This window comes from Amycolatopsis sp. NPDC051371 (assembly GCF_040682155.1).
In the GTDB taxonomy this organism is placed as follows: Bacteria; Actinomycetota; Actinomycetes; order Mycobacteriales; family Pseudonocardiaceae; genus Amycolatopsis.
Genome location: NZ_JBFBAG010000002.1, coordinates 235028 through 291599, shown reverse-complemented (window position 1 = coordinate 291599; position 56572 = coordinate 235028). Strand labels below are relative to the sequence as shown.

Here is a 56572-nt window from a genome sequence, read left to right as displayed (position 1 = left end):
GCCGTGCACGGGCAACGACGGTTCCGCGACGGCGTCCGGGACGGCCGGGTCCAGCACGCAGTCCGGGAAGGCCAGGTCCCAGCCGTCGCCGGCGGCCGCGAGCACGGCGGCGACCTCGCGCTCCGAAACCCGCATGGACTCGTCGGTGTCCAAGGTTTTCGGGGCCGCCGGGCCGACGTCCCGCAGCTCGATCTCCAGGCCCGGCGGCGCGAGCCGGTCGTAGCGTTCCTGCCGCCGCCGGATCTCCTCGGGCGGCAGGTGGATGGGCGTCACCGCGAGGGCACGCATCAGTTCGGCTCCTTCTCTTCGGTTCCGGCCAGCTCGCGCAGCGCCGCGCCGACGCGGGGCAGGCCGGGCAGGTCGTGGCCCAGCGCGGCGGCGCGGTCCACAACCTGCGCGGGCAGCCACTTCCCGAGCAGGCCGGCCAGGTCGGACTCGGTCAGCGGGTGGTGGTCGGCGTCGCCGACCGGGTTGGGCACTTCGGAGGTCAGCGACGTGCCATCGTCGAACGCGACGGTGACGCGGGCGGCCCGCTCGTCCGGCAGACGCGCGGTCAGGTCGGCGGCCTCGACGACCCGCACCCGGCTCGCCAGCGCCCGCACATCCGCGTCGCAGAGCGGGCTCTCCGGCCCGACCTCGCCGGTCAGCGCGGCGGTCGCCACCACGAACGGCGTCGAGAACATCGCCGAGAGCCGGTTGGACCAGTCCACATCGGACAGTCCGGCGCCGAGGACGTGGCTCTCCACCAGGATGCGCGTGATGCAGTCGGCCCGGAACCCCGGCCGCGAGCGCAGGTCGAGCACGGCGTCCGCGGCCGGGTGGGTGAAGGAGCACGACGCGTGCCGCTTGAAGTAGCCGCGGGTGATGTCCCACCGGGTGCCCAGCTCCGCGGTCAGCTCCCCCGGGTCCAACGAACCGAGGAGAGTGCCGAGCGAAAGCGCGGCCGTGCCGGTCGTGCGGGCCATCCCGGCCGCCGCCATCCGGGCGGCGGCGAGCCCGGACGTCGCCGAGGCGCCCAGCCAGGCGTTGCGCACCGGGTTGCCCTGGGTCGCCGAGTCGAAGTGCCCGGCGATGCCCAGCCCGGCCGCGGTGTCGATGGCGGCTGCCACCGCGCCGGGCGGGAGACCGAGCAGCCGCGCGCAGCCCGCCGCCGCGCCCGGGACGCCCCAGCTGCCGTGCGGGTGCGCGCCCGCGCGCAGGGTGGTCGCGCGGCCGAACCGCGCGGCGACCTCGTAGGCGGCCAGCAGCGCCGCCGCCGTGTCCGCGCCGGTGCTGTCCAGTTCGGCCGCCAGCGCGAGCACCGCGGGGAACCCGTGGGCGGCCGGGTGGCCCTTGGCGTATTTATGGCCTTCGTCCAGCTCCAGCGACACCAAAGCCACCCCGTTGAGCCAGGCCGCCGCGTCGGTCGTCACCAGCCGCCCGCCGCCGATCAGCGGCGCCGGGCCCGCGGGTGCGCGCCAGGCGTCGACCAAAGAACGCTGCTCCGGGAGCGAAGCACCCAATGCGGTGACGCCGACGACGTCGAGCAGGACGAGGGACAGCCGGTCCAGCACCGCCGCCGGGACACCCGAGACGTCCAGTTCGGACACCCAGGCTCCCAGCGATGCGGTAGCCGAAGCCGCTTGTTCGCGTTTCACAGTCCCAGGTACGCCTTCCTGACGCGCTGATCGCCGGCCAGCTCGGCACCGGTGCCCTGCAGGACGGTCGAGCCGCTTTCCAGCACGTACGCCCGGTCGGCGATGGCCAGCGCCTGCTTCGCGTTCTGCTCGACCAGCAGTACCGCGACCCCGTTGTCCCGGATGCGCTGGACCGCTTCCAGCACCGTCCAGGTCAGTTTCGGGGAAAGCCCGGTCGACGGCTCGTCGAGCATCAGCAGCCGCGGCCCGGCCATCAGCGCCCGGCCGATCGCGAGCATCTGCTGCTGGCCGCCGCTGAACGTCTGGGCGAGCTGCGTCCGGCGCTCGGCGAGCACCGGGAACAGCTCGTAGACCTCGGCCAGCGACGAAGCGGCCTGCGCGGACGTGCGGGTCCACGCGCCCATCCGCAGGTTCTCCTCGACGGTGAGCGTGCCGAACAGCGCCCGGTCCTCGGGCACGTGCACCAGGCCGTCGCGCACGAGCTGGTCCGGCCGGCGGCCCGCGGTCGGCGCGCCGTCGAGCGTGACGCGCCCCGACGACGGCTTGAGCTGCCCGCAGATGCTGCGCAACGTCGTGGTCTTGCCGGCGCCGTTCGCGCCGACCAGCGCGACGATCTCCCCGGCGTCGAGGCGCAGGTCGACGTCGTGCAGGATCCGCATCCGCCCGTACCCGGCGCACACCTTCTCAAGCGTCAGCATGGGTCGGCTCCTCACCGAGGTAGGCGTCGATGACCCGGGGATCGCTGGTGACCGCTTCGGGTGAGCCGACGGCCAGCACCCGCCCCTGGTCGAGCACGAGCACGCGGTCGGCCAGCCGCATCACCGCGGCCATGATGTGCTCGATGAACACCAGCGTGACGCCCTCCTGCTCGCGCAGCGTGGCGAGCAGGTCAAGCACCGGTTCACGCTCCGCCGGGACCAGCCCAGCCAGCACCTCGTCGAGCAGCAGCACCTTCGGCCGGGTCGCCAGCGCCCGGGCCAGTTCCAGGCGCTTGAGGCCGGCGGTCGGCAGGTCGGTGGCGTTGCGGTGCGCCCACGGCCCGAGCCCGACGCGCTCGACGACGTCGAGTGCGTGCTCCCGCAGGGCTTTCGCGCTCAACCGGTGGTGCTGCGCGGCGAGGCTGACGTTCTGCGCGACCGTCATGCTCGCGAACGGCCGCATCAGCTGGAACGTGCGGACCATCCCGGCCCGCGCGATCCGGTCGGGCGCGCGGCCGGTGACGTCGTCGCCCGCCAGGCGCACCCGGCCGGTGTCCGGGGACAGCGCGCCGGAGATGACGTTGAACAGGGTGGTCTTGCCCGCGCCGTTGGGCCCGATGACGCCGAGGATCTCCCCCTCCGCGACCGACAGGTCCACATCGGACAGTGCGTGCACGCCGCGGAACGCCTTGCCGACGCCGCTCACCTCGACGATGCTCATCGACGCCACCTCGCCGCGAGAGTTCCGACGATCCCCTTGGGCAACAGCCGCACGATGAGGATGACCAGCACCGCGTACAACACGACGTCCAAGCCGCTGCGGCCCTGCAGGAAGCCCAGGAACTCCGGTGGGGTGCGCAGCAGGGTCGCCGTGACGTCGGTGAGCGAGCCGATGATGATCGCGCCGACCACCGGGCCCCACACCGTGCCGATGCCGCCGATCACGACGGGCACGATCGCCTGGATCGAGATGGCCGAGCCGAACCCGAGATCGGGGTTCACGAACAGGTAGTACTGCGTGTAGAACGCGCCCGCCACGGCGGTGATCGCGGCAGACAGCGCCACCGTCATCAGCTTGTGCCGCAGCACCGGCGCGCCGAGTGACGCGGCCGCCAGCTCGTCGTCGCGGATCGCGGTGACGTACCGGCCGGCGCGGGAGTGCAGGAAGACGATGCTGATCGCGACCGCCGCCCCGGCCAGCACGAGCGCCACCCAGAAGTACGCGGGCGAGTCCGCCGGGAACTGGATCAGCCACAGCGACGAGTCCTGGATCAGCGGCACGCTGTAGCCCACGGACTTGTTGGCGAAGGCGCTGCTCGTGACGATCAGCCGCAGCATCTCCGCGAACGCGAACGTCGCCAGCGCGAAGTAGGCGCCCTGGAGCTTGTAGCGGAAGGAGAAGTAGCCGATGACCACGGCGACCGCGGCGGCCACCGCCATCCCGGCCAGCATCCCGATCCACGGCGACACGTTGTGCTTCACCAGCAGGTACGCGCTGGTGTACGCGCCGAGGCCGAAGTAGGCGGCGTGGCCGAAGCTGAACATCCCGCCGAAGCCGCTCATGATGTTCCAGCCGACGGCCATCAGCAGGAAGATCAGGATCCGGACGGCGACCGCGCCCTGGGCGGCGGGCAGGATCAGCGGCAGCGGGATCGCGACCAGCACGAGGACGGCGAGGATCGCGAGTTGCTTGTTCTGCGGCCGCAGCGGCGGCGCCTTGACGGCTTCCGAGGATCCGGCGGGCGCCTCGATCGTGATGCTCATGCGCGCCTCCCGAACAGGCCCTGCGGGCGCAGAAACAGCACCAGCACGAACACCACGAAGACACCGAGCAGCGAACTCTGGCCGCCCAGGTAGATGGTCGTGAGCTGCTCGACCAGCCCGATCAGCAGGCCGCCGACGAGCGCGCCGACGACGTTGCCCATCCCGCCGAGCACCACGACCACGAACGCCGTGATGTTGAACTGCTCCCCCAGCGTCGGGGTCACGGTCACGAGCGGGCCGGCGAGCACCGCCGCGGCACCGGCGCACGCCGTGCCGATCGCGAAGGTCAGCGTGTGCATCCGGCGGACGTTGATGCCGACCAGCGACGCGCCCGGCGCGTTCGCGGCGACCGCGCGGATCGCCGTGCCCAGCCGCGTGCGCCGCAGCAGCCAGTACAGCAGCCCGCCGAGCACGATCGCGCCGAGGAACGCGTACAGCCGCGAACCCGCGACGACCGCACCCAGCAGCGGGAACTGGAAGTCGCCGGGCAGCGCGATCGTCTTGGGCTCGGCGCCGAAGAACATCAGCAGCCCGTTCTCCAGCAGCAGCGACAGGCCGAGCGTGATCAGCAACTGGTTCTCGAGCGACCGCCCGCCCGCTCCCGACAGGAGCCCGCGGTGCACGGCCGCGCCGAGGAGGAACAGCACGGGGACCGCGACGACGAGCGTCAGATACGGATGGAGTCCCGTGGCCTGCACCATGCCGAAGGAAATGAACATCGCCACCGCGAGGAACGCGCCGTGGGCGAAGTTGACGATGTCGAGCACGCCGAAGATCAGCGTCAGGCCCATCGCGATGAGGCCGTAGAGCCCGCCGGTCAGGATGCCGGTGACCACCGACTGCCAGACCACCAGGCCGCTGCCGGACTGCACGAGCGCGAGCACGATCGCGACGACGAGGACGGCGGCCACGATGCCGGCGCGGCCGAGGAAACCCTTGTCCGCTCGGGTTTTCCGGTCGGGTGGTGCGGTTTCGGGGACGACGGGCGCCCCGGTGTCGAGTTCGGTCATGGTCGCCACGCCACCCTGTAGTCGGGCCGGGATTCGGCTTTTTCGGGGGGATACACCTGCTGGACCCGCCCGTCCCGGACCTGCATCAGCACCGGGAAGGCGTTGCGGTTGTCGCCATTGGGGGCGAACTGGATCTGCCCGCGGCCCACGGTCAACGGGGACACCTGCGCGCCGGCGATCGCGTCGCGCACCTTCTCCGGGTCGGTGCTCGCGGCCTGCTCGACGCTGTGGGCGATCACCTGGACCGCGTCGTAGGACAGGACCGCGCCGGTGCGCATCGGGTCGCCGTACTTCTGCTGGTACTTCTCGCGCAGCGCGACGGTCTCGGGGTTGGTCGCGTCGTAGTGGTAGTTGGTGCTGAAGTAGAGGTTGCCGAGCGCGGCGGCGTCGGTGACGAACTTCGGCTGGTCGTACGCGCCGTTCGAGACACCCCAGACCGCACTGAGGTCCGGCTTGACCGAGGCGATCGCCTTGGCCGCCAGGAGGCTGTCGCGGTAGTAGCCGGCGACCGCCAGCACGTCCGCGCCCGACGCCTTGACCTGCGTGACCTGCGCGGTGAGGTCGCTGACGGTGGTGGCGTCGTAGCTGATGTTCGGGCCGACCCCGATGCCGAGCTGCTTGGCCGCCGCGGTGAAGGCGTCGGCCGCGCCGCTGCCGAAGTCGCTCTGCTCGTGCAGGAACGCCACCTTGCGGACGGGTTTGCCCGCCTGCTCGGACACCGCCTTGAGGTACTGGGCGGCGGCCGTCGCGATCGCCTTGCTGCCGGGCTGCACGCGGAAGGAGTACTTGTAGCCGTGGGAGAAGATCGCATCCGAGGCGGTCACGTCCATCACGAACGGGACCCGGTTGCGTTCGGCCACGACGGCGACGTTGGTGCTCACCGCGCTCTGGTAGGTGCCGACCAGGCTGACAGCGCCGGCCGAGATCAGCCGCTGGGCCTCGCTCTGGCCGATGTCGGCCTTGCCCTGCGTGTCCCCGGTGACCAGCTCGACCTTGCGGCCGCCGAGCGACTTGATGCCGCCGGCCGCGTTGATCGCGTCGACCGCCAGCTGGGCGCCGCGGCGCATCTGCAGGCCGTCGACCGCGTTCGACCCGCTGACCGGGTGCAGCGCCCCGATCTTGACCGGGCCCTCGTCCCGCCCGGCGGCGGCGCCCCCGGCCCCCATCGGGGCCGATCCCCCGCACCCGGTCGCGAGCAGGGCCAGCGCCCCGAGTCCCGCGACGAGTTTTCGTGCGGACATGTCACCTCTTCCCACTGGAAGGGCTGTCGTTCCGCTTAGCGAAACGCCAGGTTTGTTGCCGGTCATCGTGACACCCGGCCCGACTTCAGGTCAACATCTGCGCATAACTTGACGGACACGTGCGATCAGTGCGAACTTGGGAAACACGGAGAGGCGTCACTACGAAACAAGACGTTCGCAAGCGTTCCCCTCGGCGAAACGGTGCTCAGGCCCGAGCCGCCGGACGAGAAAGGCAGGTAAGCACCATGACGGGCGCTTTGTCCGGGATCCGGGTGCTCGACACCGCCACCCTGTTCGCCGGCCCGTTGGCCGCGACGCTGCTGGGCGACTACGGCGCCGAGGTGATCAAGATCGAGCACCCGAAGGGCGACCCCGTCCGCAGCCACGGCGCGCAGCGCGACGGCGTCGGCCTCTGGTGGAAGATGCTCGGCCGCGGCAAGAAGGCGATCACCCTCTACCTCGGCTCCCCCGAGGGCCAGGAGATCTTCAAGCAGCTGGTGGCCGACGCCGACGTCGTCGTCGAGAACTTCCGCCCCGGCACCCTCGAACGCTGGGGCCTCGGCTACGACGAGCTGAGCAAGATCAACCCGGGTCTCGTGCTCACGCGCGTGACCGGGTTCGGCCAGATCGGCCCGTACGCCAAGCGGCCCGGCTTCGGCACGCTCGCCGAGGCGATGAGCGGGTTCGCCGCGATCACCGGCGAACCGGACGGCCCGCCGACCCTGCCGCCGTTCGGCCTCGCCGACGGGATCGCCGCGCTGACCACCGCGTACGCCGTGATGACCGCACTGCGGGCCCGGGAACAGACCGGCCGCGGGCAGGTCGTCGACCTGGCCATCATCGAGCCGATCCTCACGCTGCTCGGGCCGCAGATCATCGCCTACGACCAGCTCGGCACGCTGCAGCCGCGCACCGGTAACCGCTCCACGAACAACGCCCCGCGCAACACCTACCGCACCCGCGACGGCAGCTGGGTAGCCATCTCCACCAGCGCGCAGTCCATCGCCGAGCGCGTGATGCGGCTGGTCGGGCGCCCAGAGCTGATCGACGAACCGTGGTTCGCGAGCGGCGCCGAACGCGCGCAGCACGCCGACCTGCTCGACGACGCCGTCGGCTCGTGGATCGCCGACCGCGACCGCGACGACGTCGTGAAGGCGTTCGAGGAGGCCCAGGCCGCCGTCGCGCCGATCTACACCGCCGCCGACGTCATGACCGACCCGCAGTTCGCGGCGCTCGGCAGCATCACGACCGTCGACGACGACGAACTGGGGCCGGTGAAGATGCAGAACGTGCTGTTCCGGCTCTCGGAGACACCCGGGCAGATCACTTCGGCCGGGGCGCCGCTCGGCGCGCACACCGCCGAAGTCCTCGGCGGCCTCGGCCTCGACGAGCCGGAACTGGCTGCCCTGCGCGAAAAAGGCGTGATCAAGTGAGTGAGGTCTCGCGCAGCTGGCTCTACGTGCCGGCCGACCGCCCGGACCGGATCAAGAAGGCTCTCGACGGCGAAGCGGATGCCGTGATCATCGACCTCGAGGACGCCGTCGCCGCGGCGGCGAAGGACGAAGCACGGCGGAACGCGCTCGCCGCCTTCGATGACGGCGCAACGGCTTTTGTCCGGATCAACGCCCCCGGCACTCCGGCCGGTGAAGCCGACATCAAAGCGCTGGCTTCGCGCGCCCCGGCCGGTGTCCGGGTACCCAAGTGCGAGGACCCAGGTGAGCTGCGCCGGGTCGCCGACGCGCTCGGCGTGCCGGTGTACCCGGTGCTGGAATCGGCACTGGGCGTGGAAAACGCCCTCGCGATCGCCACCGCGCACCCGCTCGTCGCCGGGATCTCCCTCGGTGAAGCCGACCTCGCCGCGGACCTGCGCGTCGCCGGCGGGGACGCGCTGACCTGGCCACGCTCGCGGGTCGTCGTCGCGGCGCGGGCGGCCGGGCTGCCGAGCCCGGTGCAGAGCGTCTGGACCGCCGTGCGCGACCTCGACGGCCTGCGCACGAGCACCGAAGCCGGGCGGGCGGCCGGGTTCTTCGGCCGGTCGGTGATCCACCCCGCCCAGGTCCCCGTGGTGCACGAGGTATGCGCCCCAGACCCCGTCGAGACCGCCTGGGCAAGCGACCTGCTCGACCACCTGGAGACGACCGGGTCGGCGGCCTGGATCGACCACCACGGACAGTTCGTCGACGCCGCGATCGTGGCGCGCGCCCGCTGGGTGCTCGCGCTCGCGTCGCCGGCAGAAAAGGAAGGCCAGCACTCATGACACGTCCCCAGGATCCGCTGCTGTCGGCGATCGCCGGCGGGGTCCGGCTGATCGAGCTCGGGCAGCCGTTCTTCACCGGCATGCCCTGCTCGCCGAACCACCCCGGGTTCCGGATGGCCCTGATCCGCCGCCACGGCGACATGCGCCGCCCGGACGGCGGCTCGGCCGCCAACGAGATCATCGTGACCGGCGGGCACGTCGGCACCCACATCGACGCGCTCTCGCACGTCAGCCACGACGGCAAGCTGCACGGCGACGTCGACGCCGCCGAGTCCCAGCAGGGCGGAGTGTTCCGCACGCACGGCGCGGAGAACCTCCCCGGTCTGCTGCGGCGCGCGGTGTTGCTCGACGTCGCCGCGGTGCACGACGTCCCGACGCTGGAGCCGGGCTACGGCGTCACGGCCGACGACCTGGACGCGGCCGCGAAGCTGGCCGGCACCGAACCCGGCGCCGGCGACGTCGCGCTGATCCGCACCGGCTGGGCGCGGAACTTCGACGACGCGACGACGTACATGGGCAAGGCGACCGGCGTCCCCGGCGCGACCACGTCGGCGGCGGAGTGGCTGGCGGCGCGTCGTGTCGTCGCGACCGGTGCGGACACCACGGCCTACGAGCAGATCCCCGCCGGCGCCGGGCACGCCGTGCTGCCGGTGCACCGGATCCTGCTGGTCGAGTCGGGCATCTTCATCATGGAGCACCTGAACTTGGAAGCCGTGGCCGCCGAGGGCGTGCACGAGTTCGCGTTCGTGCTGGCACCCCTGCGGATCGTCGGCGGCACCGGCTCCCCCGTGCGTCCCCTCGCGGCGGTGAGCGCATGAGCGCGACGATCGTCCAGCAGCTGGCCGCATTCGCGACGTCGGTGCGGGCGAAGGGACTGCCGCCGGAGCTGCGGGACGATGCCGCCCGGCGCGTCCTCGACGTCCTCGGCAACAGCCTCGCAGCCACCTCGGAGCGTCCCGCCGCGGCCGTCGGCGCGCTGGTCCAGGAGTGGGGCGGCACGGGCCGGGCGACGGCGATCGGCACCGGCGACCGCCTGCCCGAGCCGAGCGCGGCCCTGCTCAACGGCACCCTCGCGCACTCGCTCGACTTCGACGACACGCACCTGCCGTCGGTGCTGCACCCGTCGGCGTCCGTGGTGCCGGCCGCGCTCGCTGTCGCGGAGTCCCGCGGGGCGACCGGGGCCCAGCTGCTCGACGCGATCGGCGTCGGCGTCGAGATCACCGTGCGGCTCGGGATGGCCGGCTACGACGAGGAACTCGGCAACTCGGTGTTCTTCGAACGCGGCCTGCACGCCACAGCGATCTGCGGCGCACTCGGCGCCGCGGCGGCCGCGGCGATGCTGTCCGATGTGGACTCCGAAGGCATCGCCGACGCGATCGGGATCGCGGCCAGCATGGGCTCGGGACTCCTGGAAGCCAACCGCACCGGCGGCACGGTGAAGCGCATCCACTGCGGCTGGGCGGCCCACGCGGCGGTGACGGCGGCCGGCATGGCGCGGCACGGCATCACCGGCCCGCCGACGGTGCTGGAGGGCCGGTTCGGGCTGCTGCAGGCATTCTGCGGTGACCAGTCCGATGTCGACGCGATCGTCGACGGCCTCGGCGAGCGCTGGGAGCTGCCGGGGATCTTCTTCAAGCCGTATCCCTGCAATCACTTCACCCACGCGGGCATCGACGCGGCCCGGCGGCTGCGTTCCCGGGGTATCGACCCGGCGGAGATCGCGGAGATCGAACTGGGTGCGCCGACGGCGGTGCTGCGCACGATCGCCGAGCCGCGCGAGGACAAGACCCACCCGAAGTCGGGCTATCACGCGGCGTTCTCGGGCCCGTACACGGTGGCGGCCGGGCTGCTGGGCGGCGGCGGCCTCGGCGTCTTCCACGACGACTTCACCGACTCGGCGGCGGCGGACCCGGCCCGCCTGGCACTGGCGGCGAAGGTGCACTGCGTCCCGGACGCCCGGTGCGACGAGATCTTCCCCCACCAGTTCCCGGCGGTCCTGCGGGTGCGGCTGACGGACGGCCGTCAGCTGGAGGAACGTGTCGACGTCAACCGGGGTGGGCCGGGCAATCCGCTGTCGGCGGACGAGCTGGCGACGAAGTTCCGCCTGAACGCGGCCCGGGTCCTCCCGGACGAGGTCAGCGCGCGGATCACGGAGCTGACCTACGGCCTGGCCGAGCTGGGCGACCTCACGGAGCTGACCACCCTCCTGCGCACCTGACGGTCTGCCGCGGCTGGTCGTGAGTGAGAAACAGGGTTAGAACACTGTTTCTCACTCACGACCACTCGCGCCGAGCGTGACCGGCACCACCGAGGGAACCTCTGGGGGCTCTCGTCCGTTTACCCTTACCTACGGCACCGTAAGTTACGGTCGCGTAGGTACGGAAGGACGTCCCCATGCCGGTTCCCGAAAGCACGCGCCTGTTGTACGAGCTGGAGGGGACGGTCGAAGAGAACCTGAACCGGCACCTCTCCGCCGCCCAGGAGTGGATGCCGCACGAGTACGTCCCGTGGAGCCAGGGTCGTGACTTCGCCGAGCTCGGCGGCGAGGCGTGGAACCCCGAGCAGTCCCGGGTCAGCCCGATCGCGCGGACGGCCCTGGAGGTCAACCTCCTCACCGAGGACAACCTGCCCAGCTACCACCGCGAGATCGAGCGCGCGTTCGGCCGCGACGGCGCGTGGGGCACCTGGGTCCACCGCTGGACGGCCGAGGAGGGTCGCCACGGCATCTGCATCCGCGACTACCTGCTGGTCACGCGCGCCGTCGACCCGGTCGAGCTGGAGCGCATGCGGATGGAGACGATGCAGGCCGGCTACGAGACCGGCGACAAGCCGCTGCTGCACGTCTGCGCGTACGTCTCGTTCCAGGAGCTGGCCACCCGGATCTCGCACCGCAACACCGGCCGCTACACCCAAGACCCGCTGGCCGAGCGGCTACTGGCCCGCGTGTCCACGGACGAGAACCTCCACATGGTCTTCTACCGCAACCTGGTCAAGGCCTCCCTGGAGATCTCGCCCGACGCCATGATGCGCGCGATCACCGACGAGGTCGTGTCGTTCGCGATGCCGGGCGCGGTCATCCCGAGCTTCGCCCGCAAGGCGGCGCTGATCGCCAAGGCGGGCATCTACGACCTGCGCATCCACCACGACGACGTCGTCCTGCCGCTGCTGCGCTACTGGAAGGTGTTCGACCTGACCAACCTCGGCCCGGAGGGCGAAGCCGCCCGGGACGAGCTGGCGACGTTCCTCAAGACCCTCGACGCCCAGGCCGCCCGCTTCGAGGAGCGTCGCGACGCCGCCGAGGCGCGCCGCAACAAGATCAAGAACGGCTGAGCGGGCGCGTCAGGCGGGCGGCTCTCCGAAAGCCTTGAGCAGCAACCGGTGCAGGGTTTCCTGTTCATCGAGGCTCAGCTCGGAGAGCAGTTCGCCGGTGACCGCGGCCGACACCTCCTCGACCTTCGCGACCGCCGCCCGGCCGGCCTCGGTGAGGGTGAGGACGTGCCGGCGCCGGTCCTCGGTGTCGCGTTCCCGGAGCACCAGGCCCGCGGCCTCGAGACGGTCGAGCACCTTCACCAGGTCGCTGCGGTCCAGGCCGAGCCGGTCGGCGACGCGCTGCTGGGCCAGCGGGCCGAACTCGCCGACGCAGACGAGGACGTAGTAGTCGCGCAGGGCCACCCCGGTCCCGGCCAGCGCCTGGTCGATCCGCGCGACGCCGCTGCGGTGCAGGTTCCCCATCACGTACGTGGGCCAGCGCAGCAGCGCTCGGGGGCGGCGATCGGTCATCCGGCGATCCTAGGCGGAAAAAGCGGGTTGGCACAATTGTAGGGAGTCCCTACAGTATGAGCCATTAACGAAACTCAGGTCGTCCTCGTCACCGGCGCGAGCCGTCCGCAAGGACTCGGGTTTGCCGTCGCCCGTGAGCTGGCCACCCGCGGCTACCACGCGGTTCTCGCCGGCCGGGACCTCGACCGGACGCGTGCGCTGGCCGAGAAGCTCGTCGCCGAAGGACTCTCCGCCGACGCGGTGCGGCTCGACGTCACGGACCCGGCGGACGCCGCGGCCTGCGCCGAGTACGTCCGATCGACCACCGGCCGGCTCGACGCGCTGGTCAACAACGCCGCCGCCATGCCCGACTTCACCACGACGTCCGTGCTCGACGTGGACCTGGCCGAGGCCCGCACCGCCTACGCGGTCGACGTCCTCGGCGCCTGGGCCCTGGTCCAGGCGTGCCTGCCGCTGCTGCGAGCCGCCCCGGCCGGCCGGATCGTCAACGTCTCCAGCGCGGCCGTCGCTCAGATCAGCGGCTTGGCGCAGAGTGTCCGGTCGCCCGGCTATTCACTGGCCAAGTACGCCCTCAACGCGCTGACGGCATCGCTGGCCGCCGAGCTTCGCGACACGGGCATCCTGGTCAATGCGGTGGATCCGGGTTCGGTCGCCACCCACCCGGAGCGCGGGGATGACGCCGACGATCGTTCGCCCGCGGAGGCCGCACTCGGCGTCGTGTGGGCCGCGACCCTACCCGCCGACGGCCCCACCGGCGGCTTCTTCCTCGACGGCCACCCCGTGCGGTGAGGTAGCCCCGCCGCCGAAACCGCAACCGGCGCCAGCTGCGCCGCGACCCTGCCCGGCGACAGATCCACCGGCGGCTACTTCCACGACAGCCGCCCCATGCGGGGACCTCCACCGACAACGTCTCCCTCGCCGAAACCGCACCCGCCGCCGCCTGGGCTGCGACCCTGCCCGCCGACGGCCCCACCGGCGGCTTCTTCCACGACGCCCACCCCGCCCAAGGCTGAGTTGCCCCCTCGGCACAGGAAACGCCGGATTTTCGGGCAGCCGACTCTTCGCGCAACCCTTCACTGCTACTTTTCGGCCAGGCTTGCTTGAAAGTTTGATAAGAGTTTGCCGGGACGTCAGGAAGGTCGCGAAGTGGGCAACCCGCTGGTCGCGGAGACCAAGGACTCCACCAAGGCGTACTCGGGCATCTCGCTGCTGGAGTCCGCGGCCGATCTGAAGTCCGCGATCGAGAGCGGCGACTGGGCATCCGTCGCGATGGGCGCCGTCGGCACTGCCCTGGACGCCCTCTCGATGGCGATGGACCCGTTCGGGGCGATCCTCGCTGCCGGGGTCGGGTGGCTGATCGAGCACGTCGGACCGTTGAAGGAAGCCCTCAACGGCCTCACCGGCAACGCCGACGAGATCGCCGCCCAAGCCGAAACCTGGAAGAACGTCGCCACCGAGCTGGGCAGCGTCGGCCAGGACCTGACCGGCATGGTCAAGACGGACATCTCGTCGTGGACCGGCACCGCCGCCGACACCTACCGGCAGCGCGCGCAGGACACCGTCACCCTGCTGGAAACCGCGCAGAAGGGCTGCGAAGGCGCGTCCAGCGGAGTCAAGACCGCCGGTGAGGTCGTCGCCGCGGTGCGGGCGCTGGTGCGGGACATCATCGCCGAGCTGATCGGGCACCTGATCAGCTGGGCGCTGCAGGTCGTGTTCACTCTCGGGATCGGGATGACCTGGGTCGTCCCGCAGGTGATCACCGCCGTCGCGAAGACCGCGTCGAAGATCGCCGGCCTCACCAAACGCCTCGTCAAAGCGCTGCAAGCGCTGATGCCGCTGCTCAAGCGGGCCGGTGATCTGTTCGGTGACGCGGCGAAGGCGTTGAAGAACATCAAACCGGGCAAGGCCGCGCCGCCGCCGAAGCACGCCGACATCAAGGGCAACCCCAAGGGCCTCGACGGGCCGAACGGCAAGGGCGGCGCCGACGCGCCGCCGCCCAAGACCGACCCGCCCCCGAAGGGCGACGACAGCACCACCACGTCGGGCGCGAAGGGCGACCCGCCACCGAAATCCGACCCGCCGCCCAAGACCGATCCGCCGCCGAAGAGCGACCCACCGGCCGACGCCCCGCCGAAGGCCGACCCGCCCGGCGGCACCCCGAAGGGCGGCCCCGACGGCGGAGGCAAGCCGAAAGGCGACCCCCAGGCCGACAGTCCGCGTGACCGCGCGGTGCCGGACGACAAGAAGGTCTGCGTCTCCGACCCCGTGGACGTCGCCACCGGCGAAGTCGTGCTGACCCAGGTCGACCTGACCCTGCCGGGCGACGCGGGCGACCTGGTGCTGTCCCGCACGCACTTGTCGTCCTACCGCGGGGGCCGGTGGTTCGGCCGCTCGTGGGCGTCCACTTTGGACCAGCGGCTGGAGGTCGGCCGCGACCGCGTCCGGTTCTTCGCCGAGGACGGCATGATCCTCGTCTACCCGCTGCCGGCCGACGACCGGGCCGTGCTGCCGATCGAAGGGCCGCGGCACCCGCTGCGCCGGACCACCGGTGGCTACCGGCTGTCCGCTGGCCCCCGCGACCTGGTCTTCGCGGACGGGCGCGGCCGGGTGCTGCCGCTGACGCTGATCGAGCAGGGCGGCTCCCGCACCACGATCGAACTCGACGGGAGCGGCGCCCCGCGGCTGCTGCGCCGCGACGACGGCACCGAGATCAGCGTCGAAGCCGGCGGTGTCGGATCAGGTTCGGGCCGGATCGCCGCGCTCGGCGTGCCGGGCGGCGCGCCGGTCGTCCGGTACGGCTACAACCGGCTCGGCCAGCTGACCCAGATCGCCGGCTTCACCGGGCGCCCGGTGAACCTCGACTACGACGTCGACGACCGGATCGTCGGCTGGCAGGACCGCGCCGGCACCTGGTACCGCTACGTCTACGACGCCGAGGGCCGCTGCGTCCGCAGCGTCGGTGCCGAGCGCTACCTCAACGGCACGTTCGCCTACGACACCGAGGCCCGGACCACCCGGCACACCGACGCGCTGGGCCACACCTGGACTTACCGGATGAACGAGGCCGGCCAGCTCGTCGAGCGGACCGACCCGCTCGGGCACACCCGCCGGTACTCGTGGACCCGCTACGACGACCTGCTGTCGCAGTCGGACGAACTGGGCCGAATCACTTTCTACGGCTACGAAAACGGCGCACTGGCGACGGTGACCCGGCCGGACGGTTCCGTCGTGCGGCTGGCACCGACCGCGAGCGGAGAGGTGGAACTGCGGGCGGGAGACGCGCGGACCGTCGCGCCGGCGACCGATCCCTACGCCGCCCTCCCGGGGGTCTCCACCCGGTTGCGCGTCGACGGCCGGACGGACTCCTTCGGCGACGAACCGGTGATCACCGCGGCGGCGCGGCCGGGCGACCGCGACCCGTTCGGCCGGCCCCGGCTGGTGCACACCGCGTCCGGCGGCGCGGCCCGGCTGGGCTGGACGGCCGAAGGACAGCGCTCCTGGCGGATCGGCCCGCGGGGTGAGCGGGAGAGCTGGCGCCACGACGGCGAAGGCCGCGTCGTCGAGCACCGGGACGCCGCCGGGCGGACGACCCGGCGCACGTACGGCCCGTTCGGCTTGCCGACCGAGGAGTTCGACGCCACCGGCGCGCGCACGGCCTACCGCTACGACGCCGAGCTGCGCCTCGTCGCCGTGACCAACCCGCGCGGCCTGACGTGGCACTACACCTACGATCCCGCCGGGCGGCTGATCGAGGAGACCGACTTCGACGGGCGACGGCTGACCTACGCCTACGACGAGGCCGGCCAGCTGCGCCGGATGACCAACGGCCTCGGCGAAGTCACCGAGTACCAGTACGACCCGCTCGGCAACGTCGTCGAACGCCGCACGGCCACCGGCGTGACCGGGTACGCCTACGACGCGCTGGGGCAGCTCGAGTACGCCGTCAACGCCGACTCGGTCCTGCAGGTCGTGCGCGACGAGCGCGGGCGTGTGCGCGAAGAAACCCTGAACGGAGTCGGCCTGCGCTGGACCTACGACGCCGCGGGTGTCCACCGCACCACGGTGTCCGGTGTGGACAGTGAATGGCGTTACGACGGCGATCTCGCGACGTCGCTTCGCGTCGCCGGCCACGAAATCGCGTTCGAGTACGACGAAGCCGGCCGCGAGATCCGCCGGACGGTCGACGGCGCGGAGGTCCTGCGCCAGGCTTTCGACGCCGAAGACCGGCTCACGGACCAGGAGATCACCGGCCTGGGCCGGCGCACGCACACGTATTCGCCGGACGGCCGGCTCGTCGCGATCGACGACGCGCTGCCGGTCCGGTTCGGGTTCGACCAGGCCGGCCGGGTCACGGAGGTGCACGCACCCGAAGGCGTCGAACGCTTCGCCTACGACGCGGCCGGCGCGCTCACTTCGGCCGTCACGCCGTCGTCGGCCGGACCGCGCGCGTACCGCGGCAACACGCTCCTGGAAGCGGCCGGGACGCAGTACGCCCACGACCCGCAGGGCCGGGTGACCGGCCGCGTGCGGGGGCGCGAGGAATGGCGCTTCGTCTGGGACGAGCTGGACCGGCTGATCACCGTCATCGCTCCGGACGACTCCTTCTGGACCTACCTCTACGACCCGCTCGGGCGGCGGTTCGCCAAGCGGCGCTGGGTGCTCGGCGACGACGGCGCACCGCGGCAGACGGCCGAGACGTGGTTCGTCTGGAGCGGCGCCGAGCTCGTCGAAGAGATCGAGCTGACCGACGACGGGCACTCGCGGGTGTTGACCTGGGAGCGTCATCCCGACGACGGCAGGCCGGTGGTCCAGGTCGAGCAGCGAGGCTCCGAGGTGCGGTTCCACACGGTGGTCACGTCGCCCGCCGGCACGCCGACCGAGCTCGTCGGCGCGGGCGGCACCCTCGACTGGCAGGCGCGCACGAGCTTCTGGGGTGAGCTGCTGCCGTCGACGACGGGCACCGCGCCGATGCCGCTGGCCTTCCCGGGTCAGTACCGCGACGCCGAGACCGGGTTGCACTACAACGTCTACCGCTACTACGACCCGCGGACGGGGCGGTACCTGAGCCAGGACCCGCTCGGCCTGGCCGCGGCGCCCGACCCGGTGGGCTACGTGGCGCAGCCGCACCTGCAGAGCGACCCGCTCGGGCTGGTCGGCAGCCCGTGCGGCAAGACGGGCGGGTCGAAGGCCCCGGACAACCCGGCGGGCGGCGGCGACGCGGCGAAGCTGCCGCCGGGGGCCAAGAAGCCGGACGGCCTGGGCGAGTTCCGCGACCCGGACGGCAAGATCCGGCCGCACAACATGACCGACGAGCAGTACGCCAAGTTCTCGAAGAAGTGGGACGAGATGATGGCGCCGGGCAAGGACAAGTCGTGGTTCTGGTCGGGCGGCCACATCAAGGACTCGGAGTTCTCGAACACGCCGGTGTACGGCAAGAAGGCGGACGGCTCGCCGGCGGACAACCCCTTCGAGGACCCCGCCACCGGCAAGTACACGACGGAGACGAAGTACCACGGCTCGATCGAGAACCCGGCCATCGACATGGCGAAGAAGAACGGCGGCAACACGCTCGAAGGCCTCCTGAAGGACAACGACGTCGAGATGCCCAAGTTCTCCGACAACCACCCGAATGGCGAGAAGGTCTGGAAGGACGCGTCGAAGGCACTGGCGCACAACGCGGAGGGTGATGTGCACATCGCCCTGCCGAATACGCCGGGCAAGTCGAGCGGCTGGGCGAACCAGGGCGACGAGCTGGGCTCACGCCGGCCCAACAACGTCTTCGACATGGACGAGTTCCCGATCCTGCGGCACAACCCGAAGGTCGGCAAGGTCTACGCCCACGACGCCGACTACCCGGACGCGCCGCCGGTGGTGATCTGGGACCGGAACACCCGCTGAGCTCAACCGATCCGGGGGCTGGGGCGTGAGGGTGACGTCCGCACCGCCCTCCGGAGAGGAATCCCATGGATCAGCACGTGCTTCCGGACGACCCGATCGGCCCGCCGGTGCTCGGCCGCGTCGCGCCTCCGGCCACCGCCCGCGCCGAAGCTCTCGCCGGCCGCCACGCCCGGAAAGACGGCCTCGGCACGCTCAGCACCTTCACCACCATCAGCGCGCAGGCCGAAGACAGCTGACCCGCCGCCCGCCACCGGCTCGTCCGGTGGCGGGCCCTCGAAGTCCCGGTCAGGCGAACTGGATCCCGCCGTCGATCATCACCGACTGCCCGGTCATGTCGTCCGAATCGGGCGACTCGGTAGCCCGGACCAAACGTCTTGAATGAGTCATTCAGGTCTTCGGAGGTCCTGAATGACTCATTCAAGACGTTTGCACTCGCGCCGCGTGTCAACGAACGCGGACGCTAGCTGGTCAGGATCTGCGGCGAGAGCACCTTCAGCATGGCGTTGGTCCACTTCAGCTGACGCAGGGTCCGCGGATGACAACGGCCGGCCAGCTCCAGCAACCCGGAGTCCTTCGCGGCCTGCGCACCCTGGGCGAGCAGCTCCCAGTCGAGCGACACGCCGGCCGCCCGGCGGTGCAGGCGGCGCAGGTCCGCCAGCAGGACGACACCCGGCTCCGGGCGGCGGGCGCCCAGCTCGGACAGCGCCGTCCGCAGCGGTGCCAGGGGGCCCGGCCCTGGAACGTCCTCGTCGAGGTCCAGGCCGTGGGCCCGCCCGGCGCGGGCGATCTCGCGGACGTGCCCCGCCGACCACTCCGACAGGTCGCGGGCGAGGTGGTGGACCTCGTGCTCCGCGTGGTGGCGGTCGGACGTCTTCAGCAGGTCCCGGGCCAGCGCTTTCTCCGCGCGATGCAGCTCACGCAGGACTAGGTCGAGCTTCATCGGACGACCTCCTCGTCGACCATCGCGGGCACCGGCTCCCCGGCCGGCGGGGCGACCGGACCGATCTTGCGCAACGCCGCCGCGGCCGTCTTGAAGAGCGGCTGCTTGGAGACCGGGTCCCAGTCGGTGAAGGTCAGCTCGTTGGCCGCGCGGTCGCCGTCCTTGCCGGCCGGGTGGCCGACGTCCCAGTAGCCGTAGTGGAACGGCAGGAACAGCACGCCGTCGCGGATGCCGCCGAGCCGGACGCGCGCCCGCACCGCACCGCGCGGCGTCGAGACCTCCGCGAGGTCGCCCTCGGCGAGCCCGGCGGCGGCCGCGTCCCGTTCGGACACCTGCAGCCACACCTCCGGCGCCGCCGCCTGCAGCTCCGGGGTCCGGCCGGTCTTCGTGCGGGTGTGGAAGTGGTAGAGGGTCCGGCCATTGATCAGGAAGAACGGGTGGTCCCCGTCCGGCGTTTCGTGCGGCGCGACGTAACCGGCGGCCTTGAGCATGGCCTTGCCGTCCGGGTTCATCGCCCGGTACTCGTCCGGTTCGAACGGCGCCCCGGTGACCAGGTCGCGGCCGTAACTTTCGCAGTAATCGGGTCGGGCGAAGAACTTCCCGTCGGTGTAGAGCCGTTCGGTCCCGTCCGGACGGTCGGCCGTGCACGGCCACTGGACGCCGCTGACCTCCCGCAGCTTGGCGTAACTCAGGCCGCTGTAGTCGCACGGCCGCCCGGCCGACGCGCGTTTCCAGGCGTCGAAGGCGGTTTCGGCGTCGTGCCACTGCGGGAACGGTTCACCGTCGTTGCCCCGGAAGTCCATCCGCCGCGCGTAGTCCAGGAAGATGTCGAGGTCGGGACGCGCCTGCCCGGGTGGCTCGACCGCCTTCTCCGACAGGTGCACCGTGCGGTCGGCGTTGGTGAACGTGCCGGTCTTCTCGCCCCAGAGCGCCGCGGGCAGCACCACGTCGGCGAACTCCGCGGTCTCCGTGCGGAAGGCGTCCTGCACCACCAGGAACAGCCGCGAAGAGTCCAAAATGGACCGGATCCGGGACAGCTCGGGCAGCGAGACGGCCGGGTTGGTGGCCGACACCCAGAGGAACCGCAGGGTGCCGGTTTCGGCGTAGCGCAGCATCTGCATCAGGTGCGTCGGCGGCCCGTAGTGCGGGATCTTGCCGACGTCGACGTTCCACAGCGAAGCCAGCTCCGCGACGTGCGAGTCGTTGGCCCAGTTCCGGAAGCCGGTCAGGTCGCCGTCGGCACCGCACTCGCGGGTGTTCTCCGCGGTGGGCTGGCCGTTCATCTGCAGCACGCCGGCGCCCGGCTTGCCCAGCATGCCGCGCAGCAGCACGAGGTTGTTGACCTGCACGGCGGCCGCGGACGCCTGGTTCGACTGGTAGAAGCCCTGCAGGACCGTGCACAACAGCCGGGAGGCCGTGCCGAGCAGCCGGGCGGCTTCCCGGATCTCGCCGGCGTCGAGACCGCAGATCTCCGCGACGCGCTCGGGCGGGTAGTCCGCGACCGTCGCCGCGAGGTCGTCGTAGCCGACCGTGCAGCGCTCGACGTACTCGCGGTCGACCCACCCCTGCTCGACGATCTCGTGCAGGAGCCCGTTCATCAGCGCGACGTTGGTCCCCGGCAGCGGCGCGAGGTGCAGCGTCGCCGCGCGGGCGACCGGGGTCTCGCGCGGGTCGACGCACAGCAGCGCCGGCGGGTTCGGCCCGGCGAGCCGGTCGAGCATCCGCGACCACAGCACAGCCTGCGTTTCGGCCGCGTTGTGCCCGAAGAGCGCGATGACGTCGGCGTGGTCGACGTCGGTGTAGGACGCCGGCTGGCCGTCGCAGCCGAAGGACTCCTTGAGGGCGGCGGCCGCGGTCGCCGTGCAGAGCCGGGTGTTGCCGTCGAGGTGGTTCGTGCCGAGTCCGCCGCGGGCGATCGCGGCGATGGTGTAGTACTCCTCGGCGAACAGCTGGCCGCTGGTGTAGAAACCGAGCGCGCCGGGTCCCCGCTCGTCGAGCAGGTCCTTGCTGTGCCGGACGATCAGGTCCATCGCCTCGTCCCAGCTCGCTTCGGTGAGTTCACCGTGCTTGCGCACCAGCGGCGTGGTCAGCCGGTCCGGCGCGGAGTTGGCCTGCCAGGCGAAGAGGTCCTTCGGGTCGAGGCGCCCGCGGTTGACGCGGTCGTCGGCGCGGCCGCGGACGCCGGCGATCCGGCCGCCGGAGACCGCGATGTCCAGCCCGTCGCCGTTGGAGTGCAGCACGGCGGCGCTGCGGACCCAGCGGTCGACGTCGCCGGGGCTCAGCCCCTCGGCGAGCCGGGTGTCCACGCGAGCCGGCCACGGGTCTCCCGGCCCGTAGGGCGTCCTGGTCCCCCACGGTTCGCTGATTCCGTCACGCTGCGCCACCGCGAAGACCTCCTGGGACTCGATTACGTTTCCGGATACCCGGCGCCTTGATCGGCAAACCCACGCTGACTTGCGTACCGCAATCGTCCTGACCGGCGTCGGAGCTGCTCCGCTCTCGGCGACGTTTGTGCGACGCAACTGTGTGGCGTTCGATTTTCGGAGTGAGCGACCTACCGGATTCGGCGCCGTGGTCCTAGCGTGGACAGGGCCGGAACGGCACTGCTGCTCGCCTGAGGAGAGACGATGCTGGGCACGCTCGACCTCGACGTGGCGTCACAGCCGCTCTACACGCTGGTCACCGTGACCGGCGGGCTGCACCTGGGCAGCTACCGGCGTCTGCGCGACGGCCTCCTGGAGGTCGCGGCGGACGAACCGGAAGCCGTGATCGCCGGCATCGACGGCCTCGACCTCGACGCGGTCGCGCCGGTCGGGGTGTTCGGGCTGGTCGCCCGGCGGCTCGGAACCTGGCCGGGGATCCCGTTCGCGCTGGCCGGCGCCGCGAGCCGGACCCGGGCGCTGCGGGAGCAGGGGATCCACCGCCAGGTCGCGATCGGCGAGGACGTCGGCAGTGCCGAACGCACATTGTGCAAACCGTCGCGGCAGCAGACCGAACTGATCCTCCCCCGCGGCCTCGAAGCGTCCGCGGTGGCGCGGGCCGCCGTGCGCGAAGCCTGTGCGCAGTGGGAAGTCCCGCAGTTCGTCTACGACGGCATCCTCGTCGCCGGCGAGCTCGCGGCCAACGCGGCCCAGCACACCACCTCCACGGCCACCCTGCGGCTGGACCTGAGGCGCGGGCGGCTGACCATCGCCGTGCTCGACGACGACCCCCACCCGGCCGTGTTGTTCCCCCGGCCGCGAGCGGGCGCCGCCGGGCTGGGCCTGCACATCGTGGCGCGCTCGGCGCAAGCGTGGGGCTGCAGCTCACGGTGGTCCGGCGGCAAAGTCGTCTGGGCCGTCCTCACCAGCGAACGGCACGCCGCCGACCCGGGCTGAGCCGGTTCAGCACGGCTCCGGGTCCATCATGATCGGCTCGTCGCGCACCGCGCAGGCGGCGAGCGTCCCGGTGCCGCAGTCGATGCGCGCCCACACCGTCTTCCCGGGTTCCGCGGGCCGCACACCCCAGTCGCGGGCGAGGTCGCCGACCAGCACGAGTCCCCGCCCCCGGGCGACGGCCGGGCCCGGGGACCCGATCACCGGAACGGCTTCGCCCTCGTCGTGGACCTCCAGCAGGGCCGAGCACGGCAGGAACGTGGCGGACGCGGCGATCGTCACCGGGCCGGCGCCATGTTCGTAGGCGTTCGTGGCCAGCTCGGTGACCACCAGCTGCACCGCCCAGAGGTGATCGGCGTCGAGCCGCGGCAGCGCCCGCGCGGTCCACCACCGGAGCGCGCTGAGCGGCGGGAGCGGGTCCCGCCCCAGCGTGTACACGAGTCGTTCGCCCGTACCCGGGGACGTCATGGGGACAGTGTGCTCCGGCACCCGTCGGCGCCGATACCGCCGGGTCCCCGCTTTCAGCCCGGGTTCGCCCGCAGCGCTTCGGCCAGCGTGGGGTACAGGACCACGCGATCGTCGTTCCAGAACGTCAGCAGCACGACCGACACCGGGTGAGGCGGGGTGACGAGGCACAGCCGCCGCTGCCCGGCGTGGGCGCGCTGCGCCGCCTGGGCCAGCGCCCGCAGGCCGGCCGCGGCGAGGAAGGTCACCCGGGACAGGTCCACCACCGTGACCGGGGCCAGGTCCTGCTCGGTCGCGTGCTGAAGCAGCCGGACGGAGAGGGCGTCGATCTCCCCGGCCGCGCTGACGACCAGCAGGCCCGGGCGCACGACGTCCCGTCCGACGACGAGGATCTTCGCCGCCGCCTGCCACGGGCTCTTCGAGGACACGACGTCCTCCCTAGATCGCGGGCCGGGCTGTCGCGCGGCGCACGGCGGAGCGGGCCCGACTCCGCCAGTGAAGCAGGCCGGGTGCCGCCCGCGTCAACCCCGCGGGCCATTCGGTGCGCCTTCCGCCGCGAGACCGTCGGGTCCGGAGGGTTGACGGCCCGCGCTGCGGGGTAGCCGACTTCGGAACGGCTCCGCGCCGGAGCCTGGGAAGCGCTGAGCGGAGCGTGGTGGCCGTGGCCGATCCCTTCCAGCCCGAACGCCTCCGGGTGATCCGGACGCGCGGTGAACCCGGTGTCGTCGTCCTCGCCCTCTCCGGCGAGCTCGACGCGGGCACGACCCCCAAGCTCGCGCAGGCGACCGCGCAGGTCCTGGCCGGCGAACCCCGGCCGGAGGTGCTGGTCCTGGACCTGTCCGAGCTGACGTTCCTCTCCGTCGCCGGAGTCCGGCAGGTGCGTGCCACCCACGACAGCACCGGTGCCGACCGCCTGCGGGTGGTGACCGGCGAACGTCCCGTCGTGCGCGACTTCCTGCACGCCACCGGCTTCGAGGCGGTGCTGGACTGCTACCGCACCCGGGTCGGCGCGATCGTCGCGGGCAGCCGCGCCGACTTCGTGCACCGCGCGGAAGCCGTCTGGAACGCCGGCTGAGGGTGCCGCCGGCTCTTGCCACCGGGTGTGCCACGTTGCAAACTGGGTCGGCTGCCGTGCCGTTCCCCACCCCGGAGGTCACCGGTGACCGACTTCGATCGACGTGACGTGCTGCGCACCCTCACCGCGCTGGGGGTGACCGGCGTGACGGCGAGCTTGTTCGGCGGCACCGCCGAAGCGTCCGGCACAAGCCCGCTGGACCTGAAGTTCAGCGTGGCGGAACAGTTCCGGCCGTTCGACCTGATCGCGCCGAAGTTCGTCCAGGTCGACACCCGGGCCCGGCCCGGCACGCTCGTCAAGACCGGCGTACGGCCGAAGGCGCCCTACGGGACGGTCACCGTCGAAGTGTCCGGCGAAACCGCTTCCGTCTTCGCGGGGCTGGCCGGCGACACGACTTCAGTCCTCGGCACCTACGACGCCGTCGCGAAGCAAGCGGGCATCGAGATCACCACGCCGAGCGGCACCACCGTCGTCAAGACCGCCCCGGCGGCCCTCCCCGCGACGTTCGGGTTCGCCGTGGTGGTCAACGAGAACGCGGTCACGGTGCTGGCCGACACCGGGACGGGCTGGCGGCCGCTGCTGACCGAGCGCGACCAGGTCCGCGCCCGGATCGACCTCCGCGACCCCGCGGTGCTGGGCAAGCTCGGCTACGCCTACGGCAGCCGCGGCCCGGCTCGGCTCGGCCGGGTCCGGGCCGGGTACTACGGTCAGGCCGGCGTCCGCGACCCCCACGTCGTGCAGTACGCCGACGGCCGGCCGTACATCCGCCACGGCAAGCTCTACCTGACCATGACCAACGCCGGGCTCGGCTTCTTCCAGCAGGCGCACTGGGCGGTGTGGACGCTGGACCTCGCCGACCCGACGAAGCTGGAGCAGGTGGCGACGCTGTTCTTCGCCCGCGACGGCGTCGTGCTCGGCGACCACGCCGGCCAGATCGTCCGCGACGACGAGCACGACCGCTTCATCCTGCTCATGAGCTCCTGGGGCGACTTCGCCTTCACCGGCGTCCACGTGCGCCACACCACCACCCGCGCCGACGTGCTCTCGGGCGTGCACGTCCTGCCCACCGAGCAGCTTCCGCTGCCCACGACCGTGAGTTCGTGGGACCCGGCGCTGACGAAGATCGACGGCCGCTGGCACATCGCGTTCGTGGAGAGCCCGGCCCAGCAACCCGCGTTCGTGTTCCACCCCGCGCTGGCGGCCGCTCCCCGCGGCGCCGACTACGACCACGGCCTCGCGCTGCTGGGCGCGGACCTGTCGGTCAGCCAGACCGAAGGCACCATCCTGCAACGGGTGGGCGGCCGCTGGTACCTGTTCGCCAGCGACGGCGACGCCCGCGAGTACCCGGTCTACGACCTGCGGCTGCGCAAGCTGGGCACGCTGAACGCGCCGTACGGCACCAACATCCCGCACCCGATGCTGGTGCGGATCGGCGGCCGGTGGTGGCTCCCCACCTTCGACGGCACCCAGTACGCCGAAGACGTCCTCGGCTACGGCGGCCACGGCGACTTCATCCTGATGCGGGCCTGACGGCTCCCGATCGCGGCCCACCGTTTATCGAGCCACCGGAGGGGTAGGCACTTCGGATACCCATCGGCTATCCCGAGGTAAAGACGGTATGTCACGGAGCAGCCAGATCGACGTGCCCCACGAGGCGCGAGCGGACTGCCTGATCGCCCGCCCGGCCGGCGTCCTCGACGCCCTGACCTACACCGAGCTGCGTGACCGGCTGGTCAAGCTCGCCCTCGACGGTCCTCGCGCCGTGGTCACGGACATCGCCGACTTGGCGGTCACGTCCGAATCCGCGCTCACGGTGTTCCTCGCCGCCAGGAACCGGGTCACCGAATGGCCGGGCGTGCCCATCATCCTGGCGGTGCCGGACCCCGACCGCTACGAACGCCTCGCCGGCTCCGCGCTGCGCCGGTTCGTGCCTGTGTACCGCACCGTCGACGACGCCATCGCGGCCGTCCCCGTCCAGCACCCCGGACGGCGGATCGTCCGCGCCGAGTTCGCCCCGGTCGGCGCGAGCTCGGCCGCGGTACGCGCGTTCGTCGACGACACCTGCCAGAACTGGGGAATCGCGGCGGAATCGGACAACGCGTGCCACGTGGCCACCGAGCTCGCCGAGAACGCGATCTTCCACGCCGGGGCCACGCCGTTCGAGCTGCGGCTGGAGCTGCGCTGCGGCCTGCTCACCGTCGCCGTCCGCGACGGCGACCCGCGCCCGGCCGTCCTGCGCCACCAGCCCTCCGGGGAGCCGAGCGGCTTCGGCCTGCACCTCGTGGCCGACCTGGCCCAGACCTGGGGCAGCGCCCCCGACCTGTACGACGGCAAGGTCGTCTGGGCGACCCTCGCCATCGGCGCCGACTGGCTGCGGTCGCTGACGCCGTGGACGTCGCCCGCCGAATCGGGCTGACACGCGGTCAGCGGGGCGGCTCCAGATCGGTGTGGCGGGTGGCGAGTTTCGTGGCCAGGTCGACCAGCTTCACGTTGAGATCCTGGGACGTCCGGCGCAGCAGCGCGAACGCCTCGTCCGCCGTGATGCCCTGGCGGCTCATCAGGATGCCCTTCGCCTGCCCGATCACGTCGCGCGAGCTCACCGCCCGGCGCAGCTGCACGCGCTCGAGCTCGGCCAGCTCCGCCGTCTGCGCATGGGCCAGGGCGAGCGAGGCGTGCGTGGCGAGGAGCAACGCCGCGTGCCGATCGGCGGCGGTCAGACCGCGGGGTTGCCGCGAATAGAGGTTCAGCGCACCGGACACCGCGGCCGCACCGTCCCCACCGTGCAGCGTGGTCGAAACGATCGCGCGGTACCCGTGGCTCGCCGCCGCGGCCGCGAAGGACGGCCAGCGCGCTTCGACGCGCAGGTCGTCGCTGAAGACGAAGCCCGGGCCCTCCGGGACCGCGGCCGACACGCACGGGCCCTGGCCACTGCGGTACTGCACCTGGTCGAGCACGGCGGCCACCGGCCCGGTGCCGGCCGGGGTGAAGAAGACCCCGTCCGGCGCGAGCAGCGTGATGCTGACCAGATCGGCCCCCGCGACGACCCGGCCCGCGGCCTCGACGAGGTGCCGCAGCGCGTCCGCGACCGTGGCGTCGCCGAGCAACGTGCGGGTCAGCGACTCGAACTGGGCCACCCACTCCTCGTCCGCCTCCGGCATGCTCGCCGCGGCGCCCGGCCCCAGTGCCGCTTCCAGATCGGAGAACCGCGGGGTCGACGCGTGGGTGGTCGCGATGTCCCAAGCCCGCGCCACCGCACCGGCGGCCGGGACGACCACCCGGACGCGGTCACCGCCCTCGGCCACGAACCGCGCCAAGGCGCGAGCCCCTTGGGCGGACAGCACATCCACCTCGCGCAGGTCGACCACGGCCGTCGCCGCGCCGTCCGCGGCGAGAGCGTCGTACAACGCCGGGACGGCCTCTGCGGCGCCGACGGCGTCCAGGCTGCCCGACACCCGCAGCACCGCATACCGGTCCACTGTCGCGGGCACGACGCGGACTCCCTCCTCTGCCAAGGCCCCTCCTCCGGCTGCACCCGTCCTCATCGTCCGGATCAGTCCACTGTCGATGGTACGAGCCCGGAGGGGATGGCGCTCAGCGCCGGCCGCCTCACCGGGTCCGGGTTCGCTCCGGTGGCGGAACAGCGCCCGGTAGTCCCGGGGTGACGTGCCGAGGTGCCGGTGGAACGCCGCCCGCACGGTCGCGGTGCTGCCCAGTCCCGTGTGCCGGCCGAGGTGTTCCACCGGGACGTCGGTGGCCTCCGGCAGCTCGCGGGCCCGGTCCAGGCGCGCACTGGTCAGCCAGGCCATCGGGGACGTTCCGGTCTCCTCCCGGAACCGCCGCAGGAACGTGCGGCGCGACAGGTGGACGCGCGCGGCGAGCGTGTCGACGTCGACCTGCCGCGTGAGGTCGCCGAGCATCCACTCGCGCAGCGGGCCGAGCTCGTCGCCCGTCGCTGCCGGGCGAAGCCGCTCGATGTACTGCGCCTGGCCGCCGGCGCGCCGTGGCGGGGCGACGAGGTCCCGCGCCCGGGAATTGGCCGCCGCGGCTCCTTCGTCGCCGCGGATCAGGTGCAGGCACAGGTCGAGTCCGGCGGTCACGCCGGCCGAGGTCAGGATGTCGCCGTCGTCGACGTAGAGCCGGTTGGGCAGCACCCGTACGCGCGGATAGCGGGCGCGCAGGTCGGCGGTGCGCTGCCAGTGCGTGGTCGCGGGCCGCCCGTCGAGCAGGCCGACGGCGGCGAGCGCGAACGCGCCCGTGCAGATCGAGACGATCCGCGCGCCCCCGGCGTGCGCGGCCCGCAACGCCGCCACCACCTCGGCGGGCGGCGGCGCGTCGATGTCTGCGTAGCCCGGGACGATCACGGTGCCGGCACCGTCCAGGGCCTCGAGCCCGGCGTCCGCGGTGATCGTCAGGCCGCCGCCCGCCACCGGCACCGGGCCCCGGCCGGCGCACACCGTCAGCTCGTAGTGCGGGTCCGAGCCGAAGACCTGCACCGGGATCCCGACGTCCAGGGCGAGCACGCCCGGGAGGGCCAGCACGGTGACGCTGCGCCGCTTCATGGCACGATCCAAGCGATGAGCGGCCCGCGTGCCACTGTCGCTCGCGGTCGCCGGTTCCTAGCGTCGGGCGTCCGAGGTTCGTTGACAGCGCGGCGGCAAGTGCGAACGTCTTGAATGAGTCATTCAGGTCTTCGGAGGTCCTGAATGACTCATTCAAGACCTTTGGTCCGGGCTACCGATTCCGACCCTGGCTCGGCGTGAGCACGCTGGCACCGCACCGGGCGCGCTTCGAGGTCGAGGGCGCCGAGCTCGCCGCCGAACTCCTGACGAGCCACGGCGTCGCCGCGTCCGACGTCGACCGGGTCTGGGAGGCGATCGCGCTGCACACGTCGCCGGGCATCGCCGAACGCCGCGGCCTGCTGGCCTACCTGACCCGCGAAGGGGTGGGCATCGACTTCGGCCGCAACGCCCACGTCGTCGCCGACCGGCACGAGCGGATCCACGAGCGGCACCCGCGCCTGTCCATGGTCAGCTCCCTGGTCGACGCCATCGTCGAGCACGCGGCCCGCGCGGAAGCGGCGGCGCCCCGGTATTCGATCGCGGGCGAACTCGTGCGCGAACGCCGGGAAGCCGGCGTCACCGAGCTGGAACGCGCGGCCGCCGGCTGCCCCTGGGGGATCTGACTCAGGGACGGTCGTCGTGGGCGGTCCCCACACTCACGCGACTCCGGACATTCTCCCGGGTTTCGTCGTTCATCGGGTGGAAGCACTCGATGCGCAGTTCCTGCAGCGTCACGTCCTGGGGTGTGCCCAAGGTCGTCACCGTCGAGAAGAAGTCGAACCGCAGGCCGTCGCGGGCGTAGCGGATCGGGACGATCGGCAGCAGCGGGCCGGTCGCGTCGAGGGTCCGCAGGCTCGCCGGCACCCCGGGGTAGTGCAGCACCTCGTCCAGGATCCGCTGGGCGCATTCGTCGGTCACGCCGCCGAGCGCTTCCCGGCGCACGCGCCCGGCGAGGGCCTCGGCGACCTCCGGCCAGTTCGTCACGTGCGGCCGCACGCCGTCCGGGTGGAACATCCGGCGGAGCACGTTCGGCGGTCCGGGTGGTTCCTCGGTGCGTCCACTGTGGAGGAACGCGAAGAACCGGCGCGCGGCGCCGTTGGTGTGCCGGATGTCCCAGCTCCGGTCCATCACCAGCGCCGGGTACGGTTCCTGCTGCCCGAGGATGGCGTCGAGCGCGTCACGCACCGCCGCCAGGGCCGGACCGTCCAAGTCGGACTCCGCGTACTCGGGCGAGAAGCCGGCGCTGAGCAACAGGGTGTTGCGGTCCCGCAAGGGCACGTCGAGCACGCCGGCGAGCTTCAGCACCATCGCTCGGCTGGGCTTCGCGCGTCCGGTCTCGAGGAAGCTCAGGTGCCGCAGGGAGACGGCCGCCTCGGCGGCCAGCGCCAGCTGGCTCAGCCGCCGGGCGGTGCGCCAGTGCTTCAGCAGCGGTCCGACGTCAGGCACCGGTCCGGCCCGCCGTCCACGCGGCGCCGGGCACGAAGCAGGCGGGCGGTGTCTTCGCCTCGGCGGGCGCGGTGTGCGTCGGATGGCCGGTCATGACGGAAGCTTGGCCCAGCCGGGTCACGGAAACAATTCCCTCCGAGGTAAACCAGGTCAGGCCGGTGGCGCCTCCTGCCGACCGGCCGCGCTGCCGCGGAACCGCGTCAGGCGCAGGCTGTTCGACACCACGAGACAGCTCGACAGCGCCATCGCCGCGCCCGCGATCATCGGGTTCAGCAAGCCCGCGGCGGCCAGGGGCAACGCCGCCACGTTGTACGCCAGCGCCCAGAACAGGTTCGCCTTGATCGTCGCCAGGGTGCGGCGGCTCAGGCAGATCGCGTCCACCGCCGCCAGGAGGTCGCCGCGGACCAGGGTGAGGTCGCTCGCCTCGATGGCCGCGTCCGTGCCCGTGCCGATCGCCAGCCCGAGATCCGCCGTCGCCAGCGCCGCCGCGTCGTTCACGCCGTCGCCGATCATCGCGACCACCCGGCCCTCGGCCTGCATCCCCCGGATCACTTCGACCTTCTGCTCCGGGGACACCCCGGCGATCACGTCGGTGATCCCGGCTTCGCGGCCGATCGCGCGGGCGACCGTGTCGTTGTCACCGGTCAGCAGCACCGGGTTCAGGCCGAGCCGGCGCAGCTGGAACACCGCGGGCGCCGACGTCGGCTTGACGCTGTCCGCCACCACCAGCACCGCGTGCGCCAGCCCGTCCCAGGCGAGGATCACCGCAGTGTTCCCCTCCTGCTCGGCCCGCTCCTTCGCGCGCAGCAACGACTGCGGCAGCCGGACGTTCAACCGCCGCAACAACTCCGGACGGCCGATGACGACCCGATGCCCCTCGACCCGGCCGAGCACACCGAACCCGGCCACCGTGCGGAACTCCCGCACCTGGCCCACCCAGCCGAACCGCTTGATCGCCGCGGCGGTGACCGCGACCGCGATCGGGTGCTCGGAAGCGTTTTCCAGCGCTCCGGCCAGCTGGAGCGCGAGGTCGCGCGGCGTGCCGTCGTCGGTCCGGACGGCGGCCAGGCTCATCTTGCCCGTGGTCACCGTGCCGGTCTTGTCGAGCACGACCGTGTCGACCCGCCGCGTCGACTCGAGCATTTCCGGGCCCTTCACCAGCACGCCGAGCTGGGCGCCGCGGCCGGTGCCCACGAGCAGCGCCGTGGGCGTCGCGAGCCCCAGGGCACACGGGCACGCGATGATCAGCACGGCGACGGCGGCGGTGAACGCGGCCGCGGTCTCCGCACCGGAGACGAGCCAGAACACCAGCGTGGCCAGCGAAAGCGCCATCACCACCGGCACGAACACCGCCGAGACGCGGTCGGCGAGCCGCTGCACGTCCGCCTTGCCGCTCTGGGCCCGCTCCACCATGGCGGCGATCCGCGCCAGCCGGGTGTCGCCGCCGACGCGGGTGGCGCGCACGACCAGCCGTCCGCTCATGTTCACCGTCGCGCCGACGACCTCGGCGCCGGCCGCGACTTCGACCGGCACCGCTTCCCCGGTGACCAGGCTCAGGTCGACGGCCGACGTGCCGTCTTCGATCACGCCGTCGGTGGCGATCTTCTCGCCGGGGCGCACCACGAACCGGTCGCCGACGCGCAACTCGTCGATCGGGATCCGCTCTTCACGGCCGTCGCGCAGCACGGAGACGGACTTCGCGCCGAGGTCGAGCAGCGCCCGCAAGGCGGCTCCGGCGCGACGCCGTGACCGGGCTTCGAAGAACCGGCCGGCCAGGATGAACAGCGTGACGCCGGTGGCGACCTCGAAGTAGATCCCGTCGACGTCGTGGTCGGCGGCGAGGGTGAAGTCGAATTCGTGCCGCATCCCGATTTCGCCCGCGCCGCCGAACAGCAGCGCGTACAGCGACCAGAGGTAGGCCGCGGCGACCCCGATCGAGACGAGGGTGTCCATCGTGGCCGTCCGGTGCTTCAGGTTCGCCCACGCCGCCCGGTGCAGCGGCCACGCGCCCCAGGCCACGACCGGCGTGGCAAGCACCAGCGACACCCATTGCCAGGCCGGGAACTGCAGCACCGGCACCATCGCGAGCACGATGACCGGCACCGCGAGGATGGCGGACACGAGCAGGCGCCGCCGCAGCGGGTCGGCCTCCGCGACCGGCGCCGGCTCGGGCGGTGCGGGTGGCTGGGCGGTGTAGCCGGCGGCTTCGATCGTCCGGACGATGTCCTCGACGGTGAGCGACGCCGGAACCGAGACGAGGGCCTTTTCGGTGGCGTAGTTGACGGTCGCGCGGACGCCGTCGACGCGGTTGAGCTTGCGTTCGATCCGCGCGGCGCACGAGCCGCACGTCATGCCGCCGACCACCAGCTCCACGTCGCGCGCGGGCCGCGGCGCGGCGATGGGCGCGGTGACCGGGTCGCGCAGGTACCCGCTGGTCATCGGACGAGCTGGTAGCCCGCGACCCGGACGGCGCTCTCGACGTGCTCGAGGACCAGGGCCGATTCACTGGTGTCGCCGACCGAAGCCGCGCAGTGCCCGCAGGTCATCCCCGTCACCGCGTACGTACTCTGAGTCATCGTGCCGCCTTCCGGCCGTGGCCTTCCCGAGATCGGGCAGTGGCCTTGCCGTAACAAGGTCGGCGGGCGGGCCCGGATGGTTCCCGCGAATTTCGGGCAAGATCATCTTCAACCGTTCCGGTCCCGCGGCCGTATCAGCGGGTGTGAGCCCCTTTCGTGTGGACGACGACGAGATCACGCGCTGGGCCCGGCTCGCCGGCCGCGGCGACCAGGTCGCGCTGGAACACTTCGTGCGCGCCACGCAGCCGCACGTCTGGCGCTTCGTGGCGAGCCTCGGCGACGTGCAGACCGCGGACGACCTCGTCCAGGAGACCTATCTGCGAGCGCTGGGCTCGTTGAGCCGCTTCAAGGGCGACTCGTCGGCCCGCACGTGGCTGCTCTCGATCGCCCGGCGCGCGGTCGCCGACCAGATCCGCGCCGCCCGCTGCCGCCCCCGCTCGGTGTCCGCGGCCGACTGGCAGACCCTTTCCGAGCGCGACGAGCCGTCGACACGGTCGCTGCTGGAGGAGCAGGTGGTCCTGGACCAGCTGGTCGGCGCGCTGGATCCGGAGCGCCGGGACGCGTTCGTGCTGACCCAGGCCCTCGGGCTGTCGTACGCGGACGCCGCCGAGGTGTGCGGGTGCCCGGTCGGCACGATCCGGTCGCGCGTCGCCCGGGCGCGCGACGACCTCCTCGCCGCGATGGCCGACGCGCCGCCCCGGCGCAGCGCCGTCGTCTGATCCGCTGGAACCGGGCCGGGCACATGAGCGACTATCTACTCGTGGACTGCGCACTTTTCCGGGAATCGCTTTCGGCCGCGATGGACGGCGAGACCGGCCCGTTGCCCGAAGCCGAAGTGGAACGCCACCTGCGGGGCTGCGGCGCGTGCCAGGCCTGGCAGGACCAGGCCCAGCGGCTGCGGCGCTCGATGCTGCGCCAGGCACCCGCGGTGCCCGACCTCACGGCCGCGATCCTCGAGCGGGCGCCACTGCCGTCCCGGGAGAAGTGGGCGGCGCGGGTCGCGCTGGGGCTCGTCGGCCTCGTCCAGTCCGGGCTCGGGTTCGCCGAATTCCTGGTGCCGGGAGACGCGCACGCCGCGCACGCCGGCGCGATCCACCTGAGCAACGAGAGTGCGGCGTGGAACCTCGCGCTGGGCATCGGGCTGCTGTGGGCGGCGTTGCGGCCCCGGACCGCCGGGGCGCAGCTGCCGCTGGTGGCCGGCTTCGCGCTGGTGCTGGGGGTGGCGTCGGCGGTCGACGTGTCCGACGGCCAGGTCGGCGCCGGGCGCCTGCTGACGCACAGCCTGCTGGTCGTGGGGCTGGTGCTGATGTTCGTGGTCCACCGCGAGCAGCGGCGCCGGCCCGCGCCCGCGCCGTTGAACGCCGACGCGCTCGGGACGGACGACGAGGTGCGGCTTCCGGAGCACGATGCGCCCGCGCCGCTCGCGCCGGTGCGCAGCCGGTTCCCGCGCAGGCCGGCCAGCCGGCATCGCGCGGCTTGACGGCCGGCCGCCTTTCGGCGGAACACCCGGCGAATCCCGACTTCCGGCAGTGCCCGGTGCGGTCAAACGTCTTGAATGAGTCATTCAGGACCTCCGAAGACCTGAATGACTCATTCAAGACCGGCTGGGCTCACACCATCGCGAGCAGCATCACCGTCGTGCCGAGGCCCATCAGGGCGTCGGCGCCCCAGCCCGCCGTCCGGACCGGCGGCAGGGCGACGCGGACGCCGTCGATCGCCCGGGCGAGGAACGCCAGACCGGCCAGGCAGAACACGCTCGCGAGCACCAGCGCGACGACCACGACGTCGGCCGGCACCCCGCCCCCGGCCGACGGCAGGGCCATCGCCATGCCCTCCATCCCCGGCATGTCCATGGTCGTCGCCGCGCCGCTGCCCACCATCGCGCGCGGCATGGCGAACACCATCCACGCCATCGCGGCCATCATCACCGCGTGGTAACCGGGGTGCCACCGGCCGCCGTGCGCGGCGCCCCGGGCGGTGGCGACGACGAACCACGCCGCGGCGAAGCCGAACAGCGCCAGCTGCGGCAGCCGGGCGAAGCTCATCGTGGCCGGCCACACCATCGCGACCATGCCCGCGCACATCGCCGCGTGCAGCACGTCGCCGAACCGGCTCGTCACCGGTCCCTGCCGGAGGCACCGGTAGACGCAGAAGAACCCGGTCCCCGCGAACACGATCGTCAGGATCCACTTCAACCCCGTCGCTTCGATCACGACGCCACCTCCTGACGGCGGGCCCCGGCGATCAGGTCCACGACGAGGAAACCCAGCAAGGACAAGCCGAACACCGGCAGGTAGTAGCCCACCACCGCGGTCACCACGAGCACGGGAGCGAGCACGCGGCCCGGGATCCGCCGCCAGGTCCCGCGCGTGGGTGGCCGTCCGACGCGCGCTTCGCCGCGGGTCGGGCGGCGCAGCCACCACATCCGGTAGCCCCAGGCGATCACCGCGATCAGCCCGAGCGCCAGCGCCGTGAGCAGGATCTGGTTGGCGACGCCGAAGAGCAGGCCCATGTGCGCGTCGATCCCCCACCGCGCCAGCTTCGCCGCCAGTGAGTAGTCCGCGAAGGGCAGCGTGTCCGTGATCCGCCCGGTCGCCGGGTCGACGGCCATCGAGTCCGCCTTCGTCGGCCAGTCCCGGCCGACTTGTTGCACGACATAGGCTTTGCCCGGCGCGGACGGCGGGCGGATCTCCACCGGGTCCGTGAGCCCGGCCCGCGAAGTCGCCGCGCGCACCGCGTCCACGCCGACGTCGCGGGCTTCGGGCGCGGCGGCCGGAAGCGCGGTCGACACCGACGGCGTCGTCCAGTCCAGCCGGGAGCGCAGCTCGCTGATGCTCGCGCCCGCGTGCTCGGACCACGTCAGCCCGGTGGCCGACAGGAACAACAGGCCGGCCGCGATCACCAGGCCGGTCGTGCGGTGCCACGACAGGAGCCGTCCCCGGTTACTGCGCGACTTCCGTTTCCGGCCGCCGATCCACAGCGCGAGCCCGGCCAGCACGACGACCCAGAGCCAGCTGGCCGCGAGTTCGCTGTACCACCGGCCGAAGTCGCCCAGGTGCAGGCTGCGGTGCAGGGTGTCGACCCAGCCGCGCACCGGCATCGCCTGCCCGGAACCGTAGGTCTCCAGCTGCCCGCGGACGTCCCCGGTGTGCGGGTCGACGAAGACCGTCCAGTGGTAGCTCGGCTCGAGCCCCGGCCGGTCGAGGATCACTTGCGTCGAATCGGTGGACGTGGCACCGGGCCGGATGCCGGTCACGGTCCCGTCGGGCACGGCCGCCCGGGCGACGGCGGTCTGCTGCTCCAGCGGGACGACGCCGGGCGCCGCCGGGACGTGTAGCTCGTGGTCGTAGACGGACTGCTCCAGCTGCGGCGTCCAGGTGTAGGCCAGCCCGGTCACCGCGGCGACCAGCAGGAACGGGCCGATGAACACCCCGGCGTAGAAGTGCAGGCGCAGCACCAGCGGCCGGATCGCCGCCCAGGTGAGCCGCGGCCGCGCCGCCATCGGCTCGGCCGTGCGCTCGTCGCTCTGGTCGATCGACATCGAGCTCCCTTCCCGTCCGCGGCGGGCCGCCGCTCTAGGAGAGGTCGGCTGGAACCCGCGCGCGGTTCCCGGGAACTCGGAGCTGTCGATGACGCTGATCTGAAGGGCCTGAGTCCTTTCGGACTCTTTCGCCGCCGCGGACAGCGGCGTCCACCTACTTCTCGTGAAGCTCGATGGCGTTCCCCGAGGGGTCGGCGAGGAAGGACTGGCGCGCGGCACCGACGGGGACGGGGTCGCTGACGTCGAACCCTTCGGCACGCAGCCGCCGGACCTCCGCGTCGAGATCGTCGACGAGGACGGCGAAGTGTTGTCCCCGCGCGGGTCCCGGCGAACCGGCGATCAGGTGCAGCTGCTGGTCTCCGACGTCGAGCCAGGCACCGGGCCCGAGGGTGACGGGACGCTCGGCGGAGAGCCGGAAACCCAGTGCGCCGGTGTAGAAGCCGATGGACTTCTCGAGGTCGTCGACGACGACCGCCACGTGGTGGATCGCTGTCATGACGGGGTTTCCGTTCTTCCGGCCGGCTCACCGGAACGCTCCGGCAGTCGCGACGGTAGCCAGGCCGCCGTCCTGAGGTCAAGACAGGCCCCGCGCGCGGCGATTTCCCGGATCCGCCCGGGCGGAGCAGCCGCCACGGCCACGCGCTCACGGTGCGTTCCCCGGCGCGGGGCCGATCAGGGGGTGCCGCCCCGGGCCGGTCGGCTGTTCAGGAGCCGTTCAGCACCGCTCCGCTCCGGAAATCCGACCCCACATCGGCGTCCCGGCGGTTTGTTTCTGGCCACCGGCGCACATCGGGGCTATGGTCGGCGCGCGATTGGGAGCGCTCCCAAGCTCGGCTCCATCCCCCCGATCAAGGAGGACAGAGTGGTTCCCCGACGGATTCGCCCCCGCAAGACCTTGCTCTCCCTCGCGGTGACGGTCGTGACGGCCGTGCTGCTGGGCGGTGCGCTCACCGGTGTCGCCGAGGCGCACGGTTCCGCCACCGACCCGCCGTCACGCAACTACGGCTGCTGGAACCGCTGGGGCAGCGACTTCCAGAACCCGGCCATGGCGACGCGGGACCCGATGTGCTGGCAGGCCTGGCAAGCCGACCCGAACGCGATGTGGAACTGGAACGGGCTCTACCGCGAAGGCGTCGCGGGCAACCACCAGGCGGCGATCCCCGACGGAACGCTGTGCAGCGGGGGCCGCACGCAGAGCCCCCGCTACAACGCGCTGGACACGGTCGGCGCCTGGCAGATGGCGAACAAGGACAACCGGTTCACGCTCACCATCACCGACCAGGCCCACCACGGCGCGGACTACCTGCGGGTGTACATCACCCGGCAGGGCTTCGACCCCGCCACGCAGCCGCTGACCTGGGGCGCGCTCGAACAGGTCGCCCAGTCCGGCCGCATCGCACCCGCCGGCCAGTACCAGATCGCCGTCGACGCGGGCGCCCGCACCGGACGCCACGTCGTCTACACGATCTGGCAGGCGAGCCACCTCGACCAGTCGTACTACTTCTGCAGCGACGTGAACTTCTCCGGCCGCTAGCGGTCTCGCTGAGGCGCCTGACGGTCGTCGGGCGCCTCAGCCATCCGCACGAGGCAGGCGGATCCTGATCGGTCCCCGCCACTCGCCGTCCGGGTCGAGCGGCCGGCCGCGCTGGGTGAGCTCCACCCGGCCGGCGCGGGCGAGCTGCCGGGCCAGCTCCCGGGCCCGCGGCAGCAACGGGCGCCAGTCGGCGGCCACCGCCCGCGCCGCGTCCGACGGGCAGGTGCTGCTGTCCACGCCGCGTGCGGTGGCCAAGGCGAGGATGGCCGCCCGCAGCCCTTCCGCGGCAGACTCCGCGGCCAGCGCGACGCGGGCCTCGTCCGCGCCCGGGCCGCCGCCGTCGCGGGTCCGCTCCAGCTCCCGCCGCGGTCCGGCCCGATCGGTCATGCCGTCAGGGTCGCACGGCTCCGCCCTCAGTGCGTTTCGGTGGAATAGCCGCCGTCGATGGCGAAGGTGGCGCCGGTGATGTTGCCGGCCACCCGGTCGCTGGCCAGGAAGGCCGCGAGGTTCGCGACCTCGGCGGGCTGGGTGAAGCGTCCGGTGACCGCGTGGGCGGCGGCTTCTTCCGCGACGGACTCGGGATTCGCGCCGGTGGTGGCCGCGATGGTCTCGGCGACGCCGCCGCTGCCGAGCCACAACCGCGTCGCGACCGGGCCCGGGTTGATCGCGTTGGCGCGGATGCCGTGCGGGCCGAACTCCTTCGACACCGACTTCGTGAAGTTGACCAGACCGGCTTTCGCCGCGCTGTAGTCGATGACGCCGGGGTCGGGCAGGCTCGCGTTGATCGAGGCGATCGTGACGACGCTGCCGCGGCCGGCGGTGACCATCGCCGGCAGCACGGCGCGCGTGGCCCGGACGGCGCTGACGAGGTTCAAGGTCAGCGATCGGGTCCACTCCTCGTCGGTGACCAGCAGGAAGCCGTTCGGCCTCGGCGTGACGGCACCGACGTTGTTGACCAGGACGTCGATCCGCCCGAGCTCGGCCAGCGCCAACTCGGCGAGCCGGCCCGGCCCGTCGGCGGTGCCCAGGTCCACGGCCAGGGTGTGCACCTTCCCGGCCCGGACGAGGAGGTCCAGTTCGGGCCCGGGATCGCGGGCGCCGGCGACGACGTGGACCCCTTCGGCGACGAGGGTTCGGGTGACGGCCAGCCCGATCCCGCGGCTGGCCCCGGTGACGACGGCGACCGTGCCGTCCAGACCGAGATCCACGTGCTCAGAGCCCCTGCTCGCGCAGCCAGCCGAGCACGGCGTCGGCGACCTCGCGCCAGCCGCTGTCCACGGTGAGCGAGTGACCCCGGCCCTCGAACTGCTTCAGCTCGGTGACGGCGGCGGAATCCCGGTACTGCTTGAGCGTCGAGCGGGTGACCACGTCCGGGACGGTGTGGTCCGCGGTGCCGGAGATCAGCAGGAGCGGGCCGCGGTCCGCGCGGTCGGTGTCGACCTTGGCCTGCGAGTGCATCACGAAGTTGGCGGCCGCGGCCTGGAACAGCGGCCGGGCCGGCGACGGGATCGTCCAGCGCCCGTACAGCTCCGCCGACTCCTCGTCGGTCAGCGTGTTGCCGAAGCCGAACCGGAACTCCTTCTCGGTCAGCGAAACGGCCCGGTGCAGGTTGGCGGGGTTGCCCAGCGCCGGCAGACCGGCGCGCAGCTGCGCCAGCGGCAGGGGCAGGACGCCCTTGATCTGCGCGGGGTCGATGGCGACGCCGGCCAGGCCGATGCCCTGGCCCAGCAGCTTCTCGGTGATCAGGCCGCCGAAGGAGTGGCCGATGATCACCGGCGGCCGCTCGAGGCCCTCGATGATCGAGGCGAAGTGGCCCGTGGCGTCGTCGATCGAGGTGTCCGCGACGGCGTCGGGATTTTCACGCGCCAGTTCGACGGTTTCGGGCTCGTGCGGCCAGCCCGGGGCGATCGGCGCGTACCCGGCCGCCCGGAAGTGGTCGATCCAGGGGTTCCACGAGGTGGCGTGCAGCCACAGGCCGTGGATGAACACGACAGGGGTGCCCGGGTCGGTCATCGGATCCTCCAGGGGGTGCGGGCTTTCCCGGAGCCAACACGAACAGCGGCACCGGCGTCCAAGACTTGTTGCGTATGCATCGATAGCCGTGGTGGCATCGTTGCCGCACTGCCCTGTCCCTTCACGCCGGAAGGCCCGCATGGACCTCGACCTCAGGCTGGTGCGGTACTTCGTCACCGTCGCCGACGAACTGCACTTCGGCCGGGCCGCCACGAAGCTCTTCATCAGCCAGCCGACGCTGTCCAAGCAGATCCGCAAGCTCGAAGCCGACGTCGGCGCGCCCCTGCTGGTGCGCGACAGCCGTCACGTCGCGCTGACCCCGCGCGGCGAGCGGTTCCTCAACCTCGCCCGCCAGCTGCTGGCCACCGCCGACCAGATGCTGCGCGAACCCGCACCGGACCACCTGCGGATCGCCCACATCTTCGAACTGGACACCAGCCGGGTCGTCGCCGACGCGTTCCTCGCCGCCCACCCCGGCGTCCGGCTCGTCCAGAGCCAGATGGACAGCTCCCGCCAACTCACCGCGCTGCTCGAGGACCACCTCGACGTCGCGATCATCCGCGTCACCACTGGCCTCAAGGCCGAGTACCCGGCCGGGTGGCAGCACGCTCTGCTCCGGCTCGAGCCCTTCTGGCTGGTCGGCAGGCCCGGCGACCCGAGCCGGCCGGCCGCGTCGGTGCACGAGCGGCCCCTCGAGGTCTTCGCGGACGCCCCCGGCACGGCGTTGTACAACGTGCACGGCCGCTACCTGAGCTCGTGGGAACAGCACACCGGCGTCGGCCTGCGCTGGCTGGGCAACCCCGGCACGTTCGACAACTGCCACGCCATCGTCAGCCGTGCGCGAGACAGCGCGTACCTGCTCGAGTTCGACAGCTACGCCCGCCGCTACGCCGACCGCGGCATCCCGGTCCACCGGCCCCGGGAGCTGCAACCGGTCTACCCGTGGTCGCTGGCCTGGCGGGAGGGCGAGCAACCGGAAACCGTCCGGACCTACCTGCGGATCGCCCGGGAGACCGCCGAGCGGCGCGGCTGGCTCCACCCCGAGCGCGCGGACGCCGCGCCGCTGTGGGTCCCGCCCGAGGACCTGACGACCTCCTAGGTATCGCGCGTCCGGGCTTCGTTGACAGCGCGGCGGCGAGTGCGAACGTCTTGAATGACTCATTCAGGTCTTCGGAGGTCCTGAATGACTCATTCAAGACCTTTGGTCCGGGCAACCGAGCCTGGCCGGGGCTCGGGCTCGGCGAGCGCCCTGGCTCCAGCGGCCCGAACGTCAACGAACTTGCCACGCGCGACACCAGGTATCGCGCGTCCGGGGACCGGGAAAGAACAAGACTGTTCTTTCCCGGTTTCGCCGGGCACCCTCGACGGCACTGATCGCCGACCTTGGGGAGACCGGCTGTGCCCGGCGAAGACAACGAGCTCGAAATCGAACGCGACTACGTGGCGGTCCTCTACGCCCGCGTGGACGCTCTGCGCGAGGAGGCCGCGCGATCAGCGGCTCGGGGGGCCGACGCGGATCCGGAGGCGGAGGCCGTCTGGCAGGCGGAGGTGGCCCGGCTGGACTCGGTGGAGCCGGGGTTGTGCTTCGGCCGGCTGGACCTGGAGGACGGCCGGCGCGTCTACGTCGGCAGGCTCGGCCTGTTCCGCGAGGACGACGGAGAGCCGTTGCTGCTGGACTGGCGCGTCCCGGCGGCGCGGGCGTTCTACACCGCGACGGCGGCCGCTCCCCACGGCGTGCTGCGACGGCGGCGCATCACCACGCGAGGCCGCACGGTCGTCGCGCTGGACGACGAACTGCTGGCCGACGACGTCGGCGACGGCGCTCTGGTCGGGGACGCGGCGCTGCTGGCGGCGGTGACCGCGGAGCGCACCGGGCGGATGCACGACATCGTCACCACCCTGCGCGCCGAACAGGACCGGATCATCCGGCACGAGACCGGCGGCGTGCTGGTGGTGGAGGGCGGTCCCGGCACGGGCAAGACCGCCGTCGCCCTGCACCGGGTCGCCTACCTGCTCTACACCCGCCCGCACCTGCGCACCCGGGGTGTCCTCGTCGTGGGCCCCAGCCAGGTCTTCCTCGACTACATCGGCCAGGTGCTCCCCGGTCTCGGTGAAAACAGTGTCGTCACGGCCACCCTCGCCGATCTCCGGCCGGGCACCGAGGTCAGCCGGGTCGACCCGCCCGGGATCGCGGCGGACAAGGGCCGGGCGGTCATGGCCGGCCGGCTGGCGGACGCGGTGCGGTCCCGGGTCCGGATCCCGGACGACCCCGTCGACCTCGAGTTCGAGCAGCAGACGCTCCGGCTCGACGCGGGGATGTGCGACCGCGCCGCGGCCGAGGCCCGGCGGAGCCGCCTCCCGCACAACCAGGCCAGGCTCGTCTTCCAGCGGCAGGTCGTGGACGCGCTCGCTGGGCGCCTGATCGAGGACCTGGAGGCGGTCGTGCTCACCGACACCGGCGAGGCGATCGACGGCGGCAGCCCGGACGGCCGGCTCGGCGAGGCCGACCTGCGCGCGCTGGCCGCCGCGGGTGTCGTGCTCGGCGACGGCGACGGGCCGCGAACCGTGCTGGACGAGACCTCCCGCGCCGGGCTGCGGCGATCGCTGCTCGCCGACCCGGACGTCCAGGCCACCCTCGACGCGCTGTGGCCGCCGCTGACCCCGGAGCAGGTGGTGGCGGACGTCCTCGGCGAGCGGCCCGGCGGCTGGAGCGCCGCGGACGTCCCGTTGCTCGACGAAGCCGCCGCCCTGCTCGGCCAGGGCACCGCCGTGTTCGGGCACGTGGTCGTCGACGAGGCCCAGGAACTGTCCGAAATAGACTGGCGGATGCTGATGCGCCGGTGCCCCACCCGGTCGATGACCGTCGTCGGGGACCTCGCGCAGACCGGGAACCCGGCCGGCGCGTCCTCGTGGGACGACGTGCTGCGGCCGCACGTGCGAGACCGCCGGCACCTCGTCCGGCTCAGCGTCAACTACCGCACGCCCGCCGAGATCATGGCCGCCACCACCGACCTGGTCGCGGCCCACCACCCCGGCACGACGCCACCCCGCTCGGTCCGCTCGACCGGCGAAACGCCGTGGCGCCTCGCCACCACGCGAGCGGACCTGCCCGGCGTGGTCACCGAGCTCGCGGCGGCGCACACCACCGGCCGGCTCGCGATCATCACCCCGGGAGACTTGACCGAGGCGCTCTCCCCTACCGCCCACCCGGACCTGACCGGCCGGGTCGTGGTCCTCACCCCTGATCAGGCGAAGGGTCTGGAGTTCGACTCGGTCCTCATCGTCGACCCGGCCGCGATCCTCGCGGCGCCGCTCGGCCACAACGACCTGTACGTCGCCATGACCCGAGCGACCCGGCACCTCGGGATCGTGCACCCCGGCCCGCCCCCGGCCGAGCTGCTCAGAGTTCCCCCGCTCGCTCGTAAAGCGCCCGCACCGGGTCGGTGAGCGCGGCGCCGCTGAGGTCGGTGGTCACGCCGTCCTCGGTCATCGTTCCGCGGCTCGTGACGCTGAAGATCGTCCCCCGGCCGGTGGCGGGGTCGAAATCGCGCAGCCACGGGCCGCCGCTGGAGCCGCCGGCGAGGTCGCAGTCCGTGTTCCAGGTCGTGGTGACCGAGTTGACCTCGAGGGTGGCGGGCCGGGCGCAGGAGAACAGCGCCTCGCCGCCCGCCGCCCGGGAGACCGGGTAGCCGAGCATGGTGGTGTCCACAGGGGACAGTGGCCGCTCCAACGAGACGTCCTGGGTGCCCGCGACGTCGGCGACGTGGTGGCCCTCGACCGGGTCCAGGGCGATCACCGCGTCGTCATCCGTCCCGCTCATGGGGCCGGAATAGGTGCGCGACCAGGCGAAGGCGCGGACCGGGAACACCCCGTGCGGCGCCTTCCCGTGGTCGTAGCCCGGGACGAACACGACGTTGACGATCTTGATCGGGTTGTCGAACCGGTCCAGGCCGCCGTTGACGCAGTGCCCGGCGGTGAGCGCGACGTCCCTGCTGGAGCTGGGAACCACCGTCGCCGTGCAGGACTCGTCGACGCCGGGTTCGGCGGTGAAGAACAGCCGCCCGACGCCGGCCGGTATCGACCCTTCCCATTCCCGGCCGATCTTCTCGGCCGGGGGCAGGGAGTCGTCGCCGACCCACTGCCGCATCCGTTCCGGCGTCCAGTGGGCCAGCGCGGCGGCCCGGTCCCCCGCGCTCACCCGGGTCACCACCCGGTCGTCGGCCGCGCTCGCCGGAACGGCCCCGACGACCAGCGCGGTTGCGGCCACCGCGAGCAGGGCGGCGACCCGGGACGGTGCGTGCGGCTTCGTCGTGATCATGACCAGTGGACGTCCGGACCGCCGGTGAGGTTGTTTCCCACCGGTAGCCGAGCGGAGTCAGGCGCCGGACTTGTAGTCGGTGTCCATCGCGGCCAGGACCTTGTCCGGGGTGGACTGTTTGCTGAACACCTCCTGGATGCCGGTGAGCATCGTCTGCTGCACCTTCGGGTTGGGCCACAGCTGGTCCATGAACGGCACCGTCTTGTTCTGGGTGATGTACGTCGACAGCTCGGTCAGCGCCGGGTCGAGCTTGTAGCCCGTGTCCGAAAGCGCCGGCAGACCGCCTTGCTTCTCCGCGAACAGGTTCATGCCCTGCGGGGACATCGCGAAGCTGATGAACTTCATCGCCAGCTCGGGATTCTTCGCCTTCGCGTTGACGCCGTAACCCGCGCCGGCCGCCGCGGGGACGATGGTCTGCGCCGGGTCGTCGGTCGCCGGTACCGGCTTGAGGGTGAAGGTGCCGCTCGGATTCTGCTTCTTCAGCAGCGAAATCACCCAGTTGCCTTGGATGATGCCGAGCGTCTTGCCCGTCGCGGCCAGCTTCTGGCTGGCCTCGTAGCTGGTGCCGAGCGGGTTGTCCTGGAAGCAGCCCGCCTGCTCCATCTCGCCGTACTTGGCGAACGCGGCCGCCCACGGCGAACTCGCGAAGGACGTCTGCCCGGCCGCCATCTTCTTCTCGAAGTCGCGGTCCGGGCCGTAGACGAGGGTGGCGGCCAGCGGGTACAGCGCGACCTGCGTGACCCAGTTGTCCTGGATACCCAGCGCGAACGCGGGCGTGCCCTTCTCCTTGCCCGCGCGGCAGAAGGCGAGCAGCTCGGTCCACGTCGACGGCGCGGTGAGACCCGCCTTGGCGAGTGCTTCCTGGTTGTACACCGCGCCGATGCCGTTGATCCCGTAGATCGCGTTGTACGTCTTGCCGTCGTACTGGGCGACGTCGCTGACGACCTTCGGGAACTTCGCGACCCACGGCTGGTCCGACAGGTCCTTCAGGTAGCCGCCCTTGGCCAGGACGGTGACGGTGCCGGGGTTGCCGTTGCCCGGCCACACCGACATGACGTCGGGTGCCGTGCCGGACGCCAGCTGGGTGCGGATCTGCTGCTGGAACTGGTCGGCGCCGCTGGTCGTGAAGTTCACCTTCACGCCCGGGTTGGCGGCTTCGAAGGCCTTGACGACGTCCTCGATCGACCCCTGGTCGACCGAGGCGAGCGAGAGGGTCTTGTCGTCGCCGCCGGCGGTGGCGTTCGTGCCCCCGCTGCAGGCGACCAGCGCGGCGCCGGTCGTCACGGCCAGCAGGACGTGGCGGATCTTCATGGCAGCTCCTTCGAGAAGGTCGCGGTGACGACGTGGTGGCCGGAGGTCAGCCGGAGCGCGGTGCCGGACTGGTCCAGCACCCCGTCCCGGTCGGCGATCCGGATGCTCCCCGGGTCGGTGGTGGGCACTTCGAGGACGGCGGGCGCCCCGGGCGGGACGACCGCGGTGACGGTGATCCGGTCGCCGTCGAGGGACCAGCCGCAGGCGACGCGGCCCCGCGCCGTCTCCTGCTCGGCTCGCGCCCAGCTCAGCGTGCCGCCGGGCAACGGGCGCAGCAGGAGTTCCGAGTAGGCGACGGAACCCGGCGCCTGGTCGATGCCGGCGACGCGGCCGAAGAGCCAGTCGCCGACGCTGCCCAGGCTGTAGTGGTTGAACGAGTTCATCGCGGCGGCCTGGAAACCGCCGTGCTCGGTCCAGCCGTCCCAGCGTTCCCAGATCGTGGTGGCGCCGTGGCGGATCGAGTAGCCCCAGGACGGGAACTCCTCCTGCTGCAGCAAGGCGTACGCCAGGTCGGCGCGGCCGTGGTCGGCGAGCACCGGGCAGAGCAGCGCGACCCCGACGAACCCGGTCGTGAGCCGGTTGCCCCGCTTCTCGACGTCGGCCGCGAGGTGGTCCACCGCGGCCCGAACCAGGTCCTCCGGCACGAGCCCGAACGCCAGTGCCAGCAGGTACGCGGTCTGGGTGCCGCCCTCGACCGAGCCATCCTCGTCCACATAGGACTCGATGAAGGCGTCCCGGATCGACGCGTGCAGAGCCCGGTGTTCGGCCGCGACGTCGGGCCGGCCCAGCACGTCGGCGGCTTCGGCGACGAGCTGGGCGCTGCGGGCGAAGTACGCCGTCGAGAGCACGTCGCGAGGGGTGGTGACGTCGATCTGCAGCCAGTCGCCGTAGGAGTTGCCGGTCCGGTGCCGCCAACGCAGGTCCGGGTTGTGCCGGCGGATGTGCGCGGCCCACGCGACCATCGCCTCGAAGCACCGCTCCAGCACACGACGGTCGCCGTAGGTCCGCCACAGGTGCCACGGGACGATCACCCCGGCGTCGCCCCAGGCCGGCGCGGCCTCGCGCGGCATCGCGATGCGCGGGGCGACGTCGCCGAACGCGCCGTCGGCGTCCTGGCCGTCGACGACATCGGCCAGCCAGCGGGCCAAGAACGCGCCGACGTCGGCGTTGCGACTGGCGGTCGGGGCGAAGATCTGGGCGTCGCCGAGCCAGCCGAGGCGTTCGTCCCGCTGCGGGCAGTCGGTCGGGACCGCGACGAAGTTGCCCCGCTGGCCCCAGCGGATGTTGGCCTGCAGCTGGTTCACCATCGGGTCCGAGCATTCGAATTCGCCGGTCCACGGAGTGTCGTTGTGCAGCACGCGGGCCACCACGTCGTCCGCGGAGAGGGCGTACCCGCTGACTTCCAGGTACCGGAAGCCGTGCACGGTGAACCGCGGCTCGAACACCTCCACCGACCCGCCGCCGGTGACGTAGCTGTCGGTGGCCGTGGCCCGCCGCAGGTTCGTCACGTACATCTCGCCGTCGTCGAGGATTTCGGCGTGCCGCAGGACGATCCGGTGCCCGGCGGGAACATCGCGGACGGTCAGCCGCACCCTGCCGACGAGGTTCTGTCCGAAGTCGACGATCCACCGCCCGGGTTCCCGCTCGGTCGACGAGATCGGTGACACCTCGAGCGTGACGCGGATCGGCGAATCGGGTTCGGCCACCAGCGGTCCCGGCTCGGTGCCGAGCACGGCCACCGGCTGCCACGCCCCTTCGGCGGCCGAGGCGTCGACGTACTCCCCCATCAGGAGGTCGGCGAAACGGACGGCACCCGGCCGCTCGGCCCACGCGGCGTCCGTGGCCACGACCTGACGCGAGCCGTCGGCGAAGTCGACGACCAGCTGGGCGAAGAAACCCGGTTGGTCACCGTAGTGGCGTGCGGGCCGGCGGTCGTCGAACCCGACGAACCCGGACCACCAGCCGTCGGCGACGGCCGCGCCGAACGTGTTACCCCCGGCCCGCAGCAACGACGTGACGTCGTAGGTCTGGTACTGCAGACGGTGGTGGTACTCCGTCCACCCCGGCGCCAGCTCGACGTCACCGACCCGGATGCCGTTCAGCGACGCTTCGTAAACGCCGTGCGCGGTGGCGTACAGACGGGCTCGCACCGGTTCCCGCGTCAACTCGAACTCCCGCCGCAGGTTCAGCGGCGGCTCGCCGAGCGGCTGGTCGTGGCCGGTCGGCGGGTCGAACACCGGCTGGGCGCGGGAATCCCGGCCGACCCACGCGGCAGTCCAGTCGTCACGGTGCAGCAGGCCGGTCTCGAACCAGCTCTCCGCGGTTCCCGCGGCAGCGCCCGTCTCGTCCCAGAGCCGGACGCGCCAGTGGTAGCGGGTGGCCGAGCGCAGGACCGGCCCGTCCCACGGCACGAGCACGCCGTCGCCCGACTCCCGGCGGCCGCTGTCCCACACCAGACGAGCGGGGTCGTCGAGGTCGGCCGCGCGTTCGGCGGCGGTGATCCGGTAGGCGCTCTGCGCGGCGCCGCGGCGGTCACCCGCCAGCCGCCACGACAGCCGCGGGCGCGGCTCGCCGAGGCCGAGCGGCTCGTGGCGCTGCTCGGTCCGCAGACCGTAGGGCCTCAGTGTGTCGGTCATCCCTTGAGTCCTCCCGCGAAACCGTTGATGATGCTGCGTTGCAGGGCGAAGTAGACGACCAGGATCGGCACGATGCTGATCACCAGCGCGGCGAAGATCAGGTTCCAGTCGGACACGTACTGGCCGACGAACCCGGCGATGGCGACGGGCAGGGTCTGCTGCGCGCTGCCGCTGAGGTACAGCAGCGGGGTGAAGAAGTCGTTCCACACCGCCACGGTGTTGAGCACGAGAGCGGTCACGGTCACCGGCTTGAGCATCGGCAGCACGACGTACCGGAAGCCCTGCAACGTCGTGCACCCGTCGATCAGCGCCGCGTCCTCGAACTCACGCGGCACCGCGCGCAGGAACCCGACGTACAGGAACGTCGTGAACGGCACCTGCAGCCCGGAGTAGAACAGGATCAGCGCCCACGGCGTGCCGAGCAGGCCGAGGTCGCGCATCGTCTGGTACAGCGGCAAAGCGGCCAGCTGGAACGGCAGCACCAGGCCCAGCATGATCAGCAGGAACGTCCACCGCGACCACCGCGCGGCGACCCGGGCCAGCGGGTACGCCGCGAGCGCCGAGACGGTCAGCACGACCGCCACGGAGCCCGCGGTGACGAGCACGCTGTTGGCCAGCGCCCCACCCAGCGAACCCTGCTGCCAGGCCTGCGTGAAGTTGTCGGTGGTGAGCGACGTCGTCGGCGCGATCGGCGACGAGGTGTCCGACGGCTGCCGGACCGCGAGGTTCACCAGCACGTACACCGGGAACGCGAAGACGAGGCCGACGGCGATCATCACCAGTTCCAGCGTGAGCGTGCGAGCGCGGTAGCGGTTCACGACGCGGCCCTCTCGGCCCGGGACAGTCCGAGGTACTGCCCGGTCGAGGCCACCGAAACGATGAGGGTCAGCACCACCGCCAGCGCGATGCTGTACCCGAACTCCCCCAGCGTGAAGGCGTCCTTGTAGATCAACGTCGAGAGCGTGTCGGTCGCGTGGCCGGGGCCGCCGCCGGTGAGTGCGTACACCTGGTCGAACAGCTTGAGCCCGCCGATGATCGACAGCATCAGGTTGATCGTGACCGCCGGGGCGAGCAGCGGCCGGGTCACCGACCAGAACCGCCGTACCGCGCCGGCGCCGTCGATGGCGGCCGCCTCGTGGATCTCCCGCGGAATCGACTGCAAGCCGGCCAGGAAGATCACCATCGAGTAGCCGGCGTACTGCCACACGATCACGCCCACGACCGACCACAGCGCGATGTCCGGGTTTCCCAGCCAGTCCTGCCGCCACGAGCCGAGACCGACGGCGCCGAGCAGACTGTTCACCGCGCCGTCCGGGCCGAGCAGGTTGCGCCACAGGTAGGCGGACACGATGGGCGTGACCAACGCCGGCGCGAACAGGAACACCCGCAGCACGTTGCGGGACTTGATCGTGCTGTTGACGCCGAGCGCCAGCAGCAGGCCGAGCCCGTTCTGGAGGACGGTGATCGCCACGGCGATCACCAGCGTGTGCCAGATCGCCTGCGTGGCCGCGGGATCGTCCACCATCTCGGCGAAGTTGCCGAAGCCGATCCAGGAGAAGGCCGGCGACAGGCCGTCCCAGTCGGTGAAGGCGTAGTAGACGCCCCGGGCGCTGGGCACCAGCACCACGAACGCGAACAAGAGCAGGGCCGGCACGGTGAACCACCACGGGACGGCCCGCCGGCTCGTTCCGCCGCGCCGGCGGCCCGGCGTCGCCTCGACGGCGTCCACCCGGCGGTTCTTGATGGCGACAGTCATTGGCGCCCACCTTGTTTGAACGTTTCAACGTTGCGGCCGACGCATCGGCCCTGGCCGAAGAGCTTTGGGTAACGTTGCCCACTGATGAGTGCGGCTGACTGTAAGAGTCCTCGGCGAGCTCGTCAAGATGCCTGATGTCAGGCTTGCCTGCGACAGGTAACGTTTCCCATATGGACCGAGCGGATCAGCAACGGCGCGTGACGATCGTGGACGTCGCGCGCCACGCCGGCGTCTCGACGACGGCGGTGTCGAAGGTGCTGCGCAACGCCTACGGCGCCAGCCCCGCCATGCGCGCGAAGGTCCAGCGGGCGATCGAGGAGCTGGGTTACCGCCCGTACGCGGCGGCGCGGGGCCTGCGCGGCCAGACCTACACCATCGGCGTCATGCTGCCGGACATCCGGAACCCGTTCTTCCCGGACATCCTCGACGGCCTCACCGACACGCTGCGCGACACCGACTACCACGTCCTGCTCGGGCCCAGCTGCGACAACGAAACCGACGAAGGCAAGCTCACCGACGCGATGGTCGACCGCGGCATGGACGGCCTGGTCCTCATCGCGCCGGTGATGTCGCCGGCGCGCCTCGAACATCTGGCCGCCACCGTCCCGACCGTCGTGGTGGGCCGCCACACCCGGTCGGCGCACTACGACACGGTGACCGACGACGACACGACCGGCGCGGAGCTCGTCGTCGGCCACCTCGCCGATCTCGGCCACCGCCACATCGCGCACATCGAGCACCACGAGACCGACCCCGCCCGCCTCGCCGAAATGCCCAACGCGGTTCGCGCCGACGGCTACCGGAAAGCCATGGAGGCCCGGGGGCTGGCGGTCGACATCGTCTCGACCAGCTACACGCAGGAGGGCGGTTACCTGGGCGCCCAGCAGATCCTCGCCCGCCCCGAGCGGCCGACGGCCATCTTCGCCGGCGCTGACATCGTCGCCATGGGCGTGCTGACGGCGCTCAGCGAAGCGGGCTTGTCGGTGCCCGAGGACATCTCTCTGGCCGGCTACGACAACACCAGCTTCGCCGCGCTCGGCCCGATCTCGCTCACAAGCGTCGACCAGGCCGGGCACCACATCGGCACCGACGCCGCCCGGCTCCTCTTGGAGCGCATCGCCGACCGGACCCGGCCGGCGGCTCAGGTCAAGCTCTCGCCGAAGCTGGTCCCGCGGCGCACCACCGCTCCCCCGCGGTGAACTTCACCCCGCGACGACGATGACGTGCAGGGTTCGCGGCCCGTGCACGCCTTCCACCCGGGTCAGCTCGATGTCGCTGGTGGCGCTCGGCCCGCTGATCCACGTCTGCGGGCGCGCCGGATCGAGCGCGGCCACGGCCTGCGGCACGCCGGGCACGATCTGGTCCTCGCGGAGCACGCACACGTGCACGTCCGGCACCAGGCTCAGCGCGCGCCGCCCCTGGCCGGGTCCGTGGTCGAGCACGAGGGTGCCGGTGGTCGCGATGCCGAGCGCGGCCGTGGTGACCACGGCGTCGTAAGCGACGAGTTCCGCTTCCACGCCGCCGACGTCGACCGGAAACCCTTCGGGCACCAGGACTTTCCGCGCCGGCCCCAGCGCGTTGCGGATGGCGTCGGGCAGCTCGGCGGCGGTGCAGCGGGTGAGAGCCGCGCGGTAGTCGACCACGCGCTCGGCGAACAGCTCGACGACGTCCGTCGCCGCCACCGAACGGTAGCCGCGCGGGACCACCGCCTCCGCCCGGTCCGCGTCCCGCAGCGCGCCACGGACGGCGTCGAGGATCTCCTCGCGCGCGCTCACCGCTTTTCCCTTCGCCACCACGCGCGGAACGACTCTCGCGGCGGCGCCGGGAGATCCCGGGCGTTCGTCCACACCGAACCGGGCCACGGTAGGCGGGACAACCCGCGCCGCCCGCCCGGCAGCACGCGCCGGCCGAAGCGGGTCAGCACGCGGTTCGCGACGCCCAGCCCGCGTTCGGCCAACCCCAGCCGCCGCGCGTCCGAGAGCACCCAGGACGCCGATTTCATCGCCACCGCCTCGGGTTTCGGCGGTCCGCCGCGATGCGCGTCGACCACCTGGGACCGCAGGTGCACCAGGACTTCGGGGATGTCGATGCGCACCGGGCACGCCTCGAAGCAGGCGCCGCACAAGCTGGACGCGTAGGGCAGCGAGTCGGTCTGCTCGTCGACGCCGACGCCCTTGAGCAGCGGGTTGAGGATCGCCCCGATCGGCCCGGGGTACACCGAGCCGTACGCGTGCCCGCCGGTCCGCTCGTACACCGGGCAGACGTTCAGGCACGCCGAACAGCGGATGCAACGCAGCGCCTGGCGGCCGACCTCGTCGGCGAGCGCCCGGGTGCGGCCGTTGTCGAGCAACACGACGTGCATTTCCTGCGGCCCGTCGCCGGGGGTGACGCCCGACCACGTCGAGGTGTACGGGTTCATCCGCTCCCCCGTGCTGGACCGCGGCAGGAGCTGGAGGAACACGTCCAAATCGGACCACGTGGGCACGACCTTTTCGATGCCCACCACCGAAACGAGCACCTCCGGCAGCGTCAGGCACATGCGGCCGTTGCCCTCGGACTCGACGACCACGAGGGTGCCGCTCTCGGCGACGGCGAAGTTCGCACCCGAGACGGCCATCTTCGCCCGCAGGAACTTCTCCCGCAGGTGCAGCCGGGCCGCACCGGCCAGCTCGGCCGGGTCGTCGGTGAGACCGTCGGGCGCCGGACGTCCCGCCCCGGCCATCTCGCGGCGGAAGATCTCCCGGATCTCCGCGCGGTTGCGGTGGATCGCCGGCACCAGGATGTGGCTGGGCAGGTCGTCACCCAGCTGCACGATCAGCTCGGCCAGGTCGGTCTCCCACGCGGTGACTCCGTGTTCGGCGAGAGCCTCGTTGAGGCCGATCTCCTGCGTCGCCATCGACTTGACCTTGACGACCTCGTCGACACCATGATCCCGAGCGATCCGGGCGACGATGGCACAGGCCTCTCGCGCGTCGCGGGCCCAGTGGACGGTCGCGCCCCGCGCTTGCAGGGCGGCTTCGAGCGTCAGCAGGTGCTCGTCGAGGCGGCGCAAGGTGTTGTCCTTGATCGCCGCGCCCGCGAGACGCAGCTCCTCCCACTCGGCCACCTCCCCGACCACGGCCGCGCGCTTGGCGCGGATCGTGCCGGTGGCGTGCGCGAGGTTGCGGCGCAGCTGCGTGTCGGCGAGCGCCTCGCGGGCCGCCGCCGGGAACGCCGGCATGCCGACGAACGTGGCGCTCACGCGCCCTCCTCGGTCGAAGCCAGCACGTCGGCCAGGTGCAGCACGCGGACGCCGGAGCGCTGCCGCGACAGCAGGCCGCCGATGTGCAGCAGGCACGAGTTGTCGCCGGCGACGAGCACTTCCGCGCCGGTGTCCCGGACGTGCCGGGCCTTGTCCGCGCCCATCGCGGTGGACGTCTCGGCGTTCTTCATCGCGAAGGTGCCGCCGAAGCCGCAGCACTCCTCGGCGGCGGGCAGCTCGACGAGGTCGAGCCCGCGCACCGCGCGCAGCAGCCGCAGCGGCTTGTCGGCGACGCCGAGCATGCGCAGCGAATGGCAGGTCGGGTGGTAGGTGACGCGGTGCGGGAAGTAGGCGTCCACGTCGGTCACGCCGAGGACGTCGACGAGGAACTCGCTCAGCTCGTAGACCTTCGGCCCGCTCTCGGCCAGCCGGGGATCGCCGGCTCTCCGCGCGACCAGACCGTGCTGGTGGCGCGCCGAGCCCGCGCAGGAACCGGACGGCGTGACGATGTAGTCGTAGCCCGCGAACGCTTGCGCGAAGGCGCGGACGACGGGCACGGCCTCGTCGAGGTAGCCGGTGTTGACCATCGGCTGGCCGCAGCAGGTCTGGGCCTCCGGGAAGTCCGCGTCGACGCCGAGGCGGCGCAGCAGCCGGAACACCGCCTTGCCCGTGTCCGGGAAGAGCGAGTCGTTGATGCAGGTGACGAGCACGGCGACCTTCATGCGTGCCCTCCCGATCGAAACGTTTCAACACTTCGTCCGGCGACGCTACTATGGTCTCGCCGGTCAAGTCAACGCGGCCGATTTCTACGTTTCAACACGGAGGCGGAATGCGGCACACCTCGATCGGCGACACGTCCGTGAGCCGCGTGGCGCTCGGCGGAGCGAGCTGGTCCCTGGCGGACGAACCCGACGTCGACGGCGCGATCGCGACCGTCCACGCGGCGCTCGACCACGGCGTGATCCTCCTCGACACGGCCCGCGCGTACACGACCCTCGACCACCCGTCCCACAACGAGTGGCTGATCGGCCAGGCCCTGACGTCCCACCCGGCCGGTGACACGGCGTTCGTCGCGACCAAGGGCGGTCACTTCCGCAGTGGCCCGGCGGAGTTCCCGGTCGACGGGTCGCCGGCGGCGTTGCGCCACGACTGCGAGCAGAGCCTGCGGATCCTGGGGCGGGACACCCTCGACCTGTTCCAGCTGCACCGCGCGGACCATCCGTCCACAGTGGTCGAAGAGAGCGTCGGCGAACTGGCCGCACTGCGCGACGAGGGCAAGGTCCGCTACGTCGGGCTGTGCAACGTGACGGTCGCACAGCTCGAGGAGGCGCGCGCGATCACCACGATCGACGCCGTCCAGAACCACTACTCCCCGTTGGCGCGCGACGACGAGACCCTGGAGTATTGCGCCCGCGAGGGCATCCCGTACCTCGCGTACGCACCGCTCGGCGGGGCGTCGGGCGCGAACCGGCTGGCCACGGAGCTGCCGGAGTTCCGGCGCATCGCGGACGACCGGGGTCTCACCGCGGCGCAGGTCGCGATCGCGTGGCTGACGTCGCTCGGCACGATCCCGATCGTCGGAACCGGCCGGCCGGCGCACGTGACGCAGTTCGCCGAGGTGGCGTCCGTCGAGCTGACTCCGGCGGAGCTGGCTTCGTTGCCGACTATTGGCCGAGCACCGCGGCCGTGAACCCCGCCGCAAACGTCTTGAATGAGTCATTCAGGGCGCCGGAGGTCCTGAATGACTCATTCAAGACGTTGGGCAAGGCACCCCACCGCCGCGCCGGGACCAGCCCCGGCATCCCGGCGAAGGCAACAGACCCGCACTACCGCCCGAGCACCGCGACCGTGAACCCCGCCGCCTCCGCGAGCGCCACCAAGTCGCCGGCCCGGGCGGCCGGCAAGAGCACGAGCGGGTAGCAGTCCGACTCGATGTCGAGGACAGCGAGGGCGGTGCCGGTCTCGTGCAACCGCTTCCCCGCCAGCTCGAGGAACTCGTACGTCGGCAGTTCGCTCTCCCCCAGCGACGTCCACAGCTCGTCCGCCCGCGGCGCGGAACCCAGCTGCCGCAGCTGGCCGGCGATCTCGTCGGGCGCTTCCTTCCAGTCGACCTCGGCCAGCAGGCCGTGGTCGTCGAGGGCGTCCACCAGTGCGATCCACGGCAGCCCCGGGAAGGGCTCGTCGATGCCACGGTCGTCGAGCCGGTCGGCGTGCTCGATCAGGTACGCGCCGGGGTCGTCGTGGGCGGCCGCCGCGCGGGCCGGCACCTGTGGGGCGGCCGGCGCCAGCAGGGTGGCCACCGCCACGAGCGCGTCGCGAGCCGGTGCAGTCATCGATGTCCTCCGCGGGGCCGGGTGCTGAACCTCAGGGATGATCGCACGGCGCCGAGCCGCCGGATCCGCTGACCGGGACCTCACCGGTTCAGACCAATTTCGGTCGGTCTGGATCGAGCAAGATCCCGCGGCCCTACCGGCCGCGCCCGGTCGCGGGCGATCCTGCTGGCGGTTCCCGGCCCGGATCGACCGAGGGATGTGGCCATGAAGCTCTCCCGGTTCCTCTGCCTCACCGTCGTTTTCGCCCTCTTCGCCGCGCTGGTCGCGCCGGCCGCGCAAGCCGGGCAGACCGCCTTGCGGGCGGCCGATCCCAGCGTGCTCCGGGTCGGGTCGACCTACGTCGCCGTGCAGTCGTCCGGAGGCGGGATCGTCGTGCGGCAAGCCACGTCACCCGACGGCCTGGCGAGCGCGACCGCCCGGCGGATCTGGTCGGACAGCCGCGGCCGCGGCGAGGTGTGGGCCCCGGAGATCGTCACCGACGGCGGCCGGTTCTACGTCTACTTCACGGCCGGAACCGGGGCGGCGCACCGGATGTACGTGATCAGCTCCGCCGTCGCCGACAGCGGCTACACAGCGGAGACCCAGCTCGCGCTGCCCGACGGCAAGTGGGCCATCGACGGCACGATGTTCACCTTCGGCGGGCAGCGGTGGTTCGTCTGGTCGGGCTGGGCCGGGGACACGAACGTCGAGCAGAACCTCTACATCGCCCGGATGAGCACCCCGACGACCTCGACCGGCGCGCGGTACGTCATCTCCCAGCCGCGGGAGAGCTGGGAGCGGGTCGTCGGGAACCCGTACATCAACGAAGCACCCGAAGCCGTCAAGGATCCCAACGGGCAGTTGCACATCGCCTACTCGGCCAACGGCAGCTGGAGCGACCAGTACTGCATCGCCGAGCTCCGCCTGCGCGCCGGCGGCGACCCGACCTACGTGTGGGACTGGTACAAGTCCGACGGGTGCCTGTTCGGCTCGAACCGCGCCACGATGATGGCCGGCTGGGACCCGACGCTCTACGTCAACGGCCCGGGGCACAACAGCTTCGTCCTGCTGAACGGCGACATCGCGACCAGCCCGCCCGCCGGGCCGAAGTTCCCGCTGATGTTCCACGCCGTCCCGAAGGGCACGCCGTACTCGTGGGCCAACCGCTCCTGGTACACGGGGACGTTCTG

52 protein-coding genes (2 of these 52 cut by a window edge) are annotated in these 56572 nt (G+C 72.1%); 21 read left to right on the top strand and 31 right to left on the bottom strand.

Translation table 11 applies throughout. The features are described 5' to 3' along the window. The 7 genes in view from AB0M59_RS03585 to AB0M59_RS03555 are tightly spaced (at most 44 nt apart) and all read right to left on the bottom strand, a layout consistent with a single transcriptional unit that may run on beyond the window. Positions 1-288, bottom strand: partial view of an aspartate/glutamate racemase family protein gene (locus tag AB0M59_RS03585; protein ID WP_364607910.1) — the 5' portion only. 345 nt of this gene lie to the left of the window's left edge; only the first 288 of its 633 coding nucleotides appear in the window; the start codon lies at positions 286-288; the stop codon falls past the left edge of the window. Further along, complete coding sequence (locus tag AB0M59_RS03580; protein ID WP_364607907.1) at positions 288-1589, bottom strand: MmgE/PrpD family protein; 1302 nt, start codon at positions 1587-1589, stop codon at positions 288-290. The genes AB0M59_RS03585 and AB0M59_RS03580 overlap by 1 nt, the downstream gene beginning before the upstream one ends. Positions 1590-1633: 44 nt before the next feature. Continuing rightward, on the bottom strand, positions 1634-2335 hold the full coding sequence (locus AB0M59_RS03575; RefSeq protein WP_364607904.1) for an ABC transporter ATP-binding protein: 702 nt from the start codon (positions 2333-2335) through the stop codon (positions 1634-1636). Next, complete coding sequence (locus AB0M59_RS03570; RefSeq protein WP_364607901.1) at positions 2322-3056, bottom strand: ABC transporter ATP-binding protein; 735 nt, start codon at positions 3054-3056, stop codon at positions 2322-2324. The genes AB0M59_RS03575 and AB0M59_RS03570 overlap by 14 nt, the downstream gene beginning before the upstream one ends. Then, a complete protein-coding gene (locus tag AB0M59_RS03565; RefSeq protein ID WP_364607898.1) occupies positions 3053-4099 on the bottom strand; it encodes a branched-chain amino acid ABC transporter permease in 1047 nt (348 codons plus the stop codon). The genes AB0M59_RS03570 and AB0M59_RS03565 overlap by 4 nt, the downstream gene beginning before the upstream one ends. Further along, positions 4096-5109, bottom strand: coding sequence for a branched-chain amino acid ABC transporter permease (locus AB0M59_RS03560; protein WP_364607895.1), 1014 nt, complete (start codon positions 5107-5109; stop codon positions 4096-4098). Before AB0M59_RS03560 ends, AB0M59_RS03565 begins: the two co-directional genes overlap by 4 nt. Continuing rightward, positions 5106-6350: an ABC transporter substrate-binding protein gene (locus AB0M59_RS03555; RefSeq protein ID WP_364607892.1), complete on the bottom strand. Its 1245-nt coding sequence runs from the start codon at positions 6348-6350 to the stop codon at positions 5106-5108. The genes AB0M59_RS03560 and AB0M59_RS03555 overlap by 4 nt, the downstream gene beginning before the upstream one ends. Before the next feature lie 245 nt (positions 6351-6595). On the opposite strand from AB0M59_RS03555, the gene AB0M59_RS03550 reads away from it, so the two are divergent. The 5 genes from AB0M59_RS03550 (at position 6596) to AB0M59_RS03530 (ending at position 11937) form a co-directional block, all read left to right on the top strand. Beyond that, positions 6596-7783 (top strand): CoA transferase, encoded by a 1188-nt coding sequence (locus AB0M59_RS03550; protein WP_364607889.1) that lies wholly within the window; start codon positions 6596-6598, stop codon positions 7781-7783. Beyond that, positions 7780-8607: a CoA ester lyase gene (locus AB0M59_RS03545; RefSeq protein ID WP_364607886.1), complete on the top strand. Its 828-nt coding sequence runs from the start codon at positions 7780-7782 to the stop codon at positions 8605-8607. The genes AB0M59_RS03550 and AB0M59_RS03545 overlap by 4 nt, the downstream gene beginning before the upstream one ends. Then, positions 8604-9425 carry a cyclase family protein gene (locus tag AB0M59_RS03540; RefSeq protein ID WP_364607883.1) on the top strand — a complete coding sequence of 274 codons (822 nt, stop codon included), beginning with the start codon at positions 8604-8606 and terminating at the stop codon, positions 9423-9425. The genes AB0M59_RS03545 and AB0M59_RS03540 overlap by 4 nt, the downstream gene beginning before the upstream one ends. Then, a complete protein-coding gene (locus AB0M59_RS03535) occupies positions 9422-10825 on the top strand; it encodes an MmgE/PrpD family protein (protein ID WP_364607880.1) in 1404 nt (467 codons plus the stop codon). The genes AB0M59_RS03540 and AB0M59_RS03535 overlap by 4 nt, the downstream gene beginning before the upstream one ends. A gap of 176 nt (positions 10826-11001) precedes the next feature. Beyond that, on the top strand, positions 11002-11937 hold the full coding sequence (locus AB0M59_RS03530; protein WP_364607877.1) for an acyl-ACP desaturase: 936 nt from the start codon (positions 11002-11004) through the stop codon (positions 11935-11937). A gap of 9 nt (positions 11938-11946) precedes the next feature. Here AB0M59_RS03530 and AB0M59_RS03525 read toward each other — a convergent pair whose 3' ends face one another. Further along, positions 11947-12387, bottom strand: coding sequence for a MarR family transcriptional regulator (locus AB0M59_RS03525; RefSeq protein ID WP_364607874.1), 441 nt, complete (start codon positions 12385-12387; stop codon positions 11947-11949). A 63-nt stretch (positions 12388-12450) separates the two neighbouring features. Here AB0M59_RS03525 and AB0M59_RS03520 point away from each other — a divergent pair, with 63 nt between their 5' ends. The 3 genes from AB0M59_RS03520 to AB0M59_RS03510 all read left to right on the top strand — a co-directional run bounded on the left by AB0M59_RS03520 (position 12451) and on the right by AB0M59_RS03510 (position 18521). After that, entirely contained in the window at positions 12451-13176 is a 726-nt protein-coding gene (locus tag AB0M59_RS03520) for an SDR family NAD(P)-dependent oxidoreductase (protein WP_364608497.1), read from the top strand. 357 nt (positions 13177-13533) lie between these two features. Beyond that, positions 13534-18285, top strand: a complete 4752-nt coding sequence (locus tag AB0M59_RS03515; protein ID WP_364607871.1) for a DUF6531 domain-containing protein — start codon at positions 13534-13536, stop codon at positions 18283-18285. 65 nt (positions 18286-18350) lie between these two features. Beyond that, a complete protein-coding gene (locus AB0M59_RS03510; RefSeq protein ID WP_364607868.1) occupies positions 18351-18521 on the top strand; it encodes a hypothetical protein in 171 nt (56 codons plus the stop codon). A gap of 224 nt (positions 18522-18745) precedes the next feature. Here the strand turns inward: AB0M59_RS03510 and AB0M59_RS03505 are convergent, their stop codons facing one another. Together AB0M59_RS03505 and AB0M59_RS03500 are read right to left on the bottom strand one after the other, a co-directional pair. Continuing rightward, a complete protein-coding gene (locus AB0M59_RS03505) occupies positions 18746-19225 on the bottom strand; it encodes a hypothetical protein (RefSeq protein WP_364607865.1) in 480 nt (159 codons plus the stop codon). Further along, positions 19222-21609: a molybdopterin-dependent oxidoreductase gene (locus tag AB0M59_RS03500; RefSeq protein ID WP_364607862.1), complete on the bottom strand. Its 2388-nt coding sequence runs from the start codon at positions 21607-21609 to the stop codon at positions 19222-19224. Before AB0M59_RS03500 ends, AB0M59_RS03505 begins: the two co-directional genes overlap by 4 nt. Before the next feature lie 243 nt (positions 21610-21852). Between AB0M59_RS03500 and AB0M59_RS03495 the strand changes: the two genes are divergently transcribed. Then, positions 21853-22602: an ATP-binding protein gene (locus AB0M59_RS03495; RefSeq protein ID WP_364607859.1), complete on the top strand. Its 750-nt coding sequence runs from the start codon at positions 21853-21855 to the stop codon at positions 22600-22602. 6 nt (positions 22603-22608) lie between these two features. Here AB0M59_RS03495 and AB0M59_RS03490 read toward each other — a convergent pair whose 3' ends face one another. Both AB0M59_RS03490 and AB0M59_RS03485 read right to left on the bottom strand, forming a co-directional pair. After that, complete coding sequence (locus AB0M59_RS03490; RefSeq protein ID WP_364607856.1) at positions 22609-23067, bottom strand: ATP-binding protein; 459 nt, start codon at positions 23065-23067, stop codon at positions 22609-22611. A gap of 53 nt (positions 23068-23120) precedes the next feature. Continuing rightward, entirely contained in the window at positions 23121-23492 is a 372-nt protein-coding gene (locus tag AB0M59_RS03485) for an STAS domain-containing protein (protein WP_364607853.1), read from the bottom strand. Between the two features lie 233 nt (positions 23493-23725). Here AB0M59_RS03485 and AB0M59_RS03480 point away from each other — a divergent pair, with 233 nt between their 5' ends. The 3 genes from AB0M59_RS03480 (at position 23726) to AB0M59_RS03470 (ending at position 26555) form a co-directional block, all read left to right on the top strand. Continuing rightward, positions 23726-24139, top strand: coding sequence for an STAS domain-containing protein (locus tag AB0M59_RS03480; protein WP_364607850.1), 414 nt, complete (start codon positions 23726-23728; stop codon positions 24137-24139). A gap of 84 nt (positions 24140-24223) precedes the next feature. Further along, complete coding sequence (locus AB0M59_RS03475) at positions 24224-25669, top strand: hypothetical protein (protein ID WP_364607847.1); 1446 nt, start codon at positions 24224-24226, stop codon at positions 25667-25669. Positions 25670-25757: 88 nt separating this feature from the next. Continuing rightward, entirely contained in the window at positions 25758-26555 is a 798-nt protein-coding gene (locus tag AB0M59_RS03470) for an STAS domain-containing protein (RefSeq protein WP_364607844.1), read from the top strand. A 7-nt stretch (positions 26556-26562) separates the two neighbouring features. Here AB0M59_RS03470 and AB0M59_RS03465 read toward each other — a convergent pair whose 3' ends face one another. Further along, entirely contained in the window at positions 26563-28698 is a 2136-nt protein-coding gene (locus tag AB0M59_RS03465; protein ID WP_364607841.1) for an ANTAR domain-containing protein, read from the bottom strand. Positions 28699-28895: 197 nt separating this feature from the next. Here AB0M59_RS03465 and AB0M59_RS03460 point away from each other — a divergent pair, with 197 nt between their 5' ends. Next, positions 28896-29321, top strand: a complete 426-nt coding sequence (locus AB0M59_RS03460) for a hypothetical protein (protein ID WP_364607838.1) — start codon at positions 28896-28898, stop codon at positions 29319-29321. A gap of 1 nt (position 29322) precedes the next feature. On the opposite strand, the gene AB0M59_RS03455 is transcribed toward AB0M59_RS03460, so the two are convergent. The 3 genes from AB0M59_RS03455 to AB0M59_RS03445 form a co-directional block, all read right to left on the bottom strand. After that, the gene (locus tag AB0M59_RS03455) at positions 29323-30144 is read right to left on the bottom strand and encodes a helix-turn-helix transcriptional regulator (RefSeq protein WP_364607835.1); all 822 of its coding nucleotides are present in this window, start codon (positions 30142-30144) and stop codon (positions 29323-29325) included. A gap of 150 nt (positions 30145-30294) precedes the next feature. After that, positions 30295-32496, bottom strand: coding sequence for a heavy metal translocating P-type ATPase (locus AB0M59_RS03450; RefSeq protein WP_364608494.1), 2202 nt, complete (start codon positions 32494-32496; stop codon positions 30295-30297). 83 nt (positions 32497-32579) lie between these two features. After that, the gene (locus AB0M59_RS03445) at positions 32580-32720 is read right to left on the bottom strand and encodes a hypothetical protein (RefSeq protein WP_364607832.1); all 141 of its coding nucleotides are present in this window, start codon (positions 32718-32720) and stop codon (positions 32580-32582) included. Between the two features lie 158 nt (positions 32721-32878). On the opposite strand from AB0M59_RS03445, the gene AB0M59_RS03440 reads away from it, so the two are divergent. Together AB0M59_RS03440 and AB0M59_RS03435 are read left to right on the top strand one after the other, a co-directional pair. After that, entirely contained in the window at positions 32879-33439 is a 561-nt protein-coding gene (locus tag AB0M59_RS03440; protein ID WP_364607829.1) for a sigma-70 family RNA polymerase sigma factor, read from the top strand. Between the two features lie 41 nt (positions 33440-33480). Beyond that, complete coding sequence (locus tag AB0M59_RS03435) at positions 33481-34200, top strand: zf-HC2 domain-containing protein (protein ID WP_364607826.1); 720 nt, start codon at positions 33481-33483, stop codon at positions 34198-34200. A 130-nt stretch (positions 34201-34330) separates the two neighbouring features. Here the strand turns inward: AB0M59_RS03435 and AB0M59_RS03430 are convergent, their stop codons facing one another. From AB0M59_RS03430 to AB0M59_RS03420, 3 genes are all read right to left on the bottom strand, one after another. Next, positions 34331-34933, bottom strand: coding sequence for a DUF5134 domain-containing protein (locus AB0M59_RS03430; RefSeq protein WP_364607823.1), 603 nt, complete (start codon positions 34931-34933; stop codon positions 34331-34333). Beyond that, the gene (locus tag AB0M59_RS03425; protein ID WP_364607820.1) at positions 34930-36261 is read right to left on the bottom strand and encodes a PepSY-associated TM helix domain-containing protein; all 1332 of its coding nucleotides are present in this window, start codon (positions 36259-36261) and stop codon (positions 34930-34932) included. The genes AB0M59_RS03430 and AB0M59_RS03425 overlap by 4 nt, the downstream gene beginning before the upstream one ends. A 154-nt stretch (positions 36262-36415) precedes the next feature. After that, positions 36416-36757 (bottom strand): VOC family protein, encoded by a 342-nt coding sequence (locus tag AB0M59_RS03420; protein ID WP_364607817.1) that lies wholly within the window; start codon positions 36755-36757, stop codon positions 36416-36418. Between the two features lie 366 nt (positions 36758-37123). Here AB0M59_RS03420 and AB0M59_RS03415 point away from each other — a divergent pair, with 366 nt between their 5' ends. After that, on the top strand, positions 37124-37795 hold the full coding sequence (locus AB0M59_RS03415; RefSeq protein ID WP_364607814.1) for a lytic polysaccharide monooxygenase: 672 nt from the start codon (positions 37124-37126) through the stop codon (positions 37793-37795). A gap of 36 nt (positions 37796-37831) precedes the next feature. Here AB0M59_RS03415 and AB0M59_RS03410 read toward each other — a convergent pair whose 3' ends face one another. The 3 genes from AB0M59_RS03410 to AB0M59_RS03400 are packed head-to-tail and all read right to left on the bottom strand — an operon-like array spanning position 37832 to position 39808. Further along, positions 37832-38182 carry a DUF3253 domain-containing protein gene (locus AB0M59_RS03410; RefSeq protein WP_364607811.1) on the bottom strand — a complete coding sequence of 117 codons (351 nt, stop codon included), beginning with the start codon at positions 38180-38182 and terminating at the stop codon, positions 37832-37834. Positions 38183-38208: 26 nt separating this feature from the next. Continuing rightward, on the bottom strand, positions 38209-39003 hold the full coding sequence (locus tag AB0M59_RS03405) for an SDR family oxidoreductase (protein ID WP_364607808.1): 795 nt from the start codon (positions 39001-39003) through the stop codon (positions 38209-38211). Between the two features lie 4 nt (positions 39004-39007). After that, positions 39008-39808: an alpha/beta fold hydrolase gene (locus AB0M59_RS03400; protein WP_364607805.1), complete on the bottom strand. Its 801-nt coding sequence runs from the start codon at positions 39806-39808 to the stop codon at positions 39008-39010. A gap of 139 nt (positions 39809-39947) precedes the next feature. On the opposite strand from AB0M59_RS03400, the gene AB0M59_RS03395 reads away from it, so the two are divergent. After that, positions 39948-40907 (top strand): LysR family transcriptional regulator, encoded by a 960-nt coding sequence (locus tag AB0M59_RS03395; RefSeq protein WP_364607802.1) that lies wholly within the window; start codon positions 39948-39950, stop codon positions 40905-40907. Positions 40908-41206: 299 nt separating this feature from the next. Further along, positions 41207-43255, top strand: a complete 2049-nt coding sequence (locus AB0M59_RS03390; protein WP_364607799.1) for a UvrD-helicase domain-containing protein — start codon at positions 41207-41209, stop codon at positions 43253-43255. Here AB0M59_RS03390 and AB0M59_RS03385 read toward each other — a convergent pair. Genes AB0M59_RS03385 through AB0M59_RS03365 form a run of 5 tightly spaced genes read right to left on the bottom strand, consistent with a single transcriptional unit; the run spans position 43209 to position 49829 of the window. Then, on the bottom strand, positions 43209-44126 hold the full coding sequence (locus tag AB0M59_RS03385; RefSeq protein ID WP_364607796.1) for a hypothetical protein: 918 nt from the start codon (positions 44124-44126) through the stop codon (positions 43209-43211). The genes AB0M59_RS03390 and AB0M59_RS03385 overlap by 47 nt on opposite strands. Before the next feature lie 57 nt (positions 44127-44183). Further along, a complete protein-coding gene (locus AB0M59_RS03380) occupies positions 44184-45437 on the bottom strand; it encodes an extracellular solute-binding protein (protein WP_364607793.1) in 1254 nt (417 codons plus the stop codon). Beyond that, on the bottom strand, positions 45434-48073 hold the full coding sequence (locus AB0M59_RS03375) for a family 78 glycoside hydrolase catalytic domain (RefSeq protein ID WP_364607790.1): 2640 nt from the start codon (positions 48071-48073) through the stop codon (positions 45434-45436). Before AB0M59_RS03375 ends, AB0M59_RS03380 begins: the two co-directional genes overlap by 4 nt. Next, positions 48070-48891 (bottom strand): carbohydrate ABC transporter permease, encoded by an 822-nt coding sequence (locus AB0M59_RS03370; RefSeq protein WP_364607787.1) that lies wholly within the window; start codon positions 48889-48891, stop codon positions 48070-48072. Before AB0M59_RS03370 ends, AB0M59_RS03375 begins: the two co-directional genes overlap by 4 nt. Continuing rightward, positions 48888-49829, bottom strand: a complete 942-nt coding sequence (locus AB0M59_RS03365) for a sugar ABC transporter permease (protein WP_364607784.1) — start codon at positions 49827-49829, stop codon at positions 48888-48890. The genes AB0M59_RS03370 and AB0M59_RS03365 overlap by 4 nt, the downstream gene beginning before the upstream one ends. Positions 49830-49999: 170 nt before the next feature. Between AB0M59_RS03365 and AB0M59_RS03360 the strand changes: the two genes are divergently transcribed. Then, the gene (locus AB0M59_RS03360) at positions 50000-51028 is read left to right on the top strand and encodes a LacI family DNA-binding transcriptional regulator (RefSeq protein WP_364607781.1); all 1029 of its coding nucleotides are present in this window, start codon (positions 50000-50002) and stop codon (positions 51026-51028) included. Positions 51029-51031: 3 nt separating this feature from the next. Here AB0M59_RS03360 and AB0M59_RS03355 read toward each other — a convergent pair whose 3' ends face one another. The 3 genes from AB0M59_RS03355 to AB0M59_RS03345 are packed head-to-tail and all read right to left on the bottom strand — an operon-like array spanning position 51032 to position 53792. Then, a complete protein-coding gene (locus AB0M59_RS03355) occupies positions 51032-51604 on the bottom strand; it encodes a lactate utilization protein C (protein ID WP_364607778.1) in 573 nt (190 codons plus the stop codon). Next, entirely contained in the window at positions 51601-53049 is a 1449-nt protein-coding gene (locus AB0M59_RS03350) for a lactate utilization protein B (RefSeq protein ID WP_364608491.1), read from the bottom strand. Before AB0M59_RS03350 ends, AB0M59_RS03355 begins: the two co-directional genes overlap by 4 nt. A 17-nt stretch (positions 53050-53066) precedes the next feature. Further along, the gene (locus AB0M59_RS03345) at positions 53067-53792 is read right to left on the bottom strand and encodes a (Fe-S)-binding protein (RefSeq protein WP_364607775.1); all 726 of its coding nucleotides are present in this window, start codon (positions 53790-53792) and stop codon (positions 53067-53069) included. 107 nt (positions 53793-53899) lie between these two features. Between AB0M59_RS03345 and AB0M59_RS03340 the strand changes: the two genes are divergently transcribed. Then, positions 53900-54760 (top strand): aldo/keto reductase, encoded by an 861-nt coding sequence (locus AB0M59_RS03340; RefSeq protein ID WP_364607772.1) that lies wholly within the window; start codon positions 53900-53902, stop codon positions 54758-54760. A 136-nt stretch (positions 54761-54896) separates the two neighbouring features. Here AB0M59_RS03340 and AB0M59_RS03335 read toward each other — a convergent pair whose 3' ends face one another. Further along, complete coding sequence (locus AB0M59_RS03335; protein WP_364607769.1) at positions 54897-55403, bottom strand: DUF6630 family protein; 507 nt, start codon at positions 55401-55403, stop codon at positions 54897-54899. 204 nt (positions 55404-55607) lie between these two features. Here AB0M59_RS03335 and AB0M59_RS03330 point away from each other — a divergent pair, with 204 nt between their 5' ends. Continuing rightward, positions 55608-56572, top strand: partial view of a glycoside hydrolase family 43 protein gene (locus AB0M59_RS03330; RefSeq protein ID WP_364607766.1) — the 5' portion only. The gene runs 85 nt beyond the window's last position; only the first 965 of its 1050 coding nucleotides appear in the window; its start codon is at positions 55608-55610; the stop codon falls past the right edge of the window.

Excerpts from the sequence above, each read along its gene's own strand:
- AB0M59_RS03420 (WP_364607817.1), bottom strand. The coding sequence starts at position 36,757 with ATGACAGCGATCCACCACGTGGCGGTCGTCGTCGACGACCTCGAGAAG.
- AB0M59_RS03565 (WP_364607898.1), bottom strand. The coding sequence starts at position 4,099 with ATGAGCATCACGATCGAGGCGCCCGCCGGATCCTCGGAAGCCGTCAAG.
- AB0M59_RS03560 (WP_364607895.1), bottom strand. The coding sequence starts at position 5,109 with ATGACCGAACTCGACACCGGGGCGCCCGTCGTCCCCGAAACCGCACCA.
- AB0M59_RS03530 (WP_364607877.1), top strand. The coding sequence starts at position 11,002 with ATGCCGGTTCCCGAAAGCACGCGCCTGTTGTACGAGCTGGAGGGGACG.
- AB0M59_RS03510 (WP_364607868.1), top strand. The coding sequence starts at position 18,351 with ATGGATCAGCACGTGCTTCCGGACGACCCGATCGGCCCGCCGGTGCTC.
- AB0M59_RS03400 (WP_364607805.1), bottom strand. The coding sequence starts at position 39,808 with ATGACCGACCCGGGCACCCCTGTCGTGTTCATCCACGGCCTGTGGCTG.
- AB0M59_RS03360 (WP_364607781.1), top strand. The coding sequence starts at position 50,000 with ATGGACCGAGCGGATCAGCAACGGCGCGTGACGATCGTGGACGTCGCG.
- AB0M59_RS03490 (WP_364607856.1), bottom strand. The coding sequence starts at position 23,067 with ATGACGTCCCCGGGTACGGGCGAACGACTCGTGTACACGCTGGGGCGG.
- AB0M59_RS03540 (WP_364607883.1), top strand. The coding sequence starts at position 8,604 with ATGACACGTCCCCAGGATCCGCTGCTGTCGGCGATCGCCGGCGGGGTC.
- AB0M59_RS03425 (WP_364607820.1), bottom strand. The coding sequence starts at position 36,261 with ATGTCGATCGACCAGAGCGACGAGCGCACGGCCGAGCCGATGGCGGCG.
- AB0M59_RS03395 (WP_364607802.1), top strand. The coding sequence starts at position 39,948 with ATGGACCTCGACCTCAGGCTGGTGCGGTACTTCGTCACCGTCGCCGAC.
- AB0M59_RS03470 (WP_364607844.1), top strand. The coding sequence starts at position 25,758 with ATGTCACGGAGCAGCCAGATCGACGTGCCCCACGAGGCGCGAGCGGAC.
- AB0M59_RS03385 (WP_364607796.1), bottom strand. The coding sequence starts at position 44,126 with ATGATCACGACGAAGCCGCACGCACCGTCCCGGGTCGCCGCCCTGCTC.
- AB0M59_RS03465 (WP_364607841.1), bottom strand. The coding sequence starts at position 28,698 with ATGAAGCGGCGCAGCGTCACCGTGCTGGCCCTCCCGGGCGTGCTCGCC.
- AB0M59_RS03345 (WP_364607775.1), bottom strand. The coding sequence starts at position 53,792 with ATGAAGGTCGCCGTGCTCGTCACCTGCATCAACGACTCGCTCTTCCCG.
- AB0M59_RS03410 (WP_364607811.1), bottom strand. The coding sequence starts at position 38,182 with ATGACCGATCGGGCCGGACCGCGGCGGGAGCTGGAGCGGACCCGCGAC.
- AB0M59_RS03375 (WP_364607790.1), bottom strand. The coding sequence starts at position 48,073 with ATGACCGACACACTGAGGCCCTACGGTCTGCGGACCGAGCAGCGCCAC.
- AB0M59_RS03570 (WP_364607901.1), bottom strand. The coding sequence starts at position 3,056 with ATGAGCATCGTCGAGGTGAGCGGCGTCGGCAAGGCGTTCCGCGGCGTG.
- AB0M59_RS03495 (WP_364607859.1), top strand. The coding sequence starts at position 21,853 with ATGCTGGGCACGCTCGACCTCGACGTGGCGTCACAGCCGCTCTACACG.
- AB0M59_RS03525 (WP_364607874.1), bottom strand. The coding sequence starts at position 12,387 with ATGACCGATCGCCGCCCCCGAGCGCTGCTGCGCTGGCCCACGTACGTG.
- AB0M59_RS03340 (WP_364607772.1), top strand. The coding sequence starts at position 53,900 with ATGCGGCACACCTCGATCGGCGACACGTCCGTGAGCCGCGTGGCGCTC.
- AB0M59_RS03555 (WP_364607892.1), bottom strand. The coding sequence starts at position 6,350 with ATGTCCGCACGAAAACTCGTCGCGGGACTCGGGGCGCTGGCCCTGCTC.
- AB0M59_RS03380 (WP_364607793.1), bottom strand. The coding sequence starts at position 45,437 with ATGAAGATCCGCCACGTCCTGCTGGCCGTGACGACCGGCGCCGCGCTG.
- AB0M59_RS03350 (WP_364608491.1), bottom strand. The coding sequence starts at position 53,049 with ATGCCGGCGTTCCCGGCGGCGGCCCGCGAGGCGCTCGCCGACACGCAG.
- AB0M59_RS03550 (WP_364607889.1), top strand. The coding sequence starts at position 6,596 with ATGACGGGCGCTTTGTCCGGGATCCGGGTGCTCGACACCGCCACCCTG.
- AB0M59_RS03445 (WP_364607832.1), bottom strand. The coding sequence starts at position 32,720 with ATGACTCAGAGTACGTACGCGGTGACGGGGATGACCTGCGGGCACTGC.
- AB0M59_RS03335 (WP_364607769.1), bottom strand. The coding sequence starts at position 55,403 with ATGACTGCACCGGCTCGCGACGCGCTCGTGGCGGTGGCCACCCTGCTG.
- AB0M59_RS03535 (WP_364607880.1), top strand. The coding sequence starts at position 9,422 with ATGAGCGCGACGATCGTCCAGCAGCTGGCCGCATTCGCGACGTCGGTG.
- AB0M59_RS03505 (WP_364607865.1), bottom strand. The coding sequence starts at position 19,225 with ATGAAGCTCGACCTAGTCCTGCGTGAGCTGCATCGCGCGGAGAAAGCG.
- AB0M59_RS03365 (WP_364607784.1), bottom strand. The coding sequence starts at position 49,829 with ATGACTGTCGCCATCAAGAACCGCCGGGTGGACGCCGTCGAGGCGACG.
- AB0M59_RS03450 (WP_364608494.1), bottom strand. The coding sequence starts at position 32,496 with ATGACGTGCGGCTCGTGCGCCGCGCGGATCGAACGCAAGCTCAACCGC.
- AB0M59_RS03575 (WP_364607904.1), bottom strand. The coding sequence starts at position 2,335 with ATGCTGACGCTTGAGAAGGTGTGCGCCGGGTACGGGCGGATGCGGATC.